Here is a 54,845-nt window from a genome sequence, read left to right on the forward strand (position 1 = left end):
GGGGGGGGGGGGGGGGGGGGGGGGGGGGGGGGGGGGGGGGGGGGGGGGGGGGGCGCGGGGCGGGGGGGGGGGGGGGGGGGGGGGGGGGGGGGGGGGGGGGGGGCCCCCCCCCCCCGGGGGGGGGGGGGGGGGGGGGGGCCCCCCCCCCCCCCCCCCCCCCCCCGTCCCGAACCGGATACCACGCTCGAACCGCCTGCGCGGTTGGCCTGCCGCCCGTTTCGCTGGGACCACACACCGGCGTCCGCCGCCACCGGCCCCAACCTCAAGGTCACCGCGACCGTGCAGCCGGGCCGATGGCTGCCGGGGGACGCCATCCCGGCCGAGCTGACGGTCGCCAACACCGGGGACACGACCGCGGACCACGTTTCGGGAAGCGCCGGCCGGGAGTCCGGTGCCTACTTCCTGATCTCAGACGGGTGGGGCGACCTGCAGTCGGCGGACGGCGCGTCGTTCGCACCGGGGGAGAGCCGGACCTACCACCTGCACGGGAGCGTCCACACCCTCGACGAGGGCGATCCGGTGGTGGACTTCAGCGCGTACGTCGAGAACGCGACCCTGGCCACCGTGCCCTCCTCCCGAAGAGCACCACCGACCGCGTAGCCGGGCACCTCTGCGGCGACCGCGACGGGAAGCCGTCGCCCGGCGAGGACATCGCCGGCGCCGAGGCCCACCTGATCGGCATCGGCATGTCCCACGACCTGATCGTGACGACCGACGCGGCCGGCCGGTTCGCCTTCGACGGGGTCCCTGTCACCTCGAGTGCCTCCGTGCACTTCGAGAAGTTGCCCGACGGCTGGGTGGTCCCCTACCTCCCGTCGCTGCGACCCGGGCGGCTTCAGCCAGGAGCTGGAGATCCCGCACGAGCAGTGGGACGCCTTCGACCCCTGGCACCCGGCGGGCACCCCGGCCCCCGGCGAGCGGCCCGTCCTCATGGTCTCCGGGAAGGTGCCGGAGCGGGCGAGCTACTTCGGCCGGACCGGGCTCGGCTGCCACGTCTACGGCGACCAGGGCGACTCCGGGCCGTACACGTTCGCCGGAGCCAGGGTGCCCGGCAAGAAGGCCGATGCGAAGGGCCAGGTGTGGGTCGACAAGAACCACAACGGGCAGCTCGACGCCGGCGAGGGCCCTGGCGAAGACGAAGGTCGCGCCGACGCGGACCGACGCCAACGGGCTCGCTACCTTCAGCCAGGTCGACGTCGGGGAGTACGGCTTCGGCTTCCCCGATCCGGTGACCGGCGGGAACTCCGGCCCGTCGCGGCCCGTTGATCGGGTAGCGCACAGTAACCTGGTGGGCGAAAACCGACCGACGACTCCTACGACGAGGGTTCAGTGACCACCGATCCGGCGGCCGAGCACGCATCTCTGAGCGAGGCGGCCGACGAGCTCGCCGTCGCCGGGCAGCTCCCGCGCTTCCTGCTGATGTACAAGTTCGCCATCGAAGAGCTGATGACGAAGCTGCGGATCCTCAGCGAGGAGTTCGACTTCGTCCACCGGCACGACCCGATCGAGCACATCACGAGCCGGGTGAAGCGGCCGGAGGCGATCAAGGAAAAGGTGCACCGCCGCGGCCTCGGCAGCGACTGGGTGTCGGCCGCCCGCGAGCTCGACGACATCGCCGGCATCCGCGTGGTCTGCCCGTTCGTCGACGACGTCTTCGCGGTGGCCCGCATGCTCACCGCCCAGGACGACGTCGAACTGCTGCGCACCAAGGACTACATCGCCCGCCCCAAGGCCAACGGCTACCGCAGCCTGCACCTGATCGTGCGCATCCCGGTGTTCCTGTCCGACCGGGTGGAGAAGGTCAAGGTGGAGGTCCAGCTCCGCACCATCGCGATGGACTTCTGGGCGGCGGTGGAGCACAAGCTGTCGTACAAGTACCGCGACAGCGTCCCGCCGGACTTCGCGGGCGAACTCTCGGCGGCCGCGGCCACCGCGGCCGACCTGGACGCCCGGATGGCCGCGTTGCACGAACGGATCCGCTAGGCGTTACCCGGGTTTGGTTTCCGCCTTGGGGGCGAACAACGGCCCGGCGGCCCGCCCGGTGACGAAGATCGCCACGACGGACACCGCTCGGCCCCGAGCGACACCCCGGCCTCGACGGGCGCGCCGTGCCCGACCCGAACCACGCCCACTCGAGTTTCCGGCGGTGCCGGTTTTCCACGGTCTCGGCCTCGTAGCGCTGCTGAAGCCGCAGTTCGACGAGCCCCAGGACGCGGTCCGCGGTGTCGGGGTGGTCCTTGTAGAGGTCGCGGACGTGATCGAGGACCTGCGTGCCGAGCCATTCGTCGGCGAGGGAGGGGGGCCTGCTCGGTCATGTCCGGTCCCCGCTTTCGCGAGTCATGGTCAGCACATCGTCGAGTTCGCGCAGCACATCCCGCCCGGCCCCGGTGACGTCTGGACGGCCGCGATCGTCCGGTCCCCGGGCCGCACCTCGGGCGGCGCCGGTGTCGTCAGGCCGAGGAAATGACGCAGTCCGCGCCGGGGGGTGGGGGATTCCGGTGCGGAGGGGTGGGCTCGCAGTGCGGCTTCGAGATCCGCCCGGGGGTGGGCTTCCCGGTGTCCCCGGAGCTTCCGGAGCACGCGCTCGCGGGTTGGGCCCACCGAGCCGATCGGTATCCGGAGCGCCTCGGCGATCGCGTGGTGGTCGTCGTCGGTCTCGAGCAACACCTCCAGGAACCGCTGCTCCTGGTCCGACAACCTTGATCTGTCGCCGATGCTGAGCAAGCGGCGATCACGGTCCGGTACGTAGCCCAGCGCCAAGGCCGAGTCGGCGAGGTGCTTCCGCTGTACCTCGCGGGCCACCGCGCGGACGAGCCAGTCCAGTATCGCTTCCGGGCTGTCGAAACCATCGATGCGCCGGGCGAGTTCGTCGGCGATCGCCCGGACGACCCGGTTCTGCTCGGCCCCCGCGAAACCGGCGGCTTCGGCCATGGTCCGGAGCTCGGGCTGGACGGCGGTGCGAATGCGCCGCAAGGCCGTGGCACTTCCGGCGCGCGCCGCGGGTCCCAGTCCACCGCCCGTCCGCCACCGGACAAGCGGCCGGACCGGTGGTTACTCCCGCGAGCGCGAGCCCACCGGGGCCAGCACCACGCCCAGCGCGATCAGCTCCGTCAACGCCATCCCGCGTTCCACCAGCCCCAGCGGGATCAGCGTCCACCAGCGGCCGCCGTCGACGGCCGCGACCACCACCGCGCCCAGGATCACCGCGAACCAGCCCAGTGACGCGATCGCCAGCACCCTCGCGAGCCATCGCCGGCCCGGGGAGCCCGGGAACGCCGTGTGCGCGATGATCAGCACCGCCAGCGGCAGCGCGACGAACGCCACCACGCTCGCCCCGCGGTGCAGCGTGCCGCCGAAGTCGGAGCGGGAGACCGTCGCCCAGTCCGGTTTCGGGAACGCCACGATCACCAGCAGGCCGATCGTCCACAGTGCACCCAGGATCGCCGCGGCCACGGGCAGCCGGCGCTGGCTGCCCAGCACCGCGAGGCCGGCGGCCGAGCCGAACGCCACCAGGACGACCGCGATGTCGAACATCCACTTGTGGTCGGAAAGGCCGTACTCGCTGATCGTGCGGCGGGTCGCGCTGATCTCGTCGGTCGGCGGAATGACCTGCAGCAACAGCACCAGGGCGGCGCCGACTGCGAGCGCCGCGATGCCCGCCAGCGAGACCGCGGCGGACGTCCGTCGCGCAGGGACCGTGACCATGAACCGACAGTAGCCGACCGGTGGTTGAACTCCCGGTGAAATGTCCTTTTGGGCACCCGACGGTGTGAAGAACCGGTGAACCAGTACGACTTACGGCGGTTACCCCGGCCCGTTTTCGTCCATTACGGTCACTCGCTACCGGTACGTCCGTGCTGCCGGCCTCGGTCAAGGAGGGCTATGCCTGTGGGGAATTCACCAAGACGGCTGGTGCTGCTGGCGTCGTCGGTCGCACTGGCCGCGACGTTCGTCGCGCTGCCGACCGGCACCGCCGGCGCGGCGCAGAACATCCTGCGTGCCGACAAGTCGGTGGCGCGCTCCTGCTTCGCGAAACTGCAGCCCAAGGGGACCTCGGGCACCGACCGCCGGGACGTCACGTCCACTGTGGACGGTCTGGTGCAGGCCCGGCTGAAGGCCACGTCGGGCAACGAGGGCGACTGGGACATCGCCGTGTTCGACAAGGCGACCGGCGCCGTCGTCGCCGCCTCCGCGGCGTTGCGCACCCACGAACTCGCCGAAAGCTTCGTGAAGAAGGGGCAGGAACTCGTCGTCCAGGGCTGCCGCTACGGCGGCTCGGCCGGCCAGGCCCAGCTCGGCGTCGACTTCCTGGCGCTGACGCCGCAGGGCACGCCGACCACCGCGCAGAAGGCGCAGCTGGTCCGCGTCCAGACCCCGACCCGCGCCGACAAGACCAAGCTCACCGGCCTCGGCCTCGACGTCACCGAGAAGGGTGACGCGACCGGCGTCGAGGTCGTGCTCGCCGATGACGCCGACCGTCAGACGCTCAAGAGCAGCGGCCTCAAGTCGACCGTGGTCCAGGCCGACCTCTCGGCCAAGTCGGTCGCCGACGCGAAGGCCGACCGCGCGTACGCGGCCAAGACGCCCAAGTCGGTGCTGCCCTCGGGCCGGACCAGCTACCGCCACCTCTACGACTACGAGTACGAGATCAAGGAGCTGGCCCGCGCCAACCCGAACCTGGTGTCGGCGTTCACCATGCCGGAGTCGACCTGGGAAGGCCGCGACGTCATGGGGCTGGAGATCGCCACCGACGTCAAGAACGTCACCGACGGCAAGCCGGTCGACTTCACCATGGGCGTGCACCACGCCCGGGAGTGGCCCGCCGGTGAAACCGTCATGGAGTGGGCGTACGAGCTGGTCAACGGCTACGCGCACGACAACCAGATCCGCAGCATGGTCGGCAAGACGCGCAACGTCATCGTGCCGATCGTCAACCCGGACGGCTTCGACATCTCCCGCGAGGCCGAGCCGAAGGGCGACTTCTCCCGCTTCGACTACGAGATGAAGCGCAAGAACTGCAACGTCAACGACTCGCCGCCGCAGTACGCCACCGGTGTCTGCAAGGCCAACCCCGGCGGCCGTGTCCGCGGCACCGACCCGAACCGCAACTACGCCGGGTTCTGGGGCGGCAACGGGGCCGAGGTGAACTGGAGCGGGGACACCTTCCGCGGCTCGGCGCCGTTCTCCGAGCCGGAGTCGCGCAACATTCGCTCGATCGTGTCCTCCCGCCAGGTGACCAACCTGATCACCTTCCACACCAACGCGGCGCTGGTGCTGCGCCCGCCGGGCGTGGCCGACGTCCGGCCGCCGCTGGAGGAGCCGCAGTACAAGGCGCTGGGTGACAAGCTGGCGTCGCGCAACGGCTACACCAGCGAGCCGAGCTGGGCGCTCTACGACACGACCGGCACCACCGAGGACTGGTCGTACTGGGCCACCGCCGGCTGGGGCTTCACCATCGAGGTCGGCGGCGCCGGCTTCCACGAGGCCTACGAGACCGCCGTCGTCGCCGAGTACGCCGGCCTGGCGCCGACGACCGGCGCGGGCAAGGGCGGCAACCGGGGCGCGCTGCTGGACATGCTGGCCAACACCGCCGACCCGCAGCAGCACTCGACGCTGATCGGCTCGGCGCCCAAGGGTTACCAGCTCAAGCTGCACAAGACGTTCCAGACGCCGACGTCGCCGGTGATCCAGCCCGACGGCTCCACGAAGCCGCCGATCTACGTGACCGACGACCTGAACTCGAAGCTGACCACCACCGGCGGGCGGTTCGCGTGGTCGGTCAACCCGTCGACGCGTCCCTACGTCGCCGGCCGCTACGGGCGCGACCCGCAGGGCCCGGCGCAGCAGGGTTACGCGGTGACGAACCCCGCCGGGGTGCCGCCGATCAACCAGAACTACCCGGCCGACCCGTCGGGTGACTCGTTCACCTTCCACGTCGACGGCCTGCCGAAGGTCGACAACGGGAAGTTCAGCGTCAACATCAACTGGGCGAGCACCTCGACCGACTGGGACCTGTTCATCTACGACTCGGCGGGCAACCTGGTCAGCTCGTCGGCGAACGGCGGCACGACGTCCGAGCACGCCGTGCTGTTCGACCCGCCGGCCGGTGACTACAAGGCCGTGGTGGTCAACTACGACCAGGCCGACCCGAACGCCGTCGACGACTGGACCGGGGACGTCTCGTTCTCGTCGCCGATCCCGCCGACCTACGGGACGAAGGAGGCCTACCAGCTGACCTGCACGTCGCCGAAGGGCAACCTCGTCGGCGTGGCGGACGTGTACGCCGACCGCGGCCAGACGGTCGACGTCGGTGAGGTCTGCACCCGGTCCGCGCACGCGCAGAAGCAGCGCGCGTCGGGCGGCGCCCGGTAGTTCCCGAAGTCCGTGAAGGCCTCCTTACCGGCTCTTATGGTCGGTAAGGAGGCCTTCACGGCGTTGCGGCCAGTGCGAGGCCCAAGGCGACGAGGATCGTGCCCACGACGCGGTTGAGGGCCGGTTTCGCGTGTTCGTACCAGCGCTGGGTGGCCGGGGCGGAGAACAGCAGCGCCACGCTCAGGTGCCAGGCGGTGGATACCACGACGATCAGCGCGACCGCCGCGACCTTGATTTCCACCGGTTCGCCCGGCGGGAGGGCCGCCGTCAGGACGCTGCCGAAGAACGCCGCGGCCTTCGGGTTGGTCAGGTTGCTGACGACGCCTTGGCGGAACGCGCTCCCGTGCGCCTCGGGCGGCGCGGATTCCGGGGCGCGAGCACGCAGCCACAGCCGGATCCCGAGCCAGGCGAGGTAAGCGCCGCAGACGACGCGCAGGGCCGTGGCCAGCCACGGCGTGTGGGCCAGGAGCGTGCCGAGCCCGAAGACGGCGACCGCGGCCAGCAGCCCGCCCGCGGCGACGACGCCGAGCGCGACCGCCAGCGCGGTGCGCCGGGTGCCCGCCGCCGCGGTGTGCGCGATGAGGACGAAGTTGGGGCCGGGGGAGACGGCCGCCGGAAGGTAGGCCAGCAGCACCGTGCCGAGGGCGGCGCCGGCGCTCACGCCGCCCGGCCGCCCCCGCCGACGACCTGGTCGCGCACGGACCGCAGGGCGTCGTGGTCCACAGTGGACGGTTCGGCGGCGAGCCACTCGCCGATCTCGTACAGGAACGTCTCGGGCGTCATCGGCGGGGCCACTTCGTCGTCCGGGTCCGCGGTGGTCAGCTCGCCGCTGCGGCTGGGGTAGACGATCATCGCGCCACGCAGCGCGACACCGGGCAGCAGGTCGCGGTAGGCGGCGAGGCTCTCCGCGAGCCGGCTGCCGCCGCCGCGGAACGGCCGCCCGTTGCGCAGCAGCCTGCCGTCCTCGGCGGTCTCGTAGTGCCCGGGCAGCCAGAGCTTCGATTCGATGAGCACCAGGCGCTTCCCGCACAGCACGGCGTGGTCGACGTCGGCGAACACCGAGCCGGGCCAGGCGAGCCCGTGGAAGATCCGCGCGCCGGGCAGCCGGGTCAGGTAGCGCTCCAGCAGCTCGGCGGTGAGCCGCTCGGCCAGCTCGTCACGCTCGGTGCCGGGCGCGCCGAACACGGTGCGGCCGCCGAACTCCTCGGCGAAGGCGTCCCGGGCGCGGGACGCGCGCAGGTAGCCGCGGGCCAGCCGCTGCACCAGCAGCGCGGTGCCGGCGGTCAGCACCAGCCACGCGACCAGCACGGGCGGCGAGAACTCCACGCCACTGACCAGGGGCAGCAGCACCAGCACCATGCCGCCCACCGCGGCGACGACCGGGGTGTGCCCCGGCCCGCGGCGGCGGCCGTGCCGCATCCGGGTGTCCTCGCCCGCGAAGTGCCACCAGTCCAGGTCTTCGGCGTCCAGGTCGGGCAGATCCGGGACGAAGCCGGGCTCGTCGCCGAAGCGCCGCCGCGGCCGTGGCCGCACCGGGACCGGCACGACGGTGGCACCCCGCGAGCCGCGGGCGTCGTAGCGGTCGCGGCTGACCGGGTCGCTCAGGACGTCGTAGGCCTCGCGGAGCAGCCGGAACGTGCCGACCGTGCCGCCGGCGTCCGGGTGCAGGGACTTGGCGAGCCTGCGGTAGGCCGTCTTGACGTCGGCCGCCGTGGCGTCGCGGTGGACGCCGAGCACCTCGTAGTAGTCGACCTCGGGCACGCTGGCGTTCACCTCCGGATGGCTGCGCGAAGACTTTATGGGGTCGGGTCGCGGGGTCGGTCACCGCCTCCGCGGCGCGCCTGGGTGATGGTCCCGCGGGCCTGGTCAGGGCGGTGTCCGGAGTTCTACCGCTCACCGTGTGCGCGGTCACCGGCGGGCTTTGCCGGGGCGCCGGGGTGCGTGACGTGGCCCCGTCCGGGGCGGGCGTCACGTTTCCGGTGCTCCATTAGTGTCCACTGAGGACTGTTTGTCGCTCGAAAGTGGTGTAACGACCGGGTTTTGCCGGAGTGTGCTGACTTTGCGTAGCCGGAATCCACCCGGATGGGCGCGAACAGGTGTTCGATTATTCGGGTATTGTCGAGGCGTGTCCCCGGTTCCCCACGAACGTGACGGGCTCACCGCCACCCCACCTCGGCAGCGGGCCCGTCACCCCTCCCTCAGCAGGAAGCGCTGCAGCTTGCCGCTCGCGTTGCGCGGCAGCGCGTCGACGAACCGCACCCGGCGCGGGTACTTGTACGGCGCGGCAACGGCTTTGGCGTGCTCCTGCAGGGCGTGCACGAGGTCCGGCCCCGCTTCGGCGCCCGGCCGGGGCACGACGAAGGCGGTCACGACCGAGCCGCGGTCGGGGTCGGGTGTGCCGACGACAGCGCAGTCGGCGACGTCCGGGTGCGTCAGCAGCACCTCTTCGACCTCGGGGGCGGCGATGTTGTAACCGGAGGACACGATCATGTCGTCGCTGCGGGCGACGAACCGGAAGTAGCCGTCGGCGTCGCGGACGTAGGTGTCGCCGGTCAGGTTCCAGCCGTCGCGGACGTAGTCGGCCTGCCGGGGGTCGCCGAGGTAGCGGCAGCCGGTGGGTCCCTGCACGGCGAGCAGTCCCGGCGTGCCATCGGGCACCGGTCGGCCGTCGAAGTCGAGCACGGTGGCGCGGAATCCGGGCACGGCGACACCGGTCGAGCCGGGGCGGGCGGCGTCGTCGGCGGCGGAGATGAACACGTGCAGCATCTCCGTGCTGCCGATGCCGTCGATGAGGGGCCGTCCGACGACCTCGCGGTACCGCTCGGCCACAGCGGCCGGAAGGGCCTCGCCGGCGGAGACGGCGCGCCGGACCCCGGCCAGCAGCGGGCCGTCGCCGGACCCGAGGATCGCGCGGTAGGCCGTCGGCGCGGTGAAGAGCACGGTCACCGCCTGCTCGGCGACCGTCGCGGCCAGCTCCTTCGGCGTCGCGCGTTCGAGCAGGAGCACCGCCGCGCCGGCGTGCAGCGGAAAGACGAGGAGGCCGCCGAGACCGAAGGTGAACGCGAGGGGAGGGGTGCCGCAGAACAGGTCGTCCGCGGTGGGTTTCAGGGCGTGCCGGGAGAACGTGTCGGCGATGGCGAGCAGGTCGCGGTGGAAGTGCATGGTCGCCTTCGGCGACCCGGTGGTGCCGGAGGTGAAGGCGAGCAACGCGACGTCGTCGGCGGCCGTCGGCACGTCGTCGAAGGTCGCCGGGTGCCGGGCGCAGCGATCGGCGAGTTCGGTGCCGTAGGAGACCACCGGGAGGCCGGGCGGCAGTTCGTCGAGGAGGCGCTCGTCGCAGAGGGCGACGCCGGGTTCCGCGCGCTCGACGATCTTGTCGAGCTCGCCGCGGCGCAGCATCGGCATGGTCGTGACGGCGACCGCCCCGGCCTTCAGGACGCCCAGCCAGCACGCCGCGAGCCACGGGGTGTTGGTACCGCGCAGCAGCACGCGGTTCCCGGGCACGACGCCGAGGTCGGCGGTGAGGACGTGCGCGATCCGGTTGGCGCGCGCGAGCACGTCGCCGTAGCTCCACGTCTCGTGGGGCGACCGCACGCACGGCCGGTCCGGCCCGAGGCGCGCGATCGTGTGGTCGAGCAGCGCGGTGGCGGCGTTGAGGCGGTCGGGATAGCGCAGTTCCGGCAGGTCGAACACCAGCCGCGGCCACTGCGCCGCGGGCGGCAGCCGGTCGCGGCAGAACGAGTCGGTGTGAGCGCTGGGCGAAAGCGGCATCACGGCTCCTCGGGTCGGAACGACCTGCACCAGGAGAAACGTAGCACTCGTTGCGACCGTCGAGAAGACGCAATGCCGCACCCATGACGGCGGCGACAGGAAGGCGATGCCCCTGCGTTCACCAGGAACCGCACACAGTGACGGCGTCTCACGAGACCCGGCGATCACCGACGAGGGCACGCCAATACGCGACAGCTGATCACCCGGTGTACGACAGCTCCGGGCAGCGATGCTCGCGGCCGCCACCGGACCGCCCGCGGCAGCCGACCACGCACGCCGACCCGGTTGCCGGGCCGCCTGCTGTAGCCAGTCACGCACGTCGAGGTGGCTGCGGCTGCCCGTGGCAGCGGTCGCGTTCGTCAGGGCTACGGCCAGGCCGCCGCTGCAGTCGGTCACGTACACCGAGGCGGCTGCCGGCCCGCCAGGCTGCCCTTGGCCGAACACCGCGGCGCCACTTTCGAGCCGGGCGCGGGCTTGCGCCGCAACCCGCCGCCGGGATGAGCGGCGAAGCCACTCGTTCGCCCAGCGCGGCGAATCGCCGACGTCAGGCTCCCGAGTCGCGTTCCAGGTCGCGTTCCGAGGCGCGGAAGAAGGCCGCCGGGTCGTCCATCAGGTTTTCCAGCACTCCGTCGCGGACCCTGGCCGAGAGGACGGCGCTGCCGACCGCCCACACCGCGATCACCAGCACCACGGCCGGCGCCGACAGGACGTGGCGCAGCAGCGCGAGGTTCACCGTGGCGGCCAGCGCCGCGATCTGGAGCACGTTCACGTACCACTTGCGCGGCTGCATCGAGAACACGCGCGTCCCGCTGAGGTAGGCCGTCAGGCCGGCCGTGACGAACCACGCGGCGGCGGACGGCGGGGACTCGTGCAGCGCAAGGTCCACCCCGGCCGCGATGAGCAGCAGCGAGAACGCCGGGAACAGGTGGCCGCCCGCGTACAGGAAGTAGGCCAGCGCCGGGTTTCCGCCGGAGAGGCCGAGCATGCGCTCGTAGATCTCGGCCGCCGACGTGAAGTACACCCACCACAGCGCGCCGGCGAGCACCAGGCCGCCGACCAGCGCGAGCCAGTAGCCGAGGTCGTCGGCCGGGCGGTCGAGCGCCGCGCCGCCGACCGTGATCACGAGCTCGCCGAGCAGCAGGATCATGAAGAGCCCGAAACGCTCGGACAGGTGCCCCGCGTCGACCGCCCGCCCCGGGTTGCTCGACGGGGCGAGCAGCGCGCTCATCTTCGCCGCCCGTGACGGCCGGTGCGCGTCGTGGCGGGCGCGCCGCCCGTCGGCGCCCTTGTCCAGCAGCAGGAAGCCCGCCTCCTGGATCAGCGCGAACGCCCACAGCACGAACACCCACGGCCGCGGGGTGAACGCCGAGATCGTGAACACGACCGTCGCCGCCGCGTATCCCCAGGTGATCCGGCGGACCCCGGCCTTGCCCCGGCCGGACCACCAGTGCGCCACGGCCAGGATCAGCCGGACGCCCGCCAGCGCCCCCGCGAAGCCGGCTTGGTGCCCTTCGAAGACGTGGTGCGCCTGGGTGGCCGCGATCGCGCACGGCACCGTCCCGGCGAGCACGAACAGCCGGTCGGTGGCGCGGGTGTCGTCACCGACGCGGTTGTAGAGCAGGGCGAAGCCGATCCACGTCCACCACAGCGTGGCGAACAGGCCCAGCGCGGAGGCGACGTGCGCCCAGCGCGGATCGGCGACGATCGCGTGTGTCACCTGGCTGACGGCGAAGACGAAGACGAGGTCGAAGTACAGCTCGACCCATCCGACGCGTCTGCCCTGCCCGGCGCTGTCCTGCTCCTCGGTCACAGCCGAGATTGTGCACTGCGCCTCGGATAGGGTGCGATCGGAGAGGGGGAGGGTGATGGCGAAGCCGCAGCTGCGTTCGGCGGTCTTGGCGCGGGCGTGGCAGCGGATCCCGGGCGTGGCGGTGCTCTCCTCGGCCGACGGCGGCCCGCTGACCCGCACGGTGAAGAAGATCGTCGACCCCCTGGTGATCCGCACCGCGGCCCGCCCCCGCCTGGGCCGCCCCCTCCTCGACGAGGACGCGGCGGCGGAGCTGACCGGCCTGCTCCTGGCGGACGCGCCCCGCCTGCAGGCCACGGCGGAGTGGTTCACCCACCTGAAGCGGCAACGCCGGACGCTGCGCATCACCGCGGGCAACGTCCAGGACGTGTGCTTCCCGCTGGCGTACGAGCTGGCAACGGGCTTCGGCACCCCCGGCCCGGAAGCCCAGGAGACGGCGGCCGCGGCCCTGCGCGACCTGCACGGCGAAGGCGGCGGAGCAGGCGTAGACGAGCTGGCCGGCTACCTGGCGGACCCCCGCGTGGCGGCCGACCTGACCGAGACGCTGCACCGCCGCTGGCAAGCAGTGCCTATCCCTGAGGGAGGCCACGGCGTCCCGCAGCTCGCCGCCTTCGTCGACACCCTCACCGACTCCGCCTGGCGCTCGCTCGCGCAGTCCGCGGCCGGGCACGCGCTCGGCCTGGCCCTCCGGCAGCCCGGGGGAGTTGCCGCGCTCGAGCGGGCCGTCCGGGAGATCTCCGGGCTCGCCACCCCTGATCTCGGGCTGCAGCGCGGCGACCACACCGCCGTCCCGCCGCTGAGCCGGCGCGACGAAACCGGCACCGAGCTGCTCGAACGCAGTGTCGAACGGCGCGTCCGCGCCACCCTCAAACGCACCCCCGCCGACGAACGGCCGCCGGTCGCCGAGCTGGTCGACGACGAGATCGGCCGGGTCGCCGCCGGGTTCGGGCTCGGCCTGCCCGCCCTCGCCGGCTGCTTCGCGCTCGGGGTCGTCCTCGCGCCCGCGCTCCGGCCGCTCGACGGCGCCGCGCCCGCGGGCGTCCCCGAGTTCGCGCGGCGGCTCAACGCGCAGGTCGCGCGCGAGGGCTACGTCCTGCACGCTCGCCGCGCCCTGGCCGGCGGCACCCCGCTCACCCCGCGGCCCGACCCGGACCTCGTCCGCGAGCTGCGCGAGTTCGCCAGGCAGTTCCTCGGCCGTCTCTGGATCCGGCTGCACGGGTTCGACGTCCGCGGCGACGTCCCGGCCGACGCCGCCGACGTCCGGGACCTCGTCACCGGGGTCGTCCGCTCGACGTCGCTCGACCTGCGGACCAAGGTGCGCCGCGCGCTGGTAGCCCGGCTGCCGGAGCTGGAGGCCGCGTCGTGACGCACCCGGTGCACACGCCCGTCGTCGCCGCGGACGGTGGTCTCGTCCGCTTCGCCCTCGCCGATCTCCTCGGCGGCTCGGCGACGGCGATGCGGATCGAACTCACCGACGCCGGGGCCGCCGAACCGTGGCTGACCCGGCTCGTCGGTGCCGAGACCAGCGTGACCGCCCTCGAACAGGGCCACGTCGACGTCCCGGCCCGCCCGGAGCTCGCCACCCTCGCGTTGCTGCTCTGGGTGCGCCACTGGTGGCCCGCGAGCCCGTCGCTCGGCATCCCGTCGCTGGATCCGGCGCTCCTGGACCTCGAAACCGCCGTCGCGACGGCCGCCGTCGAGGACGTCGCCGAAGGGCTGCTCGACGACTTCGAAGCCACCCCGGCCGAACTCTTCGACGCGGCGATCGCGGGCGGCGCCCTGGCCGGGCCGGCCAAGGAGGTCCAGGCACTCTGCACCCGGCTGTCGACCTGGTTCGACGCCCAGGACGACGTCGTGCGCGCCGAAACCGCCGCCGCGGTGCGCAGCACGCCCGGCCAGCGCGACTACGCGCTGGCCGCGGGCGGCGGTCCCGCCGCGCACGGCGAGGGCGTGCTGGCCGAGGGCCGCGCGAGTGTCGACTGGGCCCGCGTGCCCCCGGGGGTGCTCGACGCCGCCGAGGGCACCGTGACCTGGCGGATCGTCGCCACCGCGGCCGCCGCCCGGCTCGAAGTGACGGTCGCGGGGGCGTTCGCGGACGCCGTGCTCGGCGCGGTCGCGACCCACGACGGCGAGCCGTTCGCGGAGGTCCCGCTGCACCTCGGTGCCGGGCGGTTCGCCGGGAGCGTAGACCTCGACGCGGCCGCCGCCCGGCTCGTCGCGGGCCCGTCCATCCACATCGGACTCGTCGTCGGGGTGGCGGCGGAGGGCGTCACCGGGACCACGCCGGAGGACCGGGCGGCCGTCGTCGCGCTCGTGCGGGCGCGCGAGGCACTGCCGCTCCCGGCGCGCACGCTGGCCGAACGCGCGGCGGCCGGGAACGCCGCCGAGGAGTTCTGACGTGCTCGCCGGCTTCCCGCCGCCACTCGTCCCGCCGGATCGGCCGCTGCCGCCGGAGCTGGCCGGGTCGAGCTCACACGGGTACAACTGCCGTTGTGTCGCAACGCATTTCGGCCTGGATCCGGCGCCCTACGGAGAGCTGCCCGCGTGCTCGCTGACCGAAGTCGAGTACCACGAGCAGCTCGTCGAGGCCGTCGACGTCCAGAGTGCGGCCAAGCGGCTCGCCGCCGAGCGGGACGTCGCAGGCGCGCAGCGGATGTACACCCGGTTGCGGCAGCTCGCGCACCGGCTCGACCGGACCGACCTCGAACTCGCCGCCGTCAGCGACCTGGCCACCGTCTGCTACTCCGCCGGGGACCTGCGCGGTGCGCGGCAGTGCGCCGAGGCCGTGCTGAAGGTCTTCGCCGTGATCACCGTCGCCATCGTCCACTTCGGACAGTACGCCGAGCTGCGGATGAGCGAGGGGTCGCGTGAGGTGGCCGAACGCGTGCTGATCTCACTGTCCACTGAGGAGGGTGAGCTCCCGCGGGCGCGCGAGCTGATCGCGGACCAGCGCCGCCGGGCGGCGTTCCGGAAAGCGGCCGAGCCGGAGCAGTTCCCGCGCGAGCAGCTCGACCCGCACGGCGCCGACGAGCTGGAACTGCGGATCCTCGAGGTGCGGGTGCAGGTCGCGGCGGGCGATCCGGCCGGCGCGCGGGCCGCGCTGGACGAGATTTTGGCCGCGCTGGCCGCGATCGCGGACGTCGACGAGGTCCGCGAGCAGGTCGTGTCGCTGCAGGCGATGGCGCGCGCCGAACGCGCCCGCGTCCGGCAGGCGGGCGGCGAGGAGGCGGACGCTTCGGCGGACCTGCTGCGTCTGAGCGCCCGGCACGGCGGCCCGACGGCGGCGAAGTTCGACGTCCAGCTGGCGGAAACCCGGGCCCTGAGCGGGGATTTCCCGGGCGCGATCGCGGCGATCGTCACGGCCCGCGACGAGCTCGCGGCGGCGGGCCTGACCGGCGACGTGGCCGAGGCGAGCCATGCGCTGGGCTCGCTCCTGCTGCTCGCGGGCGAGGTCGCGCAGGCGAGGGAGCAGTTCGAGCACGCGGGCAACCTGTGGGCGGCCCACGGCGACACCTCGGGCACCCGCCGGTTGGACCTGGCCCTGGCCCGCTGCGCGGCCGCCGAGGGCGACTGGCCGGCGGCGAAGAAGCACGCGGCGCGAGCCCAGGAGTCGGCGCGGGCCTCGGGGGAGTGGCTGGAGGCCCTGCGAGCGGACTTCGTGACGGCGACGATCGAGTACCACCGCGACCCGCGGGCGGCCCTGGAGCTGCTGCTGCCGGTGGCGTTGGCGGCGCAGGAGTACCGCTTCGAGTTCGCCTCACCTCAGGCGAGAACGGCCTGGGCGAGCGGAGTCGCGGCCCCGGCGACAGAGCTGCTGATGGTCCTGCTGACCCAGCTGGGCGAGACCCGGCTGACGGCGGAGCTGATCGAGCGCACCTGCGCGGTCGGCGCCTACACGGAGGACCGCACCCTGGACCTGACCGGCACTCTGCCGACACTGGAACCGGTTGCCGAGGCCGCTGATTCGGCGCGACCTGAGGCGGTTGCCGGAGTCGGCAGGGCGGAGCGGTCTGACTCGGTTGCTGCCGCGCGTGGTTGGGAGGTGCCTGAGCCGGTTGCTGGTTCGGTGCGGCTCGGGCAGGTTTCTGCCGGGCAGGGGTCGGAGCCGGTTGCTGTGGAGGGCAGTCCGTCGTCGGTGGTGGGGGGTGATGGCTCCGGGCGGCTCGGGCAGGTTGCTGCTGAGGAGGGCTCGGAGGCGGCGAAGTCGATTGCTGTGGGAAGCAGTGCGTGGCCGGTTGCCGGGGGTGATGGTTCCGGGGGGCTCGAGTCCGTTGCCGCCGGGCAGGGTTCGGAGGTGGCAGAGCCGGTTGCTGCGGCGAGCAGCCCGGAGTGGGGCGCCGCCTCGCGTGGTTCGGGGCGGACCGAGGCAGCGGAGCCGGTTCCTGCGTTCGGAAGTTCGGTGCAACCCAAGCCCCGCGCAGCCCAGAGTGCTTCGGCGCACGGCCAACCGCTTCCCCTTGCCGCGCTCGGCACCGTCACCTCCGCCCTTCCCCTCCGGCTCGCCCCGCCACCCGAGCTGCGGTGGTCTCCCAGCCACCCCCTGGAACTGGACCGCTGGCTGGACCTCGCCGCCGAGCGGTACCACCTGCGACGTCCCGGCGGTGAGACCGTGGCCACGTGGCCCACCGCCACGGCCGGGCGGGGGACCTTCGTCCTGCGGTTCGCCGATGCCGGGCCCACCTACCTCAGCTGGCGGACCACCGAGGACCTCGACACCGTCCACCCCCGCACGCTCGACGCCGAGGCCGCCCTCGCCGTCCTGGCCGCCGCTTCCCCGACGCCACACGAGGGGGAGAGCGTGGCCGACGCCGTGCGGCGGTCGCTCGGTGACGACGCCCTCGGCAGCGCCGCCGGGGAACGGAACCTCGCGCGGGTGCTCGGCCGCGCCCTGCTGCCCGCCGAGCTGGTCGGACGGCTTCGGGCCGCGGACGAACGGCCGTTGCTGCGGATCCAGCCCTCGCCGAGGCTCGCCGCCGTGCCGTGGGGGTTGCTCGCCCTGGGGGACGACGGCGACGAGCGGGTGCTCGACGTCGCCGACGTCGCATTGCTCGCGCCCGCCGGGATTCCGCGCAAAGCACCCGCCGCTGGCGGGCCGCCCGTTTACCTGCTCGATCCGCAGATTCCCGGCCAGAGCGCCTTCGGCGAGCTGGGTTCCGTGCTCGGCAAGCAGGACGCGGAGTCGCCGCTCATCAAGCATCTGGACGCCCGGCTCGCGGCCGGGCCGGTTCGGCCGTCCGCGGCCAACGGGCTCGATCTCGTGCGGCGGACCGACACCGATCGGCGGCTGCTCGCCCGGCTGCTGGCCGAGCCGTGCTCGCGGCTGGTGTTCGCCGGGCACGTCAGCCGTGTGCGGGACGAGCACGGCGCGCAGACCGCGTTGCACCTGTCCTGCGGGGCCGACCTGCCCGGGACGGCCGCGCCGATCGGGGCGCACCGGCCGTTCACCGCCGCCGATCTCGCACTGTCGCAAGTGGACGCCATGCCGGCTCGGGTGGCGCTGATCGGCTGCGCCAGCGCGGGGGAGTTCGGCCTGGCCGAGCCGTTCGGGGTGCTGCTCGCGGCGGTCGCGGCCGGGGCCGGGCTGGTCGCCGCGACCGTCTGGGCGCTGCCGACGTCGGCCGCCGCGCCCGGCGCCGACCCGATGGCCGAGCTGCTCATCGCCGTTGACACCGCCCTCGACGGCGACGATCCCGTCACCGAGCTGTGCGACTGGCAGCGAAGCCGGCTCGCCCGGTGGCGCGAACGGCCCGAACCGGCCCGCTCGCCCGTCTTCTGGGCCGCCCTGACCTGCCTCGACGCCACCGCCGACGGGCAAACCTGGGTTCGGTAGCGGCGCGGCCCGCCGAAGCTGTGTGCACACCGCACAGCGAAAGGCAGGGACCGATGTTCAAGAAGATCCGCGACAAGGTCAACGAGGCGACGCAGCAGGGCGCGGCCCGCGGCGCGCAGGAGTTCCAGCAGCACGCCGAGCAGTTCCGGCGGGCGGCCGCGGCCCAGGGGCACGACATCACCCCGCAGCTGCCGACGCCGCAGGCGGCCGCGCAGGCGTTCCGGAGCCTCGACGCCGACCCGGACATGGCCGCGTTCCTGGCGTTGCCGATGGAGGAGCAGCTGCGCCAGCAGCAGGAGCTTCAGGCCTACGGCACCGAGCTGCGGCGGCTCTACGACACGGGCGAGCCGGCCACGCTGGTCGTCCGCGCGCTGGAGCCGACCGGCCGGACCATCGCCGGGCAGGCCCAGTACACCGCGACGCTGGAAGTCACCCGCACCGGCGGCGTTCCGTACCGGACGGTGGCGCAGCTGATCGCGCCGCAGGCGACGATCCAGCAGTACGCGCCCGGCACCCGGCACGAGGCCCGCGTCGACCCCGCCGACCCGGCGAAGGTCGGCGTGTTCGGCCCGATCGCCTAGGGGGCGGGCGTGTTCGCATTCGGCTTGCCCGAAAACCCGCGGCGCTCTGGCCGCCGGCTGTGGCTGCTCGGCGTGCCCACGACGCTCGCCTGGGCGGTCGCGGGCTGGTCGGGCGCCCTCGGGCTGCTGGACACGTTCCGGCTGATGTCGCTGAACCGCGTCGACGCGTGGGGGGCCGACGCGGGCCCGGCGGTCTCCCTGGTGCTGTTCTTCAGCCTCTCGGTCACGGCAGCGTCGTCACTTGGCTTCGCCATGTTGTTGAGCGGCGGCGTCTCGCTGGGCCGGATGGGCGTCGGCTTCCGGGCCGGCTCGCTGGCCGCGTCCCTCGGCATCGCGCTGGGCAGCGGCGTCGCGATCCCGTCGTGGACGCGGCCGGAGGCGGTGGGGCAGCGGCTGCCGTTCCTCGACGGCGCGCCCGAGCCCTGGTCGGACGTCGACTGGGTCGTCTACTACGAGCCGTACCTGGTGCCGGCGGTGGCCGGGCTGGCGGCGCTGGTGATGATCGTGGTGCTGCTGCGGACGTTCCTCGCGACGGCGGAGGCGGACGACCGCGCCGGGGCGCTGGCCCGGCACGGCCGGCTGGTGACGGGGCAGGTCACGCACGTCGAGTTCACGAACATCTGGGTGATGGGCAACCCGCGGTTCACCGTCCACGTCCGCTTCCCGGCGGAGACGGGCGAGCGCACGGTGGTGACGACGATGGTCACCCCGGTGATGCGGTCGCCGGCCCGCGGGTCGAGCGTCCGGGTGCGTTACGACCCGCAGAACCCGGACGACGTCCTGGTGGAACCGGACCCGGACGACCACGCGGTTCGCTACCCGCCGTTTTTGTAACAGCTGTGCAGGTACGGACGACTTTCTTGATATCGACCGGTTGCTGACGGATACCACGGGCCGTAGCATCATCGACGCGGAATGCGACTTGACGCGGAGTGTGATCGCATGAGCACCTGGACGGATTTGTCCCCCGGTCGGCGTAACCTGGGAACCGGGGAGAGCAGTTCGAGTATTTCTCCAGGTCGCTGTGACATCGTTCCCCACGAGGGATCCCTACGCGGCGCGAAAGGGTGCTGACGCCATGAGCACAGACACTGCGGCGCGCGAGGAGACTTCGTCGTCCGGTCCCGGCGAACCGATCATCGGCCAGTCCCCGCGGCGCAAGGTCGGGAACTCCGTTTACGTTTCGGTGCCCGGCCCGGTCCCGGTGATCAGGGCCAAGCCGCACAAGAAGAAGTAGCCGTCGGTCGTCACCGCAGGTTGATGGCGTAGGTGGCCGCCCGCTGAAGGCTGACGAGCACCTGGTTCTGCCGCGCCGAGTCGAGCTTGCTGATCAGGGACAGATCCCCTTGGGGTACGTCTTCCCCGTTGGCCTGGACGACGTAGGTGGAATTCAGGGTTATCGCGCCCACGGTCAGGATATCGGCCATGTCGTGGCCGATGCGCTTTTCGCTGCCGGTCCCGGACATGAGGATCGGCGCGGCCAGAATTCCACGCCAGATCTGCGCGACCGGGGATGGTGTCAGGTTCGCGGCCTGGGGAATTCCGGTGAAAACCGCCTGCGCGGCGGCGAAGTCCGAGTCCGGATCTATCGTGATGTGGTGCCGGAGTGACCATTCTTCGCGGTGGGTGTAGACGGACGTGCCGACGAGGTTGATGGTGTACCGGTGACGGCCGTGGTCGAGATCGCGGCTGCGGAGCCAGAGAAAGAGACCGAAGTTCTCGCCCGCGTTGCCGCCGAGCACGTGATCTTCGTAGTCCTGGGAAAGCCTGTTGAGCACGTCCAGCGGGCCTCCGGGGATGCTCAGCGCGTGATGCAGCCGCGTGGTCAGGTCTTCCGCGGCTTGGCCGGCCGGGATCTCGGCCTGAGGCGCGCAGCCGACAGCCGTGTAGCAGTCGTCCAGGGCCTTGGTGAACCGTCGGCTGTAGACCAGGGAGTCTTCGGCGGGCTGTTCGTGCCGGTACCGTTCCGGCTCCACCACCGCCAGCGCGAGGTCGGAGATCGCCTGGTTCAGCTGAGAGTAGGACTTCAGGAAAATGGGCTTCAGGCCCAGTTTTTCTTCGAGGTGGCGAGCCGACTTGATGGCGTACTTCGCGGCGAGTGTCGGTGAGACTCCGCTGACGCTGGAGGGCACCACCAAGGAGAACCGGGGTGCTCCGGTGGCCGCGCTCGCGTAGAGCGGCCCTACGAGATTCGGGTCGGAAACACTCAGCCCGATGAAGATCGTGCAGGAGCCCCGCATCGCCTCGGCGAGGATCGACCGCACCTGCGCGCCGTGCTCGAGGAACTGGGATTCGGTGAGGATGATCGGTTCTTCGGGATTCTGTGCCTGCCGGACGAGGCCGTGCAGGTGCAGGACACCGACCTGGTCGGGCTCCTCGTTCCACGCGCTCCAGGCTTCCTCGCCGCCGGGCCGGATCGAGAAGGAGTTCACGTGACCCCGGGAGTAGTAGGCCTGGAGCGCCTGTTCGAGGATGATGTCGAAGTTCGTCGTGAGCAGGCGGCTGTCGGCTCGCCGGGCGTAGGTCAGCCGCGCGATCGACTTGGCCAGCGATCCCGGTGTCACGTGCAGGTCTCGCTGGTAGAGAGCGTCCCGGATGACTTCGTGGTCCTGGATGTTGTGGTTGGCCTCCTTGATGAGCTGCAGCACGATCTCGGCTTTGCGCATGGGATCGGACTTGTCCGCCGCCGCGATCCGCCGGATGTCCTTGTCGTCGATCGCTTCGGTCATCTTCTCGATCAACGACGACCACGACGGAAGGCTCGAATTCATCGACACGCCCGCGCCGACCACGATGGTGAGGGGGCAGGAGCGGTCGCGCACGGTCTGGAACAGCTCCGCGAGGTACGGCTGGGACTCGAAGGAAAACGTGTCTCCTTTGTCGAACGCGCCCGGCTCGACGATTTTGGAGATGAATTCCTCTGGCATGCATGACCTCGTGCGTTCCGCAGTGACCCCGTGGTGTCATCTTGGCACCCGTGCGTGGGCACGGTCGGGACCGGCGCCGAACTTGTTACGCCGTCCGGGAAGATCACGCTAATGGCCGCATGGGCCGTCACTCGGAGTTCGCGGGAATGTGTCAGGGTTTTGTCAATGGGCACTGTGTCAATGAGCGCTATTCGGAAAGGGGCAGGTCCGCGCGGATCAGCTCCGCTTTCGCCATCGTGTCGTTGAGGAACGCGGGCAGGGGACGCCGGTAGCGCGCCGCCAGGGCGTCCGCGATGTCGGTGGTGACCCGCCAGCCCTGGCCGTCCAGCCAGGCCGCCGGGTCGCGGCGGGGCTCGGTGTTGAGCAGGCCCGCCATGCTGATGCCCAGGCGCTCGGCGGCCCGCATCGCCTCCATGCTCCGGTTCATGCCCTCGACGTCGCCGCCGGGGACCTGCTCCACGCCGAAGCGGCTGCCGGGCGCCGAACGGGCGTGGACGAGGTCGAACAGCTCCTCCTCGGCCCGCGCGGGCAGGTACGGCAGCAGGCCTTCGGCGAGCCAGACGGTCGGCCGGGTCCGGTCGAAGCCCGCCTGCTCCAGCGCGGTGGGCCAGTCGTCGCGCAGGTCCGCGGCGACGGCGTGGCGGTGGCAGTGGGGCAGCGCACCGAGGTCGTCGAGCACCTGCTGCTTGAACGCCAGGACCCGCGGCTGGTCCACCTCGTAGACGTCGCGGCCGTCCAGGTCGAGCCGGTAGGCGCGGGCGTCGAGGCCGGCGGCGAGGATCACCACCTGCGGGGCGTCGGAGGTGACGACGACCTCGTCGAAGAACCGCGACCGCAGGCCCATGTAGGCGGCCATCGCACGCCACATCTCGTCGCCGTCCACGTCGGACGGGCCGGTCGGCAGCGGTTTGGGCGGGTTCGCCGCGCGGACGAACTCGGCCGCGAACGGGTCGTCGACCAGGCCGCCCGCGGACTCCGTCACGACGGCCCGCGCGGCGGCGACGGCCAGCGCCGTCAGGCCGACGCCGGTCACGATGTCCCACTGCTCGTGCGTCCCGGTCATCCGCAGGCCTCCCCTTGATCGCTGGATCTCCCCAGCATGACATTGTGCGACCGCTCGAGTGCGTGGCGTGAGTGTTTTGCCCGGAATCGGAGTGTGTGGCGTGCGTCACCGGCTGTGATGTTCGGGAGTGTGCGCCGAACTCACGGCGCGGGCCGGAAATTAATAACGAACAACGCGCGGCGCGCTTTGTCAAATTGTGCCGATGTAGCGATCGGGTAACGCTGTGGGTAATTCTGCCGACGCCGGAAAAGATCCTTTCGGGAACATCGTGAGCCAAGCTAAGCACCGCGCGGAGCTGCGCGAACCCGCTTGTACGGTGTGCAAGGCGGAGTCGGCGGGACACGATGCGTGATATGCGTGGGCGTGTCGGAAAGGATTCGCGCCGAGCTGTCGAAAATGTCGGTGTCGGGCTTGACAGGGGCGTCGGAGTTGATGTTCTCTGCAGTCCGGCTCGGTCACGCCACGTCATTGGGAAAGCCGTAATTCACCGGTACGGGTGCCGGTGTTCAAGATCGTTCAGGACGTTCCGTGATCGGCTTTGGGGTCATCTCGTCCTGTCCGGGTTCGACGTCAGCCGCGCGCCGGCTGGGAATCGAGCGGTTCCACCATGCTTGACCGAGGGTCCAGAGGGGCCAAAGGGTCCAGAGGGTCGATGCCACGACGGCCGGCCGACTCCCCGTGGTGGCCGGCGCACTGGAGCGTCCGCACCAAGATCAGCGTCGTTCTCCTGCTGCCCGTCCTGGTCGCCGTCGCGCTGGCGGTGGTCCGGATCCAGGGTGAGCTCGACCGGGCCACCACGCTCAGCGCGGCGCGCGACCGGCTGCCGGTGCTGCACGACACGATCGACCTGACCGCGTCGCTGAGCCAGGAGATGGTCGCCGCCGTCGCGGTGCCCGGGGGCGCGCCGAACACCCTGACCGCCGCGGTCGACGCGAAGGTGAGCGCCATCCAGCGCGAAACCGGGTTCGCGCCGCTGGCCGCCGACACCGGCCGCGCTCTCAACACCACGCTCGGCAAGCTCGCCGGGATCCGCGCGGCCGGCGCCGCGAACGGCGACGTGCGCACCAAGGCCGCGGGCTACAACGACATCATCGCCTCGCTCGGCGACCTCGTGCCCGCGCTCGTCCCGGCCGACGTCGGCAGCGAAACCGCCGTCGCGGCCGACACCGCCCGGCTGCTGGTGCACCTGCGCGGGGAGCTGGCGACCGAGGAGACCTACGTGCGGGCGGCCGCGGTCAGCCCGGACGACGCGACGCTGCGCCCGGCGGCCGTGCTGACCGTCGCCGAGCAGACCGTGCTCGGCGAGCAGGCCGAACGTCAGCTGTCCGGCGCGCTGAAGACCCGGTTCGCCGCCGCGACCGCGCCCGCCGAGAACCGGCTCGGCACGTTGCAGGACCCCGACAGCGCCGGCGCGTCGGCCCTGCTCTCGTTCCTCCCGTCGATCGCCGCGGAAGTGCCCGGCGTGACCGGCGTGCTGAACGACGTCGCCACGCAGCTGGCCGGCAACGTGTCCGACGCGGCCGACCGCGCCCGCGCGGACTCCCTGCGCGACACGGCGCTCGTGCTCGGCGCCCTGCTCGGCGCGCTCGCGATCGCCCTGCTGGTCGTGCGGTCGCTCGTGACGCCGGTGCGGCGGCTGCGCGCGGCCGCCCTGCACGCGGCCCACGAGCAGCTGCCGGAGACCGTCCGGCAGGTCCGCGACGGCCAGGAGGTCGACTGGCGCGCCGTGCCGCCGGTCCCGGTCCAGACGCAGGAGGAGATCGGGCAGCTGGCCCGCGCCTTCGACGACATGCACCGCCAGGCCGTCCGGCTCGCCGTCGAACAGGCCGAGCTGCGCAAGCAGGTCAGCGAGATGTTCATGACGCTGTCGCGGCGCAGCCAGTCGCTGGTCGAGCAGCAGCTGTCGATCATCGAAGACCTCGAGTCGGGGGAGCAGAACCCGGGCCGGCTGGAGGAGCTGTTCCGGATCGACCACATCGCCACCCGGCTGCGCCGCAACGGCGAGAACCTGCACGTGCTCGCCGGTGGCCGTCCGGTGCGCCAGGGCCGCGAGCCGGTGCCGACGCGTGACCTCCTGCGCGCCGCGACGTCCGAGGTCAAGGACTACCGCCGGATCGCGATGGGCAACGCGCCCCGCAGCTCGGTGCAGCCCGAGGCCGCGGCCGACGTCGTGCACATCCTCGCCGAGCTGCTGGAGAACGCGACCCGGTTCTCGCCGCCGGAGCAGAAGGTCGCGCTGACCGCCGACCGCGGCGCCGACGGCGGCCTGCTGATCGAGGTCGTCGACCAGGGACTGGGCATGACGCCCGCGGAGATCGCCGCGGTCAACGAACGGCTCGCCGCGGCCGGTACGGTCGGCCCCGAGACGACCCGGCGGATGGGCCTGTTCGTGGTCGGCAGGCTCGCCGCGCTGCACGGCGTCACGGTGCGGCTGCGGGCGACCGGGCCGGGCACGCGGCACCAGGGGGTCACCGCGAGCGTGCACGTCCCCGGCGCGCTGGTCCTCGCCGACCTGGCCCGGCCGATCGGAGCCGGGCGGGCGGTCGAACCGGTGCGCCGCAACGGGTCGCACCGGCCGCCCGTGGTGGTGCCGCCGCAGGCGCCGACGCCGATCTTCGAGCAGGTCGTCACGAGCTGGTTCACCGAGCCGGTCGAGCCGCCGCCCGGCCGTCCGCCGGCCCCGGTCGTGACGCCGGCCCCGGCCCCGGCCCCGGCCCCGGCCCCGGCCCCGGCCCCGGCGCCGGTCGCGAAGCCGCAGCCGTCACCATCGCCGTCCCAGCCGGTCGCCGAGTGGGCGACCCCGGCGGCGGAGCAGGCGCGCCACGCGGCGGAAAGCGCTCTCGAACCGGCGGCGGCGCCGCAGCTGACCGACGCCGGCCTGCCGACCCGGCGGCCCGGTGCGCAGCTCGCGCCCGGCGCGGTCGTCCCCCGCGTGCGCGAGCAGGACGGTGGCGGGTTCCGGGACGCCGCCGCCGTCCGGAACAGCCTGTCCCGGCACTACCAGGGAATGCGCGCGGCCCGGCGGCAGACCGCGTCGCGCACCGAAGAATCCGGAAAGGACGAAGTGGATCCGCGATGACGGAACTGCCCGAGGTTCACCACCACCGGCGCGCCCCCGGCGCCGACTCCGCGACTCGCACGCTGAGCGGCACCCTGGGGGTCTTCCCCGGTGCGGCGCCGCCGCCCGAGCGGACGGCCGCGCTGAACTGGCTGGTCAACGGCTTCGTGCAGGACGTCACCGGGGTCGCGCACGCCGTGCTGGTGTCCGCCGACGGGCTGCTCGTCGCGGCCGACGAGACGCTGCCGCGCGAGCGCGCGGACCAGCTGGCGGCCATCGCGGCCGGGCTGTCCAGCCTGTCGCTCGGCACCGCGGAGCTGTTCACGGCGGGCCGGGTGGTGCAGTCGGTGATCGAGATGGAGCAGGGGTTCCTGCTGCTGATGAGCGTCGGCGACGGCTCCAACCTGGTCGTGCTCGCCACGACCGGCTGCGACATCGGCCTGGTCGGGTACGAGATGACGATGCTGGTCGAGCGGGTCGGGCAGAAGGTGGACGTGCCCGCGCGTGAGATGCCGGTGGCTCAGGACCGCCTGTGACGGACTACCCGCCGTTCGGCCCGGCCGGAGAGGAGCCGCGCCACACACCGTCGCTCGCGCGGCCCTACTCGTGGACCGAGGGCCGGACGGCGCCGGTGGTCGAGATCGCCGTCGAAGCGCTCGTGGAGACGACGGCCGCCGGCCGGAACGAGGCCTACCACTCGACGAGTGCGCTGGCCCAGGTCATGGAGCTGTGCATCCGGCCCCGGTCGCTGATGGAGATCGCCGCCCTGCTCGTGCTGCCGCTCGGCGTGGTCCGCGTGCTCGTCGCGGACCTGATGGAGGACCGCCTGGTCATCGTCCGCGACACCCTTTCGGACACCTCGTCCTGGGGTGAGCGGCACGACCTGATGGAACGCGTGCTGCACGGCCTGAAGGACCTGTGAGTCCCGCCGTGCCCCGGAGGAAGGACTGACCCATGGACCACGCGGAGAACTTCGCGCTGGGGCGCTGGCTGCTCGTGCTCGCCTACCTGACCTCGGTGGTCGGCTGCGTGCTCGGCCTCGCCTGCGCTGTGCAGGCCCGCCACGCGGCCGACCCGCGCCGCCGGCTCCGCTGGCTGGTCCTGGCGGCGGTGTCGATCGGCGGTGTCGGCATCTGGCTGATGCACTTCGTCGCCATGCTCGGCTTCAGCACACCGGGGATGCCGGTGCGCTACGACGTCTTCCGCACGGTGCTGTCGGCGCTGCTGGCGGTCGCCGCGGTGTTCGTCGGCCTGCTGGTGGCGGGCAGCCAGGCCCGGATCGGCTGGCGGCTGCTGCTCGGCGGGCTGATCACCGGGCTCGCGGTCAACGTCATGCACTACACGGGCATGTCGGCCCTGCGCGTGAAGGGCGGCTTCACCTACGACACGCCGCTGGTGGTCCTGTCGGTGGTCATCGCCGTAGTCGCCGCGACGGCCGCGCTCTGGTTCGCGATCGTGCTGAACCGCCTGGTGCTGCGGGTGGCCGCCGGGTTCGTGATGGCCATCGCCGTCACCGGCATGCACTACACGGGCATGGCCGCGGTCCGGATGCAGATGGACATGAGCGCGCCGGACCCCTCGGGCACCGAGGTGTTCTCGTTCCTGTTCCCGGTGTTCGTCCTCGCGGCGATCGCGATGGCGGTGCCCCTGACGGCGGTGCTGATGGCGCCGGCGGTCGAGGCCGCGCCGAACGCCCCGGTGGCGGAGGAGAAAGCGCTCAGTGCGGCGGGGTGACAGCCTGGCGCGCCAGCGCGCCCTCCGGGACGCAGGTCAGCTCGCCGGGCTGGACCTCCAGCCAGGACGGGCGCCAGACCAGGACGTTCGCGGCCGGCTCGTGAGCCGAGCAGGCAGTCGATGCCGTTGACCGGGTCGGCCGCGCGGTAGGCCACGCCGATGTCGCCACCGCGGACGGCGCCCCGGACCGTCGGCGCCGGTGGGGTGAGGTGCGTTTCGGGGTCCGGCAGCGGTCCGGGCACGGCCGGGCGAGGGCGGCGAGGACGTCCGCCTCGGTCGTGGTGGCCGGTAGTGCCGTGAGGACGGCCTTCAGCGGCGCGTCGGACGTGCCGGGCACCGTGGCGGGCGGGGGAGCCGGCGGCGGGGTGATCGGCGTGGCGTCCGGCGGGCAGTCCACGCGGTGCGGTAGGTCGTCGAGCCCCTGGAAGGTGAACTCCACCGGGTAGCAGGCGGTCACCGGGTCGGTCCGCGTCCAGCCCGATTCGGTGCTCTCGTGGTGGAGCCGGAACAGCAGGCGATGGCTTCGGCCAGTGTGGTGGCCTCGCTGTCGGTGGTCGCGTCCCCGGCCGCGCACGACGCCGACGAGGCGAGCACGAGCAGTACGACCGGACCCCCCCGGATCCGTTTCCCACGTTCCCGAGTAGCGCCCGGCGCACTATGAACCGGGTGTATAAACCGGCGATATACACCCGGTGTATAGTCGCTCGCATGTCGATCGGACTCACTCTGCTCGGGCTCCTCGAAGGCGGCCCGCGGCACGGCTACGACCTGAAACGTGCCTACGACGACCGGTTCGGGCACGACCGGCAGGTGCACTACGGGCAGGTCTATTCCACCCTCGCCCGGCTGCTCAAGCAGGGGCTCGTCGAGGCCGACGGGGTCGAGGTCGACGGCGGCCCCGAGCGCAAGCGGTACGCGATCACCGACGCCGGGGTCGCCGACGTCGGCAGCTGGCTCGCCACGCCGGAAAAGCCCGAGGCCTACCTGCAGAACACGCTCTACACGAAGGTCGTGCTCGCGCTGCTGTCCGGCCGGCCCGCCTCCGAGGTGCTCGACGTCCAGCGCTCGGCGCACCTCGACGCCATGCGCGAGCTGACCCGCCGCAAGACCGGCGGCGACCTCGCCGACCAGCTGATCTGCGACCACGCCCTGTTCCACCTGGAGGCCGACCTCCGGTGGCTGGAGCTGACCGCGGCTCGGCTGGACCAGCTGGCGAAGGAGATCGCGTGAACGACGTGCTGCTCGAAGCCACCGACCTCCGGAAGGCCTACGGCCCGACCGAAGCGCTGGCGGCCGCGAGCCTGCGGGTGTGCGCGGGCGAGGTCGTCGCGCTGATGGGGCCGTCCGGATCCGGCAAGTCGACGCTCCTGCACTGCCTGGCCGGAATCGTCCGGCCCGACGCCGGGACCGTCCGCTACGGCGGCGCCGACCTGGCCGGGCTGTCCGACCGCGCGCGCTCCGCCCTGCGCCGCACGGACTTCGGGTTCGTCTTCCAGTTCGGCCAGCTCGTCCCGGAGCTCACCTGCCTGGAGAACGTCGCCCTGCCGCTGCGGCTCAACGGCGAGCGCACGCGCGTCGCCGCACAGCGGGGGCGGCAGCTGCTGGCCGAGCTCGATCTGCTGGCCGTCGCCGGGAAACGGCCGGGGGAGGTGTCCGGCGGGCAGGGCCAGCGCGTGGCCGTGGCGCGGGCCCTGGTGACCGGTCCGCGGGTCGTCTTCGCCGACGAACCGACCGGCGCCCTCGATTCGCTCAACGGGGAACAGGTCATGCAGCTGCTGACGTCGGCGGCCCGCGAGCGCAACGCCGCCATCGTCCTCGTGACGCACGAACCCCGTGTGGCGGCCTATTCCGACCGGGAGGTCGTCGTCCGCGACGGCCGCACCCGGCAGTTCGAGGTGACCCGGTGATCCGGCGCTGGTTCGGCGACCTGGCGCTGGGGATGCGCCTCGCGCTCGGGGGCGGCGGCGCCCGGACGGCCCTGGTGCGGCTGGCCCTCACCGCGGCCGGGGTCGGTCTGGGTGTGGCCGTCCTGCTGACCGCGGCGTCGGTGCCGCACCTGCTCGGCGCCCGGGACGACCGGGCCGCCGCGCGGACGGCGGTCGAGGACGGCCCGCCGGTCGCCGGGGTCGACCCGGTCTACGTCGTCCAGCGGACGGACGAGTTCCGGGGCCGGGGCCTGCAGGGTTATCTCGTGCAGCAGACCGGGCCGGCCGCTCCCGCGCTGCCGGGCGTCGAGCGGCTGCCGAAAATGGGTGAGGCGGTGCTGTCGCCGGCGCTCGCCGATCTCCTGGCGTCGCCGGAAGGCGAGCAGCTGCGCCCGCGGTTCCCGCAGTGGGTGATCGGCACCATCGGGGACGCCGGCCTGACCGGCCCGAACGAGCTCTACTTCTACGTCGGGTCGACCACCGCCGCCGCGCAGCCGAACGCCGCCGCGGTGAGCCGGTTCGGCGGCGAGCCCGCCAGCCGTGGCCTGACGGCGCTCGAACTGCTGCTGGTCGTACTCGGCGGGACGACCTGCCTGGTCCCGGTCTTCGTCTTCGTGGTCACGAGCACCCGGCTCGCCGCGGCGTCGCGGGACCGGCGCCTCGCCGCCCTGCGCCTGGTCGGCGCCGACCGCGGCCAGGTGAGCCGGATCGCCGCCGGCGAGGCGCTGCTCGGCGCGTTCGCCGGGCTCGCGGTGGGCCTGGCGCTGTTCCTGCTCGTGCGGGCGCTCGTCCCGATGATCACCGTGTCCGCCTTCCGCGGCGGCATCTTCGGCGGTGACGTCGTGCCCGACTGGCGGCTCGGCGTCCCGGCCGTGGCGCTGCTGCCGGTGCTGGCGTGCGTGGTGGCCGTGTTCGCGCTGCGGCGGGTCGTCATCGAGCCGCTCGGCGTGGTGCGGCGGGTAGGCCAGTTCAAGCGGACACTGTGGTGGCGCGTCCTGCCCGCCGTCGTCGGCGGGGTGATGCTGGCGGCGCGGTGGGAAACCGCGGCGGACGACGCCGCTGACACAACGGTGATCGCCGGGGTGGTGCTGATCCTGATGGCCGTGCCGCTCGTGCTGCCGTGGCTGGTCGAGCGGGTCGCGGGCCGGTTGCGCGGTGGCTCGCCGGCCTGGCTGCTCGCCGTCCGGCGGCTGCAGCTCGACGGCGCGTCCGCGGCGCGCCTGGTGAGCGGGATCGCCGTGGTGCTGGCCGGATCGATTGCGCTGCAAGGGGTTTACGCGCGGGCCGAGAGCGACCAGCCGGGCATGGCGGACGCCAGGGTGCTGGCGAGCAACTTCGCGTCGAACCTCACCGACGTCCGGGCGTTCGCCGCCGCTTTGCACGACCTGCCCGGGGCGCGTGACGTGCCGGTGAAGACCGGCGGCCGGCTGGTGGACGCGGCCGGCGCGGAGACCACGCTCGAGTTCGGCAGCTGCGCCGAGCTGCGGGCCAAGGGCGCGCCGGGCGACTGCCGCGACGGCGACGTGTTCGCCGTCGGGACCCCCGCCCCGGACGCCCACCACCCGGCGCCCGGTGACCGGCTCTGGTTCCTCGGCGCCCGCCGCGCCGACCCGGACGTCCCACCACAGTGGACGATCCCGGGCGACCGCTTCCGCACGGTGCCGGGAAAGCCGGCCGGCCTGCTCGTCACGCCGGCCGCGATGTCGACGGCGACGGCGGTCGGGCTGATCTCGACCGCGACGATCCCGGCGGCCGACCCGGACCTGGTGGAGCAGGTCCGCAACGCGGTCGGGCAGCTGGGCTGGAACGGGATCGTCTACTCGCTCGGCACGGAACGCGACGGCACCTACGCGCTGATCACCCGCGTGCTGTCGGTCGGGTCGATCCTGGTGCTGCTGCTCGCCGCGAGCAGCCTGATGATCGCGGCGTGGGAGCAGCTGCGCGAACGGCGCCGCAGCCTCGCCGCCCTGATGGCCAACGGCGTCGGCCGCGGGGTGCTCGCCCGGTCGCTGCTGTGGCAGATGGTCATCCCGGTCGCGGTGGCGGTGGTCGTCGCGGTGGCCGCCGGTCTGGGCCTCGACTGGCTGCTGCTGACGCTGGTGGTGCACCACCCGATGGTCGTCGACGTCCCGGCGATCCTGTTCCTGACGGCCACGGCGGCGATCGCGGTGCTGGGTGTCACGGCGGTGACGCTGCCGGCGCTGTGGCGGTCGACGAGCCTGGAGAACCTGCGAGAGGAGTGAGCGCGGTTCAGCTCCGCACGACCCGCAGGCACAGGCGGGTGAGCACGGCGCGGAGCTCATTGTCGGGCAGGGCGTCGAGGCGGCGCGTGACCACGCCGAGGTCGCTGATCAGAAAGTGACGGTGGGTTCGAGGAAGGCCTCGAGGATGGCGATCTTGGTGCGGAAGTAGTAATGGACGTTCGCCTTGGTGACACCCATCATTTCGGCGATCTGCTGCAGCGAAGTGCGCCGAGCTGCGGCTGAGGCCGGCGCAATTCGGTTGCCCGGCCGCCGCGGGACGCGGCAGGGTGCCGGTATGGAGATCCGTGCCACCACCGACGAGGACCTCGACGTCTACCTCGACACCCTCCACACCTCGTTCGCTCGCTTTCGGGAGGCCCCGGCCGATGGCACCGGGGCGTGGTGGTCGGCGTACGAGATGGACCGCAACCTGCTCGCCGTGACGGCGGACGGGCGGCCCGTCGGCACCACGGGCGCGTACTCCTTCGAACTCACCCTGCCCGGTGAGGTCATCGTCCCGGTCGCGGGCGTCACCGGTGTCGGTGTCCTGCCTTCGCACCGGCGTCAGGGGGTGCTCACCGCGATGATGCGGCACCAGCTCGCCGGCCTGCGGGCCCGCGGGGAGTTCCTCTCCGTGCTGCTCGCGTCCGAGGCCCTGATCTACCGCCGGTTCGGGTACGGGCCGGCGACCTACACGTCCCGGCTGACGGTGCCACGCCACCGAGCCGCCTTCGCCGCTCCCCGGGCACACGAAGACGTGCGCGGCTCGGTCGAGCTGCTGCGGCGCGACGGGTGCACCGAGCTCCTGGAGGACGTCTACGACCGCTACCGCCGCGCCCAGCCCGGCGCGCTGTCCCGGCCGCACCGCTGGTGGGCGTCGGGCGCGGGGCAGCCGCCGGTTTCCCCGGCGCCGCGGTTCGTCGCCCTCCACCGCGACGCCGACGGCGTTCCGGACGGGTACGCCAGTTACTCGGTCACCGACGGCACCCTGACCGTGGACGAGACCATCACCACCGACGACGCCGTCTTCACGGCCCTGGCCCGGTTCGTGCTCGGGCACGACCTGGTCACCAAGGTCGTCTTCAAGCAGGTTCCGCCCGGGCACCCGCTGCGCTGGCAGCTCGCGGACTTCCGCGCCGGCGAGGTCGGCGACGACACCGACTGGCTCTGGGTGCGGCTGCTGGACATCCCGCGGGCCCTGACCGCGCGCGGCTGGTTCACCGACGGCGAGCTCGTCCTCGACGTCGACGACCCGGCGCTCGGCGAGCACGGCCGCTACCTGCTGACCGTCCGGGACGGCAAGGCCGACTGCGTCCCGACCGGCCGCGAGCCCGACCTGTCCCTGGACGTGAGCGACCTGGGTTCGGTCTACCTCGGCGGCACCACCCCGAGCGTGCTCGTGCGTGCCGGGCACGTCCGGGCGCATCACCCGGGTGCGGCCACTCTCGCCGACGCCCTCTTCCGCGGTGAGCGGGCCCCGCACTGCCTGCACTGGTTCTGATCGCGCATTCGTCCACAATGGACGAGCGGGTCAGTTCCCGTGGTGGTAGGCGGTCAGCCGGATGCGCAGGTCGCGCAGAGTGGCGACGCCGACGGCGAAGCTGTAGACGGGCCGGTAGCCGGCGCCGCCCGTGTCGTGGCCGCACGGCCCGCTGAGGTAGACGAACCCGTCTTCGGGATCCCGCCGCGGCCGGGACCACGCGGGGGCGGTGCCGGGCTGGTGGCTGCCGGGAGTGCGGCCCCGCCAGTACGCCGGGGCCTTCATCACCTCGCCGAGCGCGGCGATCAGGCCGGGCAGGTCGACGTCCGCGACGCCCAGGCCGCGTCCGGCCCACACCCTCGGCAGCGCGCGGGCGGCGGTGTGGTCCTCGACGAGCGGCGCGCAGCTGAAGACGGCTTCGGTGCCGTCGACCCGGACGGTCCAGCGTTCCATCGCTCGGGTGGGGGAGATGACCGGCATGGGCCGCTCGCTTCCTCCCCAGGACGTGCACGCTGATCGTCACTGTAGCCGGTGGAGCCACCACCGATCGAGGGTGTCAGGCGCCGCCGAGGTAGCAGGGCGGCCCGGTCGTCCGAGTCATGGCACGGCCGGCGAGGTGGTCCGGTGTTCCCGGAAGGCGTCCGCGAGCAGGCACAGGAACTCGACGTCGCTGGCGAGGTCGTGGCCGCCGGGCAGCGGCGCGGGGGAGGACAGCGGCGGCGAGCCGGTGGCGCGGGCGTGCAGGGCGGCCGCGATGATGGCCGCCTCCGCCTGCGGGCCGTTCAGCTCCGGCGGGGCGTCGGGGCGGTGGGGACGCAGCGCGAGCAGGCCGTCGCGGATCTCGATGACCTGGCGGTAACCGCGGAGCCGGGACGGGAACAGGGAACCGAGGAGCCCGGGTGGTTCCAGCGCGATCGCGGGCTCGGCCCGGTACAGCGCGAGCCACAGCGGCGCGAGCCGGCGGTACTGGCGCCGGCGGCGCAGCCAGCTGGCGAACGCGGGCAGGGCGACGCCGGTCAGGACCAGGACGTGCGCGCCCGTCGGGAGGGCCTTGCTCAGCAGGAAACCGCGGCCGAAGGCGAACGTGACGGACGTGCGGTCGGAGGTGTCGAAGGCGACGAGCGTGCGCGACACCATGTAGAGCGCGGCGGCCACGGCGCCGGCGACGACCAGCCCGAGGCCGGTGCGCAGCACGCGGTCCGGCGTCGCCCGCGCGACCCGCAGGCACACCCCCGAGACGATCAGGTACCCGGGCAGCACGGCGAAGGCGTAGACGACGCAGTACTCCAGCACCCACGGCGACTGCGGGAGCAGGTTCGGCGTCGCGGCGAACACCACGCACATCGCCACCCCCGAGAAGATCGACCACGCGGTCTGCCAGCGGGCCTGGGCGTCGAAGCCGTGCAGCCGCAGCATGGTCTCGGCGCCGGCCCAGACGGCGACGAGCATGCCGAGGTGGCCGATCAGCCGCTCGAGGTCGCTGAAGCCGAACACGTGCACCAGGGCGTCGAAACCGGGGGTCAGCGCGGTCTGGGACACCGCCAGCCCGAGCACGCACAGCCGCACCAGCCGCCGGCCGGGAGCGGGGCCGGGGCGCAGGCAGAGGACCACGACCCACGCCAGCAGGGCGGGGCCGTAGCGGCGCAGGAGCTCAGCCATGCGCGCCGCCGTCGTCGAGGGCCGAGCGGAGCCGGTCGGTGAGCGGGTCGCTCGTGCGCGCGAACTCCGCGCGCCCGCCGACCAGGGAGGCGAAGATCTCCGCCTCCTGCTCCTCGACGCTCGTGTAGCCGGTCCGGCCCAGGACGCGGCGCACCATGGCGGGGTCCAGGCTGGGCAGCAGCAGCCGGGCCTGCTCGGCCGGGGTGACCGAGACCGGGTAGTGCTCGCACAGCATGTGGCCGATCTCGTGCAGCACGATGTGGTCCTGGTGCGGCGGGGTCGTGTGCTGCTCGTAGCCGATGAAGTCGGTGGTGTCGGTGGCGATCCAGAGCCCGCACACGTCGGTCAGCCCGGGCAGCGGCACCAGCCGGATCGGGCGGCCTCGGCGGGCCGCGAGCCCGTCGCAGAGGGTGCGCACGTCGAACGGGGCAGGCAGCGACAGCTGCCGCAGCACCGCGTCGCAGCGGCGCCGGACCCGTCGCCGGCCGGACCGGCTCATCGGTCCGCGTCACCCGGCGGCTCGGGCAGGCCTTCGAGCTCGCGGACCCGGTCGACCATGTCGCTGATCGTCTCCAGGCTCTTCGGCGACAGCCCGCGGGCCCGCAGCGCGATCTGCCGGACGGGCGCCTCCCGCAACGCGCTGAGCAGCGTGAGCTCGGCGTCGATGCGCTCGGCTTCCCCCTCGTCGAAGAAATAGGCGGCCGGGACGCCGAAAAACCCCGCCAGGGCCTCCAGGTGCCGTTTGGTGGGGTTGTCCCGCAGGCCCTTGCGCAGCTGCCACAGGTAGGTCGCCGAGATCGTCGGGCCGCCCCGCGCCCGGATCGCGTCCGCGACCTGCTCGAACGAGTACTCGTCGCCCCCGGCCGGGCGGACCACGCCGAACAGGTGGTCCAGCTTCGCGGCGAGGGTGTGCTCAGCCATACCGGCAACTATACGCAGCCCATTAGCTGGCGTGAAGCCAACAAGGGAATGACGATCAACGTCAGTTGACAGTCCGATTTTTCTCTGTTTATGTTGTCCGCTGGGCTCATCAACTATGGTGAATCCTGCGGGTTCCAGGGGGGAACCGGCTGTTTCGCGGTGGGAACCAGCGAAGAGGGGAACGCTGATGGCGTTCACGTGCAGAGCCCTGCGGGCCGGAGCGGCGGCCGCCGGGATCACGCTCACGATGGCCACGACGTTGACCGCGCCCGCCGCGGCCACCGGCGGAGCCGCGGCCCGGCCGGGCCGGGTCGTCCGCAGCGAACGGCCGACGAGCCTGATCGTCACGAAGGTCGTCTTCAAGGTGCGCGCCGACGGCACGAGGATCGCCGTGCCGGTCGGGTCGTCCCGGGTCTTCCCGACCGTGCACTACACCCTGCCCGGCCCCGGGATGTGAGCGCCCGTTCCCGGGGCTTCGTCAAGTGCTGTTCGTGGGCAACGCCGCCTTCACGCAGTCCGATCGTGGACCGGGCCCACAACGGGCAGAAGGACAAGAACGTCCCGGCGAGCTGACTGTCCGGAAAGGACATTCCGATGATCAGGACACTGACGCGCTGAGGCCGCGCCGTCCTTGACACGCTGCCCGCCTCATTCATACATTCGTCGTCACGTTGTATGAATGACGTGGGGAGTGGTCCGCATGCGGCTCGGCAAGACCGCCGTCGTCCTGGGCGGCAGCGCCGCCGGCCTGTGCACCGCCGGGGCGCTCGCTCCGCACTTCGACGAGGTGCTGGTGCTGGAACGCGACGAGCTCCCGGCCGGGGCCGCGCACCGCCGCGGCGTGCCGCAGAGCAAGCACCCGCACTTCCTGCTGAACTCGGGCCGCCGGGCGATCGGGGCGCTGTTCCCGGGTTTCGAGGACGACCTCGTCGCCGCGGGCGGGCTGCACCTGATGCCGTCCATGGACGCCGCCTACCTGGACGGGGAGGGCTGGTCGGCGCGCAAGCGCAGCGCGATGACGATGATCTACGGCTCACGGATCCTCATCGAGCGGGTGCTGCGCGACAAGGCGCGGGACCTGGCGAACGTCGTCATCCGCGAGGGTGTCGCGGTGACCGGCCTGACCGCGCGGGACGGCCGGGTCGCCGGTGTCGACTTCTCGACCCCGGACGGCGACGAGCACCTCGAGGCCGACTTCGTGGTGGACGCGATGGGCCGCGGGTCCGCCGTCGGCGGCTGGCTGGTCGCGGCCGGCTGGCCCGAGCCTGAGGTGCGCACGCTCGACGCCAAGGTCACCTACACCTCACGCTGGTACGACCTGCCCGCGGAGCGGCCCGCGTCGTGGTGGTGGCGGCACCTGGTGATCATGCCGACCCCGGACAAGGGCGAACACCCCGCCGAGCACGAGTTCCTGGTCAACTTCTTCCCGATCGAGGGCAACCGCGTCATCGCCTGCATGGGCTCGTGGGGCCTGGAGATGCCGCGCACCACCGACACCTTCGCCGAGACGGCCCGCCGGGTGCGCACGCCGTTGTTCGCCGCCGCGATGGACCGGTGCGCGCCCACCTCCGAGGTCCACCTGACCCGCTCGACCGGCAACAAGTGGCGGCGCTACGACCGCTGGGCGAGCCCGCCGCGGGGGCTGGTGTTCGTCGGCGACTCGATCTGCGCGTTCAACCCGTTCTACGCCCAGGGCATCAGCTCCGCGGCGGGCTCGGCGCTGCTGCTGCGCGAGCACCTCGATCGCGCGAGCCGGCTCGACGCGGCGTTCTCCGCGGGGTTCTTCCAGGCGCAGCGCAAGCTGCTCGGCGTGCCCTGGTCGCTGGCGATGGCCCGGGACCAGGGGTACGAGTGCGCGGTGGGCACGGAGAAGCCGCCCGAGTGGCGGCGCCGGCTGCTCGCGGCCGTGTCCGGCCCGGCGTTCAGCCTCGTCGTCGGCGCCGCGCGGGAGTACGACGTGGTCGACGAGCACTTCGCGAAGGTGTTCAACCTCGACGAGTCGCTGGGGGAGATGCTGCGCAACCCGCGCGTGCTCGCGGGGCTCGTGCGCTACCGCGTCCGCGCGGCGCTGGGGAAGCACCGCGTGCCCTTCGGGTTCGACCCCCGCGCCGAGCCGCCGGCCACGGACTACTCACCGGCCGCGACCACCGCCGCCGCGCGATGAGCGACGGGTGCGGGCCGGACGCCGACGCCGTCACCCGCGGCCTCGGCTTCGACTGCCACGACGTCGCCCCGGTGGTCTCGGTTCGCCGGCCGTGGGACCTCGCGCACTGGACGATGCCGCTGCTCGAGGTGCTCGTCGTCGCCGGTGCGATTTTCGCTCTGGTGCACGCGATCCGCCGTCACCGCGCGGGCGATCCGGTCAACCTGGCGCTGTGGTTCACATCGCTGGTCTACCTTTTCGTCACCGAGCCGCCGCTGTACTTCCCGGAGTGGTTCGGCCTCGACAAGCTGTACGGCTTCATCTTCGCCCACAACCTGTTCACCGTGCAGTTCATGGGGGACCGGCTGCCGCTCTACATCGTCGCGTTCTACCCGATGATCAGCCAGGTCGCCTACGAGCTCGTGCGGACGCTCGGGATCTTCCGCGGCCGGGGCCCGCTGGTCGCCTCGGTGGCCGTCGCCTTCGTGTGCCAGGTGTTCTACGAGGTCTTCGACCAGCTCGGCCCGCAGCTGAGGTGGTGGGCCTGGAACCCGGGCAACCAGCTCGTCAACCACCCGGCGCTGGCTTCGGTGCCGATGAACAGCATGCTGCTGTTCGCGTCCGTCTCGATGGCGGCCATGACCTGGCTCGTCGTGAAGCTGGTCGGCGGCCGCCCGCGCCGCGGCTGGTCGCTGGTGTGGCGCGTCCTGGTGGCGGGCGTGCTCACCCCGCCGACCATGGCGATCGCGGGCATCCCGTCGAGCCTGGCCGGCACGAACACCACCGCGCAGGCCTGGATCCTCGGCGCCGAGCTGGCCCTCGTCTGGCTGGCCGGCGCCGGGATCCTCCTGGCGCACCGGCGGGAACCCGAACCCCTGTCCGCCTTCGTGCGGATCTATCCGGCCGTCTACCTGGGAATGCTGGCGGTGTTCTGGATCGGCGCCCTGCCCGCGTACCTCGGCGCTGAGGACGGCGTCACCCGGGACGGCACCCCGATCGGCAGCGGGCCGTACGCGCTCGCCTGCTTCGCCGGGGCCGGCCTGGTGCTGGCCGCGCTCCACCGCGCCCGGCGCGAGGCACCTGCTCCCGTCTGAGCGGGCTCGGGGAAGATGGGCCGCATGGGGTTTCACGGCTGGCGGGGCAACCCGCCCGGTACCGAGGACGAGGCACGCCGCCGGATCGTCGAGGCGGCGACCGCGTGCCTCGACCGCGCCGGGCTCGCCAAGACCAGCCTCTCCGACGTCGCCGCCGAGGCCGGGGTGACCCGGCAGACCGTCTACCGCTATTTCCCGGGGCTGAAGGACATCCTGCGCGCGGTCGGCCTGGCCGGCGTCGAGGAGTTCGCCCGGCGGATGGAACGTCACCTCGCCTCGTTCGGCAGCGCCGCCGAAGCCGCGGTGGAGTCCGTCGTGTTCGCCGTCCGGACCGTCCCGGGCGAGCCCTACCTCGGCCTGCTCCTGCAGGCGGGCGAGGCGGACTTCTTCACCGACGGCGTGATCTCGCCGCTGGCCTTCTCGTTCGGCGCGCGGATCCTGGCCAACGTGCCGGTCGACTGGGCCGCCGCCGGCGTCACCACCGACGAGGACCTCGAGGGGCTCGCCGAGATCCTGATGCGGCTCTTCATGTCCTTCCTGCAGTACCCCACGACACCGGAGCTCGGCGACGACGGCCTGCGGGCGCTCGTCCGCCGCTGGATCGGCCCGGCACTCAGCGGAGCCGGACGTCCGGGCGGTGGCACTGCCGGCGCGCCGTGAGCCAGATGTCCTGCACCACACCGCGCCCGCGGTGCGCCAGGACCGTCGAAGCCGACGGCCCGTGCCGGTCCGCCGCCGTGATCAGGACGTAGGAGCCCGCCCGCGGGGCCTGCAGCGTGAAGGCGCCGTCGGTCGCCGACGTCGCCCGCGCGGTCTGGTGGCCGTGCGCGTCGACCAGGGTCAGGGTGGCCCCGGACAGCGGTGACCCGGTCGCACCGTGGACGTGGCCGCGGATCTCGGTGACGCACAGCGGCGCCGGCTCGGCGAGCAGGCCCGGCTCGTCGCCGGTGGCGATCTCGTGCAGCAGCCGGCGCAGGTGGATCAGCTCGATCAGGACGGGCTCGTCCGCGGGGGAGCACTGCTGCGTGAGGGCGGTTTCCGCGAGTCCCAGCAGGGTGACCAGGTCCGTTTCGCCGGGGTCGGCGACGTCGGCCGCGACGTCGGCCAGCGCGCGGGCGGGCCCGGCCAGGGACCGGTCGTTCGCGCGGCCGCGGCGCAGGACGGCGACCAGCCGGTGGGTGTGCTGCACCAGCGTGGCGGCCAGCATCAGCCGGTGGCGGGTGGTGCGGGAACCGCCGCCCCACGGCACCGCGGCCACGAGCGGCGCGGCCACCAGCCGCAGCTGGCGGAGGTCGTTGTCCAGGACCCGGACCTTGGCGTCCAGGTCGGCGGTTCCGGCGTGACCTTCGAACCGGTCCGCCGTGGCGTTCAGCAGCTCGCCCAGGGTGCGGGCGAGGGCGCGTTCGGTGGTGCGGACGGTGTCGCGGGTGCTCAGCGGCGTCAGCACCAGGCCGACGCCGACGCCGACGGCCGCACCGATCGCCGTCTCCTCCAGCCGCAGGACGAGCAGGCCGGCGGAGAACTCGTTGAGCACGCTGTAGAGCTGGCTCACCATGATCGTGACGAAGAAGATCATGTAGGCGTACGACAGCCGTTGCAGGTAGAAGCCACAGAACATGCTGCCGATGATCACCGCGACGACCGCCGCCGGGTGCCCGGCCGTCAGGTGCGCGAGCCCGATGCCCGCGCCCAGCCCGACCAGGGTGCCCACGACGCGGTTGACCGACTTGAGGAACACCTCCGAGCGGGTCGCGGTGCCGGTGAACGCGACGAACGCGGCGATCACCGCCCAGTAGTAGCGCTGCTCGGACAGCAGCCGCCCGAGCACGATCGCGAGCCCGCCCGCCACGGCCACCTGCACGGCCTGACGGGTGGTGAAGTCGAGGCGCCGCAACGGGTTCCACGCGCGGCCGCGGGGTTCGACGTCGCCGGCCGCGGCGGCGGAGCCGGGCAGCGCGCCCATCGCGATCGTCACCGCGGGCTCGAACTCGCCGGTGTCGGCGAGGCCGTCACGATCCGCGCGGCGGACGACGCCGAGGTAGTCGGTGACGGCCACGGCCACCAGCCGCACGGGGGCGGTGCCCGCCCGCGCGAGGAGCGTCTGGGCCGCCTGCCCGGCCGCGTCGTAGTCGTGCCGGGCGAACAGGTCGAGCACGCTCGCCGCGCGGCCGGCCGGCTCCGGCTCGGAGCCGAGCTGCGCGCAGGCGGTGACGAGCAGGTCGATCGCCAGCTGCGCGTCCATCGTCGTGCGGCGGACGGCCGCCGCCGAGACGCCGCCCGGGAGCACCGTGACCTCGGCCGACCACGCCTCGACCATCAGCGCGGACTCGGCGAGCCGGGCCTGCGCCGCGTGGATCCGCCGGGTGAGCTGCTCGCTCGGGCCGTCCGCGAGCAGGGTCGCGCAGAGCCGGACGACCGCGCGGGCCCGGGCGCCGAACGCGCGGCGCGTGCGGGCGAGCGTCCGGCCGGGGTTGCCGCGCAGGACGGTCAGGCACAGCACCAGCACCCAGGCGCTCGCGATCACCACGGCGAGCAGCATGGCGGGCAGCACTTGGAGCGTCGCGTGCAGGAACGCGGCGAAGAAGTAGCCCATCCAGACCATGAAGCCGTAGAAGAAGAACGGGATGCCGAAGCGCCGGACGAACACGGCGGTGAACATCACGACGACGAACACGCCGAGCATCAGGTCGGTGTGCGGCGCGACCGCGATGCCGAGCGCCATCCCGAGCCCCATCGCGACGGGGAACAGCGCGGCGGTGCGGACCTTGGGCCACGCGCCGCCGCCGGTGAGCGCCATCGAGCCCATCATCGCGGTGATCGCGCCGAGCAGCACCGCGACCAGCGTGGCCTGGGGCCCGGCCCCGGTCAGCGTCGCGAAGAGGTACTCGACGGCCAGCCCGGTCGTCATCGCGACAGCCGCCGAAACGGCGCTCTGCAGCCGGGTCATCCCCGGGTCGGAGCCCATCGCCCTGTCCCTGATCCGGTGCACCGCCGCCGACGCGCGTCCCATCCGAGTGATTTCCCCTACCCCCGGTCGCCGATATCGGTATCATGCCGATAATTACCGGTATGGTACCGATATGCCGGGCGGCCGGGCAATCGGCCGGAAGGTAGGTTCTGCGGATGGACGCGCTCGACCTCATCGAGGCGCACACCGCGGTCATGGTGCGCAACTTCGAGCTGCTCAGCCGCCGGACCGACATCTACGACGAGGTCGATCGCGCCGGGTACCTGCTGCTGCGCACCCTGGAGGTGACGGGGCCGGCGGACATCACCACTCTGGCGACGAAGCTCGGCCTGGACCCGTCCACGGTGGGCCGTCAGGTGTCGGCGATGACGCTCGCCGGCCTGGTCGAGCGGACCCCGGCGACCGACGACCGCCGCCGGAGCATCGTCGTGGCGACGGAGGAGGGCCGCGTGCGCGCCCGCCGGGTCCACGACCGCCGCCGGGACAACCTGGCCGCCATGTTCGCGGGCGTGCCGGAGGAGGACCTGCGGGTGATCGGGGAGTCGTTCGCCCGCTACAACCGGGCGGTCGCCCGTCACTACGACGTGAGTGTGCTGACCGACTGAATGTGAATCCGTTTTTGACTTGCGGAGAATAAGCGTCGAATACGTCGAAGCGTCACTCTTTCGGGTGGATCACTGATTGCTTTGAGTTATTGCGGCCAAAATTTGTAACTCTCATGGTGTGTAGATCGACTGTTCGGAAGTCAGATAGCTGCGATCCGTGACCTCGTGTCGAGGCGGATCATCGACGGGAGGCCGACGCTGATGGGTGTTCCTGACCATGCGTTCCCGATCGCGCGAGGTCGCGCTGCCCGCCGCCCCCGGATCCGGGTGGACGACCGGAACCGCTGGCTGCTGCTGGCTTTGGTCACCTGCGCGGTGGTCCCCGCCGACGACGGCGGCAGCACCTGGGCGATGGTCGGCACCGTGGCCGCGCTGGCCCTGTTCGCCGTGGCGCGCCGCGCGCTGCGCCGGGCCGCGGCGAAGGTCGACGCGACGCTGGCGGACGAACTCGACCCCCGGTGACGTGCGGAAACCGGCTCTCGAGAAGTCTGGAAAAGGTCCAGGAATGGGCGGGAATTGGATCGGTTCGATTTCCGGTTCGCGCCGGGAGCCCGGTGTCGCCACGGGCGGATGGCCTTCATCGGTGACCAGCGCGTTGCCGCCGAGCACCGCCCCGAAGGCGTAGGCGAACGACACGCCGCTGTAGCGGATCGTGGCCGGGAACAGCTCGCCCTAGGCCGCGGCCTGCGGTCCGGACATCAGGCCGAGGCCGAACGCGAGCACGACGACCGGCAGCGGCACGGACCGGATGCCGAAGAGCAGGAAGCACACCTACGTCCTGCACGACCCGATGGGCAGCCGAAGACCTGCTGACCAGTCAGCTGGCGAGTGACCCCGGCCGCGTACGACCGCGGCTTCTGCCCGAAGGCCCACCCGGCTTTGACCCGCTGGCCGGCCGAGAACCTCCGGTTCCGGGAGCGGTACGTCTCCAGCCGGCAGCTCCCCGGCTGACGACCGGCTTCGGCGGCCGGAGCGCGCATGAGAGGCTTGACCTCGGCCGTAGCCGCCGACGGGAGGTGGCGCACCGTTGGGGGGCGGTCCGTCGAAACCCGTCGAATCCGAGGTCGCCATGACGTACCCGCCGAATCCCGGCCAGCCACCGTACCCGGGCCAGCAGCCCTACCCGGGGCAGCAGCCTTATCCGGGGCAGCAGCCGTACCCGGCGCCGTCGGGTGGCTTCCCGGCGCAGCCGTACCCCGGCCAGCCCTACCCGCAGGCGCCCTACCCGGCGCCGGGGTACGGGATGCAGCCGCCGAAGCCGAGCGGGGCCACCGCGATCACCGCGGGCGTGCTCGCGGTGCTGGGCGGGCTGTTCTACCTGCTCGCCCTGATCGGCAGCATCGCGGTGCTGGTGAACATCCCCGGCTTGTACTGGCAGAACCTCCTCGACCTGGTCGAGGTCGTGCTGCTCGTCGGGACGCTGCTGCCGGGCGGCATCCTGCTGTTCCTGCGCAAGCCGGCGGGGCGCGTGCTCACCATCGCCGGCAGCGGGCTCGCCATCCTGGTGACCGTCCTGTCGGTGGTGCTCAACGCGGCCGGCCTCTGGCACCTGGGCAGCGGCGTCGGTGGCGTGTACCTCGGCGGCGCGATCGTCGGCCTGCTGCTGGTGCTCCTGCCGGCCGGGGCGACACTGACCCTCGCGCTCCTCAAGCCGACCGCGCTCTGGTGCGCGAGCGGCGACGCGGGCCGGCCCCGCTAGCCCCAGGTCAGGAATCGGTAGTGCAGCCCGGTCGAGGACGCCAGCCACGCCCCGGTGGCGTCCGGCGGGCGGCCCACGTCCGGTGCGAAGGTGTCGCCGTCGAAGGACTCCTGCAGCTCGGTGACGACGATCCGGTCCGCGAACGGCAACGCCGCCCGGTACACCGCCGCGCCGCCGATCACCCAGACGTCCCCGGCCGCCGCGGCCAGGGCCTGCTCCAGGCCGGGGAACGTCTCGGCGCCGTCCTGCGGCGTGCCCGACAGCACGAGGTTGCGCCGGCCCGGCAGCGGCCGGAACCGCGGCGGCAGCGACTCCCACGTCCGGCGTCCCATGAGGACGGTCGCGCCCGCGGTCAGGGTGCGGAAGTGCTTCAGGTCCTCCGGCAGGTGCCAGGGGAGCGTGCCGTCGCGGCCGATGACGCCCCCGGCCGACTGGGCCCAGACGAGCCCGATCACACCGCCACCGGCGCCTTGATGCCCGGGTGCGGGTCGTAGCCTTCGACGGTGATGTCGTCGTAGGTGTAGTCGAACAGGCTGCCCGCCGGCCGCAGGCTCAGCCTGGGGAACGGCCGCGCGTCGCGGGCGAGCTGGGTCCGGACCTGCTCGACGTGGTTGTCGTAGACGTGGCAGTCGCCGCCCGTCCAGACGAAGTCACCGACGCCGAGGCCGGCCTGCTCGGCGATCATGTGCGTCAGCAGCGCGTAGCTCGCGATGTTGAACGGCACGCCGAGGAACAGGTCCGCGCTGCGCTGGTAGAGCTGGCAGGAGAGCTCGCCGTCGGCGACGTAGAACTGGAAGAACGCGTGGCACGGCGGCAGCGCCATCCGCGGGATGTCGCCGACGTTCCACGCGGACACGATGATCCGCCGCGAGTCGGGGTTCTCGCGCAGCGTGCGCAGCACCTCGGCGATCTGGTCGACGTGCCCGCCGTCCGGGGTCGGCCACGACCGCCACTGGACGCCGTAGACCGGGCCGAGCTCGCCGTCCGGCGCGGCCCACTCGTCCCAGATCGTGACGCCGTTCTCCTGCAGCCACGTGACGTTCGAGTCGCCGCGCAGGAACCAGAGCAGCTCGTAGGCGATCGAGCGGAAGTGGACCTTTTTCGTGGTGATCAGCGGGAAGCCGTCGGACAGCCGGTAGCGCAGCTGGTGGCCGAAGATCGACCGCGTGCCGGTGCCGGTGCGGTCCGCTTTGCGGGCGCCGGTGGCGAGCACGTGGCGGAGCAGGTCTTCGTACTGCGTGTCAGGCATGCCCTGGAGCGTAACGAGCGGCTGCGCCGAATGGCGCAAGGGCCGGGCCGATCACGGTTCGTCGTCGGGGGACTCCTCCGGCGGGCGGGTGCCGAGGAGCTGGTGGGCGCGCAGCGCCATCTGCATCTCCAGCCGCTGCAGCGGGTCCGCGAGGCGGTCGCCGAACAGGCCGGTCAGCTGTCCGACGCGGTAGCGCACCGTCTGCGGGTGGATACCGAGCGCCTGGGCGATGTCCGGGGTGTTCCCGTTGTGCTCCAGCCAGCTCAGCAGCGTTTCGGCCAACCTGATCTGCTGCTTGACCGTGAGGGACGCGAACGGCGCGAGCACCTTGTCGGACAGCCGGTCGAGCAGGAACCGGTCCTGCAGCAGCCAGAGCGTCGAGAGGTGGTCCGCGGTGCGGGTCACCGCCCGGTCCTCGACGAGGCCGCGCCGGACGAGGTCCAGGGTGCTGCGGGCCCAGTGCCGGGAGGTCGCCGCTTCGGCCGGCCGGACACGCGGGCCGACCGCGGCCCGCCAGCCCGGCAGCCGTCCTTCGAGCGCGGGCAGGTCGCGGTCCGGGTCCGGGGTCAGCAGGCAGGGCTCGCTGCCTTCGAGGTCGAGCAGCACGTCGTCGGGCAGCCGGGGCGCGGCCGGCGGGTGCTGCTCGTCACGGGGTTCGAGCACGACGACGGTGACCCACTCCGGGATCTCCCACTTCGCGGCCTTCGCCGTCGTCGCCACCGTGGCCGGTGCGGACGCCGGGGTGGCCAGGAGCAGTTCGAGCAGCCGTCTGCGCCGTCGTTCGAGCGTGCCCGTCGCCCGCGCCTGCGCGAGGGTGTAGCCCTGCACCGAATAGGACGAAATCTCGTCAACGTAAGCGAAGATGGCCTCCGCGCCGACGCAGAGGAACGCCGCCGGGAGCCGGTGGACCTGACCGAACTGCGAGACGTAGCGCCACGCGGCGCGCCCGCCCGCCCGGTAGGCGGCCTGCAGCGAGTTCAGGCTCCCGCCGTCGTGGTACACCCGCTTGCCGACCTCGACGAACAGCTTCGGCCAGTCGTCCTGTGTGGACTCCCGCTCTTCGACGGTGTCGATGCAGCTGACGACCGCCCGCTCGATCGCGAGCACGATCACCTTGCCGAACTCGCCTTCGAGGGGCTTGGCGTACTCGGGCACGGCCCGCTGGATCTCCTCGAGGATCCGCCGCGCGACCGGGTCGGCGTGCGGCCGGAACCGCCGTGCGATCTCGGGCGGCAGGGAGCCCCAGAGCCGCCGGGCCTGGCCGGCGTTGCGCGGTTGCGGGACCAGGTGCTCCACGCCGTGCGAAACCGTCCGCTCTCCGGTCGTCCGCGTCACTGGTCACCCCTTGCCGCACGACGGCGGCGACTTCTCCGGTGAAGTCCGCGTGACACACCGCGTGCTCACGTGGCGCCTGACGCTCCGGCACCAGACGCGCACGCCATGTACTCACACGCGGTCCGATTTGGCAACCGTTGATCTTGTGCGCGGGTGAGGCCCTGTCGTATCGCGAAGACCCGGAGCGGAGAACTTGTCACCATCCGACAAAGTCCCCGGGCGGGGCAACACTCACGTCCGGACGGGGTTTCCCGGGCCGATTTGTGAGCTCGGACGGTATCTTCGCCCGCGCCCCGGTTGTTAGCGTGATCAGCCTGTTTCCGCTGCTCACGACCGGGGAGGACAGGATGGCGGCGCTCGTGGCGTGGTGCTTCCGGCGGGCCCCGTGGGTCGTCGCCCTGTGGCTGGCCGCGCTCGGCGTGCTCGTCTTCGGCGCGGTGCACACCGGGGTCGCCTACCGCGACACGGTCGCCCTGCCCGCGGCGGACAGCTCGGTGGCGGCGGAGCTGCTGCGCGGGGCCGGGGATCAGGAGCGCGTCGTCGTCCGGTCGGCCGACCACACCCGGGTCGACGCGCTCGCGAGCCGGCTGCGGACCGTGCCGCACGTCGTCTCGGTCGATCCGGGGCCGGTGTCGGACGGCCACCGCGTGACCGTGCTGGACGTCCGGTTCGACGCCGAGGCCGACGCGCTGGGCCAGGCGGTGGCCGACGAGTTCGCCGGTGTCGTGCGCGACGCGGGCGTGACGGCCGGGGCGTCCGGGCCGCTCGCCGCGATGACCGCGGCCGCGCCGAATCTCGGCAACGCCGGGATCGGGCTGGTGGCCGCCGCGGTCGTGCTGCTGGTGGCGTTCGGCTCGCTGACCTGCGTGCTGCTCCCGGTCCTCACGGCGTCGGCGTCGGTGGGCTGCGCCCTCGCCGTGGTCGCGCTGCTGTCGCACGTCATGACCGTCCCGAAGATCAGCACCGAGATCGCCGCCCTGCTCGGGCTCGGCGTCGGCGTGGACTACGCGCTGTTCGTCCTCACCCGTTACCGGCAGGGGATCCAGGACGGCCTGGCCGCCGAACAGGCGCTCGCGGCCGCGGCGAGGACGTCGTGCCGGAGCGTGGTCTTCGCCGGGGTGACCGTGTGCGTGTCGCTGTTCGGCATGCTCACCGTCGGGATGGCGTTCCTCGACGGGATCGCCGTCGCCGCCGCGGTTTCCGTGCTCCTGACGATGTTCGCCGCTCTGACGTTGCTCCCGGCGTTGCTGCGGCTGCTCGGCCGGCGGATGCGCGTCCGCCCGATCCGTCCCGGCGGGCTCTGGACCCGGCTGGCGACGTCGGTGACCGCCCGGCCGGCGCCCTACGCGGCCGCCGCCGTCCTGGTCGTCGCCGTGCTCTCGCTGCCGATGGCCGGCCTGCGGATGCGCGTCCGCCCGGCCCGTCGCGGCGGGCTCTGGACCCGGCTGGCGACGTCGGTGACCGCCCGGCCGGCGCCCTACGCGGCCGCCGCCGTCCTGGTCGTCGCCGTGCTCTCGCTGCCGATGGCCGGCCTGCGGCTCGGCGTGCCGGGCGCGGAGCTGGACCCGCCGGGCAGCGTCACGAAGGTCGCCGCGGAACTGCTCGAAGACGGCTTCGGGCCGGGCGCGAACGGCCCGATCCTCCTGGTCGGCCGCCTCGACCGCGCCTCGGCGGAGACGCTGCGCCAGACCGTGCTCACCCGGGCCGACGTCGGCCCGCCGGGCTACCTGCCCGGGCCCGTCGCGGTGCTGACGGTGGTGCCGCGGACCGCGCCGGACGACCCCGCCACCGCCGGCCTGCTCGGCTGGCTGCGCGCGGTCGCCGGGCCGGACGTCCACCTCGGCGGCGTCGTGGCCACCCAGGCCGACTTCTCCGCCGCGATCACCGGGCGGCTGCCGCTGTTCCTGCTCAGCGTCGTCGGCATCTCGGTGCTGGTGCTCGCCTGGGTGTTCCGCAGCGTCCCGATCCCGCTGACCGCGGCGGTGATGAACCTGCTCACCGCCGCCGCGACCACCGGCGTGGTGGTCTGGGTGTTCGGCGCGCCCGTCGAGCCGTACCTGCCGGTGTTCCTGTTCGCGGGCCTGTTCGGGCTGTCGATGGACTACGAGGTCTTCCTCATCGCGCGGATCCAGGAGGAGTGGCGTCGCGGGGCGGACACCCGCGGCGCGATCGTCGAAGGGCTCGTTTCGACCGGGCGGACCATCACCGCGGCCGCGCTGATCATGGCGCTGGTGTTCGTCTCGTTCGCGTTCGTGGACGCGCGGGTGGTGCGGGAAGCCGGCGTCGGGCTGACGGCCGCCGTGCTGCTGGACGCCGTGCTGATCCGCTGCCTGCTCGTGCCGGCCGTGATGGTCCGGCTCGGCGAGGCGAACTGGTGGTTCCCACGGCGGTTGCGTCCGCGTGAGCACCGTTCCCGCACAATTCCGGCGCCGGATGACAAGCGCGAAGTCCTGACCTCGAGCGACCATTGATCCGATTCCACGGCGTGGTTGTTTTCCGGAAACCACCCCGGTGAAAGGAGACCGCCGAAATGATTCGCGCCGGTGCGGCCGCCACGGTCATCGCCGTGACCACCGCGCTTTTCCCGGGCGTCGCGGCGAGCGAGGGATTCGCCACCACTTTCGCCGACGTGCCCGCGGCCGGGGGCATCACGCTCGGCGCCATGGTGATGCAGCCGTCGTCCCCCGGTCCGCACCCGCTCGCCGTCCTGATCGGCGCCTGGGGCGGTGGCCGCACGCAGAACCTCGTCCCGGCCCGGGACCTGGCGAACCGCGGTTACGTGGTGATCTCCTACGGCGCGCGCGGGTTCGGCGAATCCGGGGGAGCGGTCGAGGTGGCCGGGCCCGACGACATCACCGACGTCTCCACGGTCATCGACTGGACGCTGGCCCACACGGCCGCCGACCCGGCCCGGATCGGCGTCGGCGGGGTGTCCTACGGCGCCGGGATCGGCCTGATCGCGGCCGGGTTCGACGCGCGGATCAAGGCCGTCGCCTCGCTCAGCGGCTGGGCGGACCTGGTCGCCTCGCTGACCCAGAACGACACCCGCCACGGCCTCGCCGGGCTCGTGCTCTACCTGTCGGGCAAGGCCAACGGCACTCTCAGCCCCGAGACCGACACGATGCTGAACAAGTTCCTCGAACCGGCGATCTCCGACGCCGATTCCCAGGCCGTGATCGACTGGTCCCGGCCGCGCTCACCGTCGTCCTACCTGGACCGGATCAACGCGAACCACCCGGCCGTGCTGGCCGTCCAGACCTGGAGCGAGACGGTCTTCCAGCCCGGCCAGCTGGCCGACTTCTATCAAGGACTCGCCGGTCCGAAGCGGGCCGAGTTCGTGCCGGGCGACCACGCCGCGTCCGAGTCCGGCGGCCTGCTGGGCCTGCCCAGCGACACCTGGACGTCGGTCTACCGCTGGTTCGACGCCCACGTCGCCGGCACCGACACGTCGATCGAGACCGAGCCGCCGGTCGTCACCCGGGCCCGGCCCGGCACCCAGCGCCCGGAGTACCAGCCGGATTGGCCGTCCTTCGTCGCCCCGCCGACGCGCTCCTACCTCGGCCGCGACACGCTGCAGGCCACGCCCGCCGCTTGGACCGGCAGCATCGCGGCGAACCGCGACACCGTCGCGAACGGCGGCATCCCGCTGGCCACCTACAGTCTCGAGGCGCTGAGCGGGAACCCGCCGACGGCGTTCCTGTGGCAGGTGGACCGGGGTAGCGGCGCGGTCTGGACCCAGCCGCCGGTCAAGGCGGCCACCCCGCTGCGCGGGTCGCTGCGCGCGCACCTCACCGTGGTGCCGCCCGCGGCCGCCGGGACGGTCGTCGCCTACGTCTACGACGTCGACGCGCTCGGCACCGGCAGCCTCGTCAACTACCTGCCCTACAGCTGGAAACACGCGACGCCGGGGCAGCCGCAGCCGGTCGACCTGGATTTCTCGCCGACCGCCTACACCGTCGCCGCCGGGCACCACCTCGCCCTGGTCGTCGACTCGAAGGATCCGCTGTTCCTGGACTGGAACACCGGCGACGGCCGGCTCGGCTTCGTCTCGACGGCGGCCGATCCGTCGTGGCTGGACGTGCCCGTGCGGAAGAGCGGAGTGACGCCGTGACCGGAACCGTGCCCGGCACCCGCGAGGAGTTCACCGCGCTGCGCGCGGGCGGGCTCAACTGGGACGTCCTGCCGCTGCGGCTGTTCGCCAAGGGCAACGCGAAGTTCTGGAACCCGGCCGACCTGGACTTCACCCAGGACGCCGTGGACTGGGCCGCGCTGTCGGACCGGCAGCGCTTCGCCGCGACCATGCTGTGCGCGCAGTTCGCCGGCGGCGAGGAGGCCGTCACCCACGACATCCAGCCGTTCCTCGCCGCGATGGGCGCCGAGGGCCGCTTCGCCGACGAGATGTACCTGACGCAGTTCTGCTTCGAGGAAGCCAAGCACACGCAGGTGTTCCGGCTCTGGCTCGACGCCGTGGGCGTCACCGGCAACCTGCACGAGCACGTCGAGGACAACCCGGGTTACCGCGCGATCTTCTACGACGCGCTGCCCACCGCCCTCGGCCGGCTGCGGGAGGATCCCAGTCCCGCCAACCAGATCCGCGCGTCCGTCGTCTACAACCACGTCGTCGAGGGTGTGCTCGCGCTGACCGGGTACTTCGTGTGGAACCGGGCCTGCCGGGCGCACGGGATCCTGCCCGGCATGCAGGAGCTGATCCGCCGCATCGGTGACGACGAACGCCGCCACATGGCCTGGGGCACGTTCACCTGCCGCCGCCACGTCGCGGCCGACGACCGCAACTGGCAGATCGTGCAGGACGAGATGCAGGCCCTGCTGCCGCACGCCATCGCGCAGATCGAGTGGACCACCGCCCGGCTCGACGGCGACCCGTTCGACCTGCGGCTGGACGGCGTCATGGAGTACGCCGCCGACCACGCGATGCGCCGCCTGCGCGCGATCGAAGCGGCCCGCGGGATGCCGGTCGCGTCCATCGACCTCGACTACAGCCCGGAACGCCTCGAGGAGGACTTCCTCGAAGAAGACACTGTGGACATCTCGGTCGAGTCATGAAGGCGCCGACGCTGGTCGTGGTCGCGCTGGGCGCGTTCGTCACCACCCTGGACAACAACATCGTCGCGGCGGGAGTGCCGTCCATCGCCCGGGAACTCTCGCTGGACCTCTCGGCGCTGCAGTGGGTCAGCATCGGGTACATGCTCCCGTTCGCGAGCCTGCTGCTGGTCGCGGGCACGCTCGTCGACCGCTGGGGCCAGCGCCGGACGTTGTCGGCCGGGCTGCTCGCGTTCGGGCTCGGCGCGGCGATCGGCGGCCTGGCCGGGTCCGCGTGGGTGCTGGTCAGCGCGCGGGTGCTGCAGGGCCTGGCGGCCGCGTTCCTGGTGCCCGGCCTGCTGAGCCTGCTCCGGACCAACCTGGACGCGCGCGGGCGGGCCGTCGGCGCCACGATCTGGACGGCGAGCCTGGCCATCGCGCTGGCGCTCGGCCCGACGCTGGGCGGCCTGCTCAGCGAATACCTCGGCTGGGGCTGGATCTTCTTCGTCAACCTGCCGTTCGTAGCCGTGATGCTGGCCCTGCTGCCGGTGACGGCCGGGGGGCGTCGCGACCCGGGCGGCGGCCGTCCGGCGATCGCGTCGATGACGCTGGTGACGGCCGGGCTCGTGCTGCTCACCGTCGCGCTGGTCGAGTTCGGCGACGACACGCGCACCGGCGACGTCGTCCCGTCGGTGCTGGCCGTGGGCGGGCTCGGGTTCCTGGCGTGGTTCGCCGTCCGGGAGCGGCGGGCCCGCGAACGCCTGGTCGCGCCGGACCTGACCGGGCAGCGGGTGTTCGTCGGCGCGCTCGCCGTGCAGTTGCTGTGGGGCCTCGGTGTCTCGGGAGTGTTCTTCTTCACCCCGTTGCTGCACCAGGAATCCCTCGGGCTCAGCCCGGTCCGGGCCGGGCTCCCGCTGGTGCTCGTGGCCGTCGCGATCATGGCCGCGACACCCTTGGTGCCGTGGGCGGTGACCCGGTTCGGTCCGCATCGGACGGTCGGGGCCGGGCTCGTCGTCGTGGCCCTCGGGCTGCTCGCCGTCGCGCTGGTCAACCACCTCCCGGAGGTGCTGCCGCGGACGCCCGGGCTGGTGCTGATCGGCGCCGGTTCGGCGCTGACCACGCCGTTGACCTCGCATGCGCTCGAAGTCGTGGCCGAGCGGCACGCCGGGACCGCGTCCGGCCTGCTCACGGCGTCTCGGGAGCTGTCCAGCGCTCTCGGGGTCGCGCTCGTCGGCGCGGTGCTGACGGCCGTGCGCGCCGCCCGGCTCGACGCGGGCGTCGCCGCCGGCCCCGCGCTGGCCGGGGGTTACACGGCCGGGCTGCTGGTCGCGGCCGGGCTTGAACTCGTCGGGGCGGTGGTGGCCCTGACGGTGTTCCGGGCGCGGAAAATCCTTCCCGCGGTGACAATCACGGCCGTGGGTTCTCCGTTTCCCGATGAGTACCCCGTTCCCCGTGATTGACACCCCGAGTTCGGCCGAAATACAGTTTCTTCGAAGGTGAGGATCGGCGCTTAACGCGCTCCGCCTTGAATTACTCCGACGCTATTGGCGAGGGGCTATGGAAACCATTTCCGGGACGGCTTTCGCGCTGCCCGCGTCCGACGGTGACGCACTCGACGGCGCTTCGTTCGCGACTCTGCTCGGCCGCTGGGCCCGGCGCCTGGGCGACGAGGTCGCCGTGACCTTCCTGGACTACCGCACGAGCCCCGACGGCCGCGCGGTGAGCCTCACCTGGCGCGAGCTGGACGACCGGGTCAGCGCCGTCGCCGCGCACCTGGGCACCCTCGCCGCACCGGGGGAGCGGGCGGCGGTCCTGGCCGCGCAGTCCGCCGACTACGTGGTCGCCTTCCTCGGCGCCATCCGCGCCGGCCTGGTCGCCGTCCCGCTGTTCGCCCCGAACCTGCCCGGGCACGCGGGCCGCCTCGCCGCGACCCTCACCGACTGCGCGCCGCAGGTCGTACTCACCACCGCCGACCTGACCGGCGAGGTCACGGCCTTCCTCGGCCCCCTCGACGTCGACGCGGCCCTCGTGGCCGTCGACACCGTGCCGCCGGTCGCCGGTGAGCCCGAGTGGCACCGCCCGGCGCCGGACGAGCTGGCGTACCTGCAGTACACGTCCGGCTCCACGCGCTCGCCGGCCGGGGTCATGCTGACCCACCACAACGTCCTCTCCAACGCCCGGCAGTGCTGCACCGCCTACGGCGCCGAGTCCGGTACGACGTCGACGATCAGCTGGCTGCCGCTCTTCCACGATATGGGCCTGATCCTCGGCATCGGCGCGCCGATGTTCGGCGGCCTGACCTCGGTGCTGATGGACCCGCTCGCCTTCCTAGAGCGGCCCGGCCGGTGGCTGAGGGCGCTCTCGGCCAGCCCCGGCGGCATCAGCGCGGCGCCCAACTTCGCTTACGCCTACAGCGCTTCCCGCGTGACGGACGACGAGAAGAGCTACCTCGAGCTGAGCCGGGTCGTCTCGCTGATCAACGGCAGCGAGCCCGTCCTGCCCGCGACGATCGCGAAGTTCCAGGCCGCGTTCGGTGAGTGCGGGCTGCGGCCGGAGGTCCACCGGGCGTCCTACGGGCTGGCCGAGGCGACCGTGCTCGTCTCGGTGACGGACGCGGGCAAGCCGTCGCGTCAGGTCACCTTCGACCGTGACCGCCTGGCCGAGGGGTTCGCGGTCCCGGCCGCCACGGGCACGACGCTCGTCTCCTGTGGACGGCCGGTGGACCAGCGGATCCGCATTGTTGACACCGGCGGCGAACCGGTCGCGGACGGCGAGGTCGGCGAGATCCGGGTGAGCGGGCCGAACGTCGGCCAGGGCTACTGGGGTCGTCCCGAGGCGCCGACGTTCGGGAACGGCTGGCTGGCCACCGGCGACCTCGGCGTCTGGTTCGAAGGTGAGCTGTACATGACCGGCCGCCTGAAGGACCTGGTGATCGTCGACGGCCGCAACCACTACCCGCAGGACATCGAGCAGACCGTCGAAGCCCACCCCGCCGTGCGGCTGCACTCCGCCGCGGCCTTCGCGATCCCGCACGACGAGGGTGAGGTGGCGGTCGTCGTGCTGGAACAGGCGAAGGACTCCGACGTCGAGGTGCCCGTGGGGGAGCTGCGCGCGGCGGTGTCCGCCGAACACGGCCTGCGGTTGCACGACGTCGTCGTCCTGTCACCCGGCGAGGTGCCGCGCACGTCCAGCGGGAAGATCAGCCGGGCGCTCTGCCGGAAGTCCTATCTGGACGGACGGTGGCCGCGATGACGCCGGACGCCATCCGGGCGTGGCTCGTCGAGCGGGTCGCCGAGCTCACCACCGGGGGGGGGGGTGCCCCCCCGCCCGTTGAGGGAACC

49 protein-coding genes and 1 pseudogene are annotated in these 54,845 nt (G+C 72.7%); 31 read left to right on the plus strand and 19 right to left on the minus strand.

The features are described from left to right. The first annotated feature begins 279 nt into the window (after positions 1–279). The 3 genes from ACGFMK_RS26660 to ACGFMK_RS26670 all read left to right on the plus strand — a co-directional run bounded on the left by ACGFMK_RS26660 (position 280) and on the right by ACGFMK_RS26670 (position 1,983). Positions 280–600 (plus strand): hypothetical protein, encoded by a 321-nt coding sequence (locus ACGFMK_RS26660; protein ID WP_392768472.1) that lies wholly within the window; start codon positions 280–282, stop codon positions 598–600. Between the two features lie 159 nt (positions 601–759). Further along, positions 760–1,266, plus strand: coding sequence for a hypothetical protein (locus ACGFMK_RS26665; RefSeq protein WP_392768475.1), 507 nt, complete (start codon positions 760–762; stop codon positions 1,264–1,266). Between the two features lie 63 nt (positions 1,267–1,329). Further along, on the plus strand, positions 1,330–1,983 hold the full coding sequence (locus ACGFMK_RS26670) for a GTP pyrophosphokinase family protein (RefSeq protein ID WP_392768478.1): 654 nt from the start codon (positions 1,330–1,332) through the stop codon (positions 1,981–1,983). 360 nt (positions 1,984–2,343) lie between these two features. Here the strand turns inward: ACGFMK_RS26670 and ACGFMK_RS26675 are convergent, their stop codons facing one another. Together ACGFMK_RS26675 and ACGFMK_RS26680 are read right to left on the minus strand one after the other, a co-directional pair. Continuing rightward, complete coding sequence (locus ACGFMK_RS26675; RefSeq protein WP_392768481.1) at positions 2,344–2,973, minus strand: hypothetical protein; 630 nt, start codon at positions 2,971–2,973, stop codon at positions 2,344–2,346. Positions 2,974–3,051: 78 nt separating this feature from the next. Further along, positions 3,052–3,705, minus strand: a complete 654-nt coding sequence (locus ACGFMK_RS26680; RefSeq protein WP_392768483.1) for a DUF998 domain-containing protein — start codon at positions 3,703–3,705, stop codon at positions 3,052–3,054. Positions 3,706–3,882: 177 nt separating this feature from the next. Between ACGFMK_RS26680 and ACGFMK_RS26685 the strand changes: the two genes are divergently transcribed. Beyond that, a complete protein-coding gene (locus tag ACGFMK_RS26685; protein WP_392768486.1) occupies positions 3,883–6,372 on the plus strand; it encodes a M14 family zinc carboxypeptidase in 2,490 nt (829 codons plus the stop codon). A 55-nt stretch (positions 6,373–6,427) separates the two neighbouring features. Here ACGFMK_RS26685 and ACGFMK_RS26690 read toward each other — a convergent pair whose 3' ends face one another. From ACGFMK_RS26690 to ACGFMK_RS26705, 4 genes are all read right to left on the minus strand, one after another. Further along, the gene (locus ACGFMK_RS26690) at positions 6,428–7,033 is read right to left on the minus strand and encodes a LysE family translocator (protein WP_392768488.1); all 606 of its coding nucleotides are present in this window, start codon (positions 7,031–7,033) and stop codon (positions 6,428–6,430) included. Next, positions 7,030–8,133, minus strand: a complete 1,104-nt coding sequence (locus ACGFMK_RS26695) for a DnaJ domain-containing protein (RefSeq protein WP_392768491.1) — start codon at positions 8,131–8,133, stop codon at positions 7,030–7,032. The genes ACGFMK_RS26690 and ACGFMK_RS26695 overlap by 4 nt, the downstream gene beginning before the upstream one ends. A 426-nt stretch (positions 8,134–8,559) precedes the next feature. Then, positions 8,560–10,143: an AMP-binding protein gene (locus ACGFMK_RS26700; protein WP_392768494.1), complete on the minus strand. Its 1,584-nt coding sequence runs from the start codon at positions 10,141–10,143 to the stop codon at positions 8,560–8,562. Between the two features lie 544 nt (positions 10,144–10,687). After that, positions 10,688–11,953, minus strand: a complete 1,266-nt coding sequence (locus tag ACGFMK_RS26705) for a low temperature requirement protein A (protein ID WP_392768496.1) — start codon at positions 11,951–11,953, stop codon at positions 10,688–10,690. A gap of 55 nt (positions 11,954–12,008) precedes the next feature. On the opposite strand from ACGFMK_RS26705, the gene ACGFMK_RS26710 reads away from it, so the two are divergent. The 6 genes from ACGFMK_RS26710 to ACGFMK_RS26735 all read left to right on the plus strand — a co-directional run bounded on the left by ACGFMK_RS26710 (position 12,009) and on the right by ACGFMK_RS26735 (position 19,598). Then, on the plus strand, positions 12,009–13,316 hold the full coding sequence (locus ACGFMK_RS26710) for a hypothetical protein (RefSeq protein ID WP_392768499.1): 1,308 nt from the start codon (positions 12,009–12,011) through the stop codon (positions 13,314–13,316). Next, positions 13,313–14,347, plus strand: a complete 1,035-nt coding sequence (locus ACGFMK_RS26715; RefSeq protein WP_392768502.1) for a hypothetical protein — start codon at positions 13,313–13,315, stop codon at positions 14,345–14,347. The genes ACGFMK_RS26710 and ACGFMK_RS26715 overlap by 4 nt, the downstream gene beginning before the upstream one ends. A gap of 1 nt (position 14,348) precedes the next feature. Then, positions 14,349–17,780, plus strand: coding sequence for a hypothetical protein (locus ACGFMK_RS26720; RefSeq protein WP_392768504.1), 3,432 nt, complete (start codon positions 14,349–14,351; stop codon positions 17,778–17,780). Between the two features lie 53 nt (positions 17,781–17,833). After that, complete coding sequence (locus ACGFMK_RS26725) at positions 17,834–18,361, plus strand: hypothetical protein (RefSeq protein ID WP_392768507.1); 528 nt, start codon at positions 17,834–17,836, stop codon at positions 18,359–18,361. 9 nt (positions 18,362–18,370) lie between these two features. After that, a complete protein-coding gene (locus ACGFMK_RS26730; protein WP_392768508.1) occupies positions 18,371–19,195 on the plus strand; it encodes a DUF3592 domain-containing protein in 825 nt (274 codons plus the stop codon). A 244-nt stretch (positions 19,196–19,439) separates the two neighbouring features. Beyond that, complete coding sequence (locus tag ACGFMK_RS26735) at positions 19,440–19,598, plus strand: hypothetical protein (RefSeq protein WP_328457441.1); 159 nt, start codon at positions 19,440–19,442, stop codon at positions 19,596–19,598. Between the two features lie 10 nt (positions 19,599–19,608). On the opposite strand, the gene ACGFMK_RS26740 is transcribed toward ACGFMK_RS26735, so the two are convergent. Next, a complete protein-coding gene (locus ACGFMK_RS26740) occupies positions 19,609–21,288 on the minus strand; it encodes an SIR2 family protein (RefSeq protein WP_392768511.1) in 1,680 nt (559 codons plus the stop codon). Between the two features lie 187 nt (positions 21,289–21,475). Further along, positions 21,476–22,351, minus strand: coding sequence for an SAM-dependent methyltransferase (locus tag ACGFMK_RS26745; RefSeq protein ID WP_392768513.1), 876 nt, complete (start codon positions 22,349–22,351; stop codon positions 21,476–21,478). Positions 22,352–23,003: 652 nt separating this feature from the next. On the opposite strand from ACGFMK_RS26745, the gene ACGFMK_RS26750 reads away from it, so the two are divergent. Genes ACGFMK_RS26750 through ACGFMK_RS26765 form a run of 4 tightly spaced genes read left to right on the plus strand, consistent with a single transcriptional unit; the run spans position 23,004 to position 27,143 of the window. Further along, positions 23,004–25,430 (plus strand): sensor histidine kinase, encoded by a 2,427-nt coding sequence (locus tag ACGFMK_RS26750; protein WP_392768516.1) that lies wholly within the window; start codon positions 23,004–23,006, stop codon positions 25,428–25,430. Next, entirely contained in the window at positions 25,427–25,945 is a 519-nt protein-coding gene (locus tag ACGFMK_RS26755) for a roadblock/LC7 domain-containing protein (RefSeq protein ID WP_392768521.1), read from the plus strand. The genes ACGFMK_RS26750 and ACGFMK_RS26755 overlap by 4 nt, the downstream gene beginning before the upstream one ends. Next, positions 25,942–26,331, plus strand: coding sequence for a DUF742 domain-containing protein (locus tag ACGFMK_RS26760; protein ID WP_392768524.1), 390 nt, complete (start codon positions 25,942–25,944; stop codon positions 26,329–26,331). Before ACGFMK_RS26755 ends, ACGFMK_RS26760 begins: the two co-directional genes overlap by 4 nt. Before the next feature lie 32 nt (positions 26,332–26,363). Next, complete coding sequence (locus ACGFMK_RS26765; protein ID WP_392768527.1) at positions 26,364–27,143, plus strand: MHYT domain-containing protein; 780 nt, start codon at positions 26,364–26,366, stop codon at positions 27,141–27,143. Here the strand turns inward: ACGFMK_RS26765 and ACGFMK_RS26770 are convergent. Further along, entirely contained in the window at positions 27,127–27,600 is a 474-nt protein-coding gene (locus tag ACGFMK_RS26770) for a hypothetical protein (protein ID WP_392768529.1), read from the minus strand. The genes ACGFMK_RS26765 and ACGFMK_RS26770 overlap by 17 nt on opposite strands. 251 nt (positions 27,601–27,851) lie before the next feature. Here ACGFMK_RS26770 and ACGFMK_RS26775 point away from each other — a divergent pair, with 251 nt between their 5' ends. Genes ACGFMK_RS26775 through ACGFMK_RS26785 form a run of 3 tightly spaced genes read left to right on the plus strand, consistent with a single transcriptional unit; the run spans position 27,852 to position 31,311 of the window. After that, complete coding sequence (locus ACGFMK_RS26775) at positions 27,852–28,373, plus strand: PadR family transcriptional regulator (protein ID WP_392768531.1); 522 nt, start codon at positions 27,852–27,854, stop codon at positions 28,371–28,373. Beyond that, positions 28,370–29,050 (plus strand): ABC transporter ATP-binding protein, encoded by a 681-nt coding sequence (locus tag ACGFMK_RS26780; protein ID WP_392768534.1) that lies wholly within the window; start codon positions 28,370–28,372, stop codon positions 29,048–29,050. Before ACGFMK_RS26775 ends, ACGFMK_RS26780 begins: the two co-directional genes overlap by 4 nt. Further along, the gene (locus ACGFMK_RS26785) at positions 29,047–31,311 is read left to right on the plus strand and encodes an FtsX-like permease family protein (protein WP_392768537.1); all 2,265 of its coding nucleotides are present in this window, start codon (positions 29,047–29,049) and stop codon (positions 31,309–31,311) included. Before ACGFMK_RS26780 ends, ACGFMK_RS26785 begins: the two co-directional genes overlap by 4 nt. 108 nt (positions 31,312–31,419) lie before the next feature. Here the strand turns inward: ACGFMK_RS26785 and ACGFMK_RS26790 are convergent, their stop codons facing one another. Beyond that, the gene (locus ACGFMK_RS26790) at positions 31,420–31,626 is read right to left on the minus strand and encodes a TetR family transcriptional regulator (protein WP_392768540.1); all 207 of its coding nucleotides are present in this window, start codon (positions 31,624–31,626) and stop codon (positions 31,420–31,422) included. Here ACGFMK_RS26790 and ACGFMK_RS26795 point away from each other — a divergent pair. Next, on the plus strand, positions 31,607–32,812 hold the full coding sequence (locus tag ACGFMK_RS26795; RefSeq protein ID WP_392768542.1) for a GNAT family N-acetyltransferase: 1,206 nt from the start codon (positions 31,607–31,609) through the stop codon (positions 32,810–32,812). The two genes, ACGFMK_RS26790 and ACGFMK_RS26795, sit on opposite strands and share 20 nt — an antisense overlap. 30 nt (positions 32,813–32,842) lie before the next feature. Here ACGFMK_RS26795 and ACGFMK_RS26800 read toward each other — a convergent pair whose 3' ends face one another. The 4 genes from ACGFMK_RS26800 to ACGFMK_RS26815 form a co-directional block, all read right to left on the minus strand. After that, on the minus strand, positions 32,843–33,271 hold the full coding sequence (locus ACGFMK_RS26800) for a hypothetical protein (protein ID WP_392768545.1): 429 nt from the start codon (positions 33,269–33,271) through the stop codon (positions 32,843–32,845). Between the two features lie 117 nt (positions 33,272–33,388). Beyond that, positions 33,389–34,450: an MAB_1171c family putative transporter gene (locus ACGFMK_RS26805; RefSeq protein ID WP_392768547.1), complete on the minus strand. Its 1,062-nt coding sequence runs from the start codon at positions 34,448–34,450 to the stop codon at positions 33,389–33,391. Continuing rightward, a complete protein-coding gene (locus ACGFMK_RS26810) occupies positions 34,443–34,949 on the minus strand; it encodes a hypothetical protein (protein WP_392768550.1) in 507 nt (168 codons plus the stop codon). Before ACGFMK_RS26810 ends, ACGFMK_RS26805 begins: the two co-directional genes overlap by 8 nt. After that, a complete protein-coding gene (locus ACGFMK_RS26815; RefSeq protein ID WP_392768553.1) occupies positions 34,946–35,371 on the minus strand; it encodes an XRE family transcriptional regulator in 426 nt (141 codons plus the stop codon). The genes ACGFMK_RS26810 and ACGFMK_RS26815 overlap by 4 nt, the downstream gene beginning before the upstream one ends. A 187-nt stretch (positions 35,372–35,558) precedes the next feature. On the opposite strand from ACGFMK_RS26815, the gene ACGFMK_RS26820 reads away from it, so the two are divergent. The 4 genes from ACGFMK_RS26820 (at position 35,559) to ACGFMK_RS26835 (ending at position 39,268) form a co-directional block, all read left to right on the plus strand. Beyond that, positions 35,559–35,828: a hypothetical protein gene (locus ACGFMK_RS26820; protein ID WP_392768555.1), complete on the plus strand. Its 270-nt coding sequence runs from the start codon at positions 35,559–35,561 to the stop codon at positions 35,826–35,828. 243 nt (positions 35,829–36,071) lie between these two features. Beyond that, positions 36,072–37,535, plus strand: a complete 1,464-nt coding sequence (locus ACGFMK_RS26825) for an FAD-dependent oxidoreductase (protein ID WP_392768677.1) — start codon at positions 36,072–36,074, stop codon at positions 37,533–37,535. Then, entirely contained in the window at positions 37,532–38,608 is a 1,077-nt protein-coding gene (locus tag ACGFMK_RS26830; protein ID WP_392768558.1) for a hypothetical protein, read from the plus strand. Before ACGFMK_RS26825 ends, ACGFMK_RS26830 begins: the two co-directional genes overlap by 4 nt. Before the next feature lie 24 nt (positions 38,609–38,632). Continuing rightward, the gene (locus tag ACGFMK_RS26835) at positions 38,633–39,268 is read left to right on the plus strand and encodes a TetR/AcrR family transcriptional regulator (RefSeq protein ID WP_392768560.1); all 636 of its coding nucleotides are present in this window, start codon (positions 38,633–38,635) and stop codon (positions 39,266–39,268) included. Here ACGFMK_RS26835 and ACGFMK_RS26840 read toward each other — a convergent pair. After that, entirely contained in the window at positions 39,222–41,573 is a 2,352-nt protein-coding gene (locus ACGFMK_RS26840; RefSeq protein WP_392768563.1) for an FUSC family protein, read from the minus strand. The two genes, ACGFMK_RS26835 and ACGFMK_RS26840, sit on opposite strands and share 47 nt — an antisense overlap. A 158-nt stretch (positions 41,574–41,731) precedes the next feature. Between ACGFMK_RS26840 and ACGFMK_RS26845 the strand changes: the two genes are divergently transcribed. Both ACGFMK_RS26845 and ACGFMK_RS26850 read left to right on the plus strand, forming a co-directional pair. Continuing rightward, positions 41,732–42,181: a MarR family winged helix-turn-helix transcriptional regulator gene (locus ACGFMK_RS26845; protein ID WP_392768566.1), complete on the plus strand. Its 450-nt coding sequence runs from the start codon at positions 41,732–41,734 to the stop codon at positions 42,179–42,181. Positions 42,182–42,448: 267 nt separating this feature from the next. Next, on the plus strand, positions 42,449–42,643 hold the full coding sequence (locus ACGFMK_RS26850; RefSeq protein WP_392768682.1) for a hypothetical protein: 195 nt from the start codon (positions 42,449–42,451) through the stop codon (positions 42,641–42,643). Between the two features lie 135 nt (positions 42,644–42,778). Here ACGFMK_RS26850 and ACGFMK_RS26855 read toward each other — a convergent pair. Continuing rightward, positions 42,779–42,946, minus strand: a pseudogene (locus ACGFMK_RS26855) (MFS transporter); the annotation flags it as partial. Positions 42,947–43,009: 63 nt separating this feature from the next. Here ACGFMK_RS26855 and ACGFMK_RS26860 point away from each other — a divergent pair. Both ACGFMK_RS26860 and ACGFMK_RS26865 read left to right on the plus strand, forming a co-directional pair. Continuing rightward, positions 43,010–43,132 (plus strand): hypothetical protein, encoded by a 123-nt coding sequence (locus tag ACGFMK_RS26860; protein WP_392768569.1) that lies wholly within the window; start codon positions 43,010–43,012, stop codon positions 43,130–43,132. Between the two features lie 118 nt (positions 43,133–43,250). Next, positions 43,251–43,880, plus strand: coding sequence for a hypothetical protein (locus ACGFMK_RS26865; protein WP_392768572.1), 630 nt, complete (start codon positions 43,251–43,253; stop codon positions 43,878–43,880). Here the strand turns inward: ACGFMK_RS26865 and ACGFMK_RS26870 are convergent. The 3 genes from ACGFMK_RS26870 to ACGFMK_RS26880 are packed head-to-tail and all read right to left on the minus strand — an operon-like array spanning position 43,877 to position 46,425. Continuing rightward, complete coding sequence (locus ACGFMK_RS26870; RefSeq protein ID WP_392768574.1) at positions 43,877–44,335, minus strand: dihydrofolate reductase; 459 nt, start codon at positions 44,333–44,335, stop codon at positions 43,877–43,879. The two genes, ACGFMK_RS26865 and ACGFMK_RS26870, sit on opposite strands and share 4 nt — an antisense overlap. Further along, positions 44,332–45,129 (minus strand): thymidylate synthase, encoded by a 798-nt coding sequence (locus tag ACGFMK_RS26875; protein ID WP_392768577.1) that lies wholly within the window; start codon positions 45,127–45,129, stop codon positions 44,332–44,334. Before ACGFMK_RS26875 ends, ACGFMK_RS26870 begins: the two co-directional genes overlap by 4 nt. Before the next feature lie 51 nt (positions 45,130–45,180). Continuing rightward, positions 45,181–46,425: a helix-turn-helix domain-containing protein gene (locus ACGFMK_RS26880; RefSeq protein WP_392768680.1), complete on the minus strand. Its 1,245-nt coding sequence runs from the start codon at positions 46,423–46,425 to the stop codon at positions 45,181–45,183. A 386-nt stretch (positions 46,426–46,811) separates the two neighbouring features. Here ACGFMK_RS26880 and ACGFMK_RS26885 point away from each other — a divergent pair, with 386 nt between their 5' ends. The 5 genes from ACGFMK_RS26885 (at position 46,812) to ACGFMK_RS26905 (ending at position 54,756) form a co-directional block, all read left to right on the plus strand. Further along, positions 46,812–48,935: an MMPL family transporter gene (locus ACGFMK_RS26885; RefSeq protein ID WP_392768580.1), complete on the plus strand. Its 2,124-nt coding sequence runs from the start codon at positions 46,812–46,814 to the stop codon at positions 48,933–48,935. A gap of 59 nt (positions 48,936–48,994) precedes the next feature. Continuing rightward, positions 48,995–50,575, plus strand: a complete 1,581-nt coding sequence (locus ACGFMK_RS26890) for a CocE/NonD family hydrolase (protein ID WP_392768583.1) — start codon at positions 48,995–48,997, stop codon at positions 50,573–50,575. Continuing rightward, a complete protein-coding gene (locus ACGFMK_RS26895) occupies positions 50,572–51,528 on the plus strand; it encodes a R2-like ligand-binding oxidase (RefSeq protein WP_392768586.1) in 957 nt (318 codons plus the stop codon). Before ACGFMK_RS26890 ends, ACGFMK_RS26895 begins: the two co-directional genes overlap by 4 nt. Then, the gene (locus ACGFMK_RS26900; RefSeq protein WP_392768589.1) at positions 51,525–52,964 is read left to right on the plus strand and encodes an MFS transporter; all 1,440 of its coding nucleotides are present in this window, start codon (positions 51,525–51,527) and stop codon (positions 52,962–52,964) included. Before ACGFMK_RS26895 ends, ACGFMK_RS26900 begins: the two co-directional genes overlap by 4 nt. Before the next feature lie 97 nt (positions 52,965–53,061). Continuing rightward, positions 53,062–54,756 carry a fatty acyl-AMP ligase gene (locus tag ACGFMK_RS26905; protein WP_392768592.1) on the plus strand — a complete coding sequence of 565 codons (1,695 nt, stop codon included), beginning with the start codon at positions 53,062–53,064 and terminating at the stop codon, positions 54,754–54,756. Positions 54,757–54,845 lie beyond the last annotated feature (89 nt).

The organism is Amycolatopsis sp. NPDC049252 (assembly GCF_043197175.1).
Taxonomy (GTDB): Bacteria; Actinomycetota; Actinomycetes; order Mycobacteriales; family Pseudonocardiaceae; genus Amycolatopsis.

Excerpts from the sequence above, each read along its gene's own strand:
- ACGFMK_RS26845 (WP_392768566.1), top strand. The coding sequence starts at position 41,732 with ATGGACGCGCTCGACCTCATCGAGGCGCACACCGCGGTCATGGTGCGC.
- ACGFMK_RS26815 (WP_392768553.1), bottom strand. The coding sequence starts at position 35,371 with ATGGCTGAGCACACCCTCGCCGCGAAGCTGGACCACCTGTTCGGCGTG.
- ACGFMK_RS26825 (WP_392768677.1), top strand. The coding sequence starts at position 36,072 with ATGCGGCTCGGCAAGACCGCCGTCGTCCTGGGCGGCAGCGCCGCCGGC.
- ACGFMK_RS26710 (WP_392768499.1), top strand. The coding sequence starts at position 12,009 with ATGGCGAAGCCGCAGCTGCGTTCGGCGGTCTTGGCGCGGGCGTGGCAG.
- ACGFMK_RS26890 (WP_392768583.1), top strand. The coding sequence starts at position 48,995 with ATGATTCGCGCCGGTGCGGCCGCCACGGTCATCGCCGTGACCACCGCG.
- ACGFMK_RS26820 (WP_392768555.1), top strand. The coding sequence starts at position 35,559 with ATGGCGTTCACGTGCAGAGCCCTGCGGGCCGGAGCGGCGGCCGCCGGG.
- ACGFMK_RS26885 (WP_392768580.1), top strand. The coding sequence starts at position 46,812 with ATGGCGGCGCTCGTGGCGTGGTGCTTCCGGCGGGCCCCGTGGGTCGTC.
- ACGFMK_RS26700 (WP_392768494.1), bottom strand. The coding sequence starts at position 10,143 with ATGCCGCTTTCGCCCAGCGCTCACACCGACTCGTTCTGCCGCGACCGG.
- ACGFMK_RS26800 (WP_392768545.1), bottom strand. The coding sequence starts at position 33,271 with ATGCCGGTCATCTCCCCCACCCGAGCGATGGAACGCTGGACCGTCCGG.
- ACGFMK_RS26835 (WP_392768560.1), top strand. The coding sequence starts at position 38,633 with ATGGGGTTTCACGGCTGGCGGGGCAACCCGCCCGGTACCGAGGACGAG.
- ACGFMK_RS26830 (WP_392768558.1), top strand. The coding sequence starts at position 37,532 with ATGAGCGACGGGTGCGGGCCGGACGCCGACGCCGTCACCCGCGGCCTC.
- ACGFMK_RS26745 (WP_392768513.1), bottom strand. The coding sequence starts at position 22,351 with ATGACCGGGACGCACGAGCAGTGGGACATCGTGACCGGCGTCGGCCTG.
- ACGFMK_RS26765 (WP_392768527.1), top strand. The coding sequence starts at position 26,364 with ATGGACCACGCGGAGAACTTCGCGCTGGGGCGCTGGCTGCTCGTGCTC.
- ACGFMK_RS26900 (WP_392768589.1), top strand. The coding sequence starts at position 51,525 with ATGAAGGCGCCGACGCTGGTCGTGGTCGCGCTGGGCGCGTTCGTCACC.
- ACGFMK_RS26755 (WP_392768521.1), top strand. The coding sequence starts at position 25,427 with ATGACGGAACTGCCCGAGGTTCACCACCACCGGCGCGCCCCCGGCGCC.
- ACGFMK_RS26875 (WP_392768577.1), bottom strand. The coding sequence starts at position 45,129 with ATGCCTGACACGCAGTACGAAGACCTGCTCCGCCACGTGCTCGCCACC.
- ACGFMK_RS26680 (WP_392768483.1), bottom strand. The coding sequence starts at position 3,705 with ATGGTCACGGTCCCTGCGCGACGGACGTCCGCCGCGGTCTCGCTGGCG.
- ACGFMK_RS26810 (WP_392768550.1), bottom strand. The coding sequence starts at position 34,949 with ATGAGCCGGTCCGGCCGGCGACGGGTCCGGCGCCGCTGCGACGCGGTG.
- ACGFMK_RS26685 (WP_392768486.1), top strand. The coding sequence starts at position 3,883 with ATGCCTGTGGGGAATTCACCAAGACGGCTGGTGCTGCTGGCGTCGTCG.
- ACGFMK_RS26795 (WP_392768542.1), top strand. The coding sequence starts at position 31,607 with ATGGAGATCCGTGCCACCACCGACGAGGACCTCGACGTCTACCTCGAC.
- ACGFMK_RS26725 (WP_392768507.1), top strand. The coding sequence starts at position 17,834 with ATGTTCAAGAAGATCCGCGACAAGGTCAACGAGGCGACGCAGCAGGGC.
- ACGFMK_RS26840 (WP_392768563.1), bottom strand. The coding sequence starts at position 41,573 with ATGGGCTCCGACCCGGGGATGACCCGGCTGCAGAGCGCCGTTTCGGCG.
- ACGFMK_RS26805 (WP_392768547.1), bottom strand. The coding sequence starts at position 34,450 with ATGGCTGAGCTCCTGCGCCGCTACGGCCCCGCCCTGCTGGCGTGGGTC.
- ACGFMK_RS26905 (WP_392768592.1), top strand. The coding sequence starts at position 53,062 with ATGGAAACCATTTCCGGGACGGCTTTCGCGCTGCCCGCGTCCGACGGT.
- ACGFMK_RS26865 (WP_392768572.1), top strand. The coding sequence starts at position 43,251 with ATGACGTACCCGCCGAATCCCGGCCAGCCACCGTACCCGGGCCAGCAG.
- ACGFMK_RS26775 (WP_392768531.1), top strand. The coding sequence starts at position 27,852 with ATGTCGATCGGACTCACTCTGCTCGGGCTCCTCGAAGGCGGCCCGCGG.
- ACGFMK_RS26740 (WP_392768511.1), bottom strand. The coding sequence starts at position 21,288 with ATGCCAGAGGAATTCATCTCCAAAATCGTCGAGCCGGGCGCGTTCGAC.
- ACGFMK_RS26735 (WP_328457441.1), top strand. The coding sequence starts at position 19,440 with ATGAGCACAGACACTGCGGCGCGCGAGGAGACTTCGTCGTCCGGTCCC.
- ACGFMK_RS26750 (WP_392768516.1), top strand. The coding sequence starts at position 23,004 with ATGCCACGACGGCCGGCCGACTCCCCGTGGTGGCCGGCGCACTGGAGC.